The sequence below is a fragment of the Planococcus sp. CAU13 genome, from assembly GCF_000775575.1.
Taxonomy (GTDB): Bacteria; Bacillota; Bacilli; order Bacillales_A; family Planococcaceae; genus Planococcus.
Map to the genome: position 1 here is coordinate 1 of NZ_JRGN01000154.1, position 45,196 is coordinate 45,196.

The 45,196-nt window shown below is 47.6% G+C and carries 40 protein-coding genes; 16 read left to right on the top strand and 24 right to left on the bottom strand.

The features are described 5' to 3' along the window. Positions 1-83 precede the first annotated feature (83 nt). From KW93_RS06445 to KW93_RS06525, 17 genes are all read right to left on the bottom strand, one after another. The gene (locus KW93_RS06445; RefSeq protein WP_033542169.1) at positions 84-914 is read right to left on the bottom strand and encodes a phytoene/squalene synthase family protein; all 831 of its coding nucleotides are present in this window, start codon (positions 912-914) and stop codon (positions 84-86) included. Continuing rightward, positions 914-2,371: a phytoene desaturase family protein gene (locus tag KW93_RS06450; RefSeq protein WP_033542170.1), complete on the bottom strand. Its 1,458-nt coding sequence runs from the start codon at positions 2,369-2,371 to the stop codon at positions 914-916. Before KW93_RS06450 ends, KW93_RS06445 begins: the two co-directional genes overlap by 1 nt. Further along, positions 2,368-3,894: a phytoene desaturase family protein gene (locus tag KW93_RS06455; RefSeq protein ID WP_033542171.1), complete on the bottom strand. Its 1,527-nt coding sequence runs from the start codon at positions 3,892-3,894 to the stop codon at positions 2,368-2,370. Before KW93_RS06455 ends, KW93_RS06450 begins: the two co-directional genes overlap by 4 nt. A 251-nt stretch (positions 3,895-4,145) precedes the next feature. Beyond that, entirely contained in the window at positions 4,146-5,591 is a 1,446-nt protein-coding gene (locus KW93_RS06460; RefSeq protein WP_033542172.1) for a DEAD/DEAH box helicase, read from the bottom strand. A 212-nt stretch (positions 5,592-5,803) separates the two neighbouring features. After that, positions 5,804-7,675 carry an alpha-E domain-containing protein gene (locus KW93_RS06465; RefSeq protein ID WP_033542173.1) on the bottom strand — a complete coding sequence of 624 codons (1,872 nt, stop codon included), beginning with the start codon at positions 7,673-7,675 and terminating at the stop codon, positions 5,804-5,806. After that, positions 7,676-9,133, bottom strand: coding sequence for a circularly permuted type 2 ATP-grasp protein (locus tag KW93_RS06470; protein WP_033542174.1), 1,458 nt, complete (start codon positions 9,131-9,133; stop codon positions 7,676-7,678). A 100-nt stretch (positions 9,134-9,233) separates the two neighbouring features. Then, the gene (locus tag KW93_RS06475) at positions 9,234-9,773 is read right to left on the bottom strand and encodes a hypothetical protein (RefSeq protein WP_033542175.1); all 540 of its coding nucleotides are present in this window, start codon (positions 9,771-9,773) and stop codon (positions 9,234-9,236) included. A gap of 130 nt (positions 9,774-9,903) precedes the next feature. After that, complete coding sequence (locus KW93_RS06480) at positions 9,904-10,710, bottom strand: HD domain-containing phosphohydrolase (RefSeq protein ID WP_235318373.1); 807 nt, start codon at positions 10,708-10,710, stop codon at positions 9,904-9,906. A gap of 189 nt (positions 10,711-10,899) precedes the next feature. Continuing rightward, positions 10,900-11,331, bottom strand: coding sequence for a hypothetical protein (locus KW93_RS06485; RefSeq protein ID WP_152602426.1), 432 nt, complete (start codon positions 11,329-11,331; stop codon positions 10,900-10,902). A 246-nt stretch (positions 11,332-11,577) separates the two neighbouring features. Beyond that, on the bottom strand, positions 11,578-13,065 hold the full coding sequence (locus KW93_RS06490) for a glutamate synthase subunit beta (protein WP_033542177.1): 1,488 nt from the start codon (positions 13,063-13,065) through the stop codon (positions 11,578-11,580). A gap of 36 nt (positions 13,066-13,101) precedes the next feature. Next, entirely contained in the window at positions 13,102-17,688 is a 4,587-nt protein-coding gene (gene gltB / locus KW93_RS06495; protein ID WP_033542178.1) for a glutamate synthase large subunit, read from the bottom strand. Positions 17,689-17,947: 259 nt separating this feature from the next. Then, the gene (gene recQ, locus KW93_RS06500; RefSeq protein WP_033542179.1) at positions 17,948-19,720 is read right to left on the bottom strand and encodes a DNA helicase RecQ; all 1,773 of its coding nucleotides are present in this window, start codon (positions 19,718-19,720) and stop codon (positions 17,948-17,950) included. A 217-nt stretch (positions 19,721-19,937) separates the two neighbouring features. Next, entirely contained in the window at positions 19,938-20,420 is a 483-nt protein-coding gene (locus KW93_RS06505) for a DUF4334 domain-containing protein (protein ID WP_033542180.1), read from the bottom strand. Positions 20,421-20,432: 12 nt separating this feature from the next. Then, positions 20,433-21,218: an SDR family oxidoreductase gene (locus KW93_RS06510; RefSeq protein WP_033542181.1), complete on the bottom strand. Its 786-nt coding sequence runs from the start codon at positions 21,216-21,218 to the stop codon at positions 20,433-20,435. 115 nt (positions 21,219-21,333) lie between these two features. Then, positions 21,334-21,690: a helix-turn-helix domain-containing protein gene (locus tag KW93_RS06515; protein WP_033542182.1), complete on the bottom strand. Its 357-nt coding sequence runs from the start codon at positions 21,688-21,690 to the stop codon at positions 21,334-21,336. A 334-nt stretch (positions 21,691-22,024) separates the two neighbouring features. Beyond that, on the bottom strand, positions 22,025-22,669 hold the full coding sequence (locus tag KW93_RS06520) for a pentapeptide repeat-containing protein (RefSeq protein WP_033542183.1): 645 nt from the start codon (positions 22,667-22,669) through the stop codon (positions 22,025-22,027). Positions 22,670-22,740: 71 nt separating this feature from the next. Beyond that, entirely contained in the window at positions 22,741-23,427 is a 687-nt protein-coding gene (locus tag KW93_RS06525) for a universal stress protein (RefSeq protein ID WP_033542184.1), read from the bottom strand. A gap of 325 nt (positions 23,428-23,752) precedes the next feature. Between KW93_RS06525 and KW93_RS06530 the strand changes: the two genes are divergently transcribed. The 10 genes from KW93_RS06530 (at position 23,753) to KW93_RS06575 (ending at position 31,838) form a co-directional block, all read left to right on the top strand. Beyond that, the gene (locus KW93_RS06530) at positions 23,753-26,155 is read left to right on the top strand and encodes a Na+/H+ antiporter subunit A (protein ID WP_033542185.1); all 2,403 of its coding nucleotides are present in this window, start codon (positions 23,753-23,755) and stop codon (positions 26,153-26,155) included. Beyond that, positions 26,145-26,570 (top strand): Na(+)/H(+) antiporter subunit B, encoded by a 426-nt coding sequence (locus tag KW93_RS06535; protein ID WP_033542186.1) that lies wholly within the window; start codon positions 26,145-26,147, stop codon positions 26,568-26,570. Before KW93_RS06530 ends, KW93_RS06535 begins: the two co-directional genes overlap by 11 nt. Further along, the gene (locus tag KW93_RS06540; RefSeq protein ID WP_033542187.1) at positions 26,570-26,908 is read left to right on the top strand and encodes a Na(+)/H(+) antiporter subunit C; all 339 of its coding nucleotides are present in this window, start codon (positions 26,570-26,572) and stop codon (positions 26,906-26,908) included. Before KW93_RS06535 ends, KW93_RS06540 begins: the two co-directional genes overlap by 1 nt. Beyond that, positions 26,901-28,385 (top strand): Na+/H+ antiporter subunit D, encoded by a 1,485-nt coding sequence (locus KW93_RS06545; RefSeq protein ID WP_033542188.1) that lies wholly within the window; start codon positions 26,901-26,903, stop codon positions 28,383-28,385. Before KW93_RS06540 ends, KW93_RS06545 begins: the two co-directional genes overlap by 8 nt. A gap of 81 nt (positions 28,386-28,466) precedes the next feature. After that, positions 28,467-28,952 (top strand): Na+/H+ antiporter subunit E, encoded by a 486-nt coding sequence (locus KW93_RS06550; protein WP_033542189.1) that lies wholly within the window; start codon positions 28,467-28,469, stop codon positions 28,950-28,952. Further along, positions 28,949-29,233, top strand: coding sequence for a Na(+)/H(+) antiporter subunit F1 (locus tag KW93_RS06555; RefSeq protein WP_033542190.1), 285 nt, complete (start codon positions 28,949-28,951; stop codon positions 29,231-29,233). Before KW93_RS06550 ends, KW93_RS06555 begins: the two co-directional genes overlap by 4 nt. Further along, on the top strand, positions 29,217-29,621 hold the full coding sequence (locus KW93_RS06560) for a Na+/H+ antiporter subunit G (protein WP_442956613.1): 405 nt from the start codon (positions 29,217-29,219) through the stop codon (positions 29,619-29,621). Before KW93_RS06555 ends, KW93_RS06560 begins: the two co-directional genes overlap by 17 nt. A gap of 78 nt (positions 29,622-29,699) precedes the next feature. Further along, entirely contained in the window at positions 29,700-30,395 is a 696-nt protein-coding gene (locus KW93_RS06565; RefSeq protein ID WP_033542192.1) for a DUF1538 domain-containing protein, read from the top strand. Then, positions 30,395-31,132 (top strand): DUF1538 domain-containing protein, encoded by a 738-nt coding sequence (locus KW93_RS06570; RefSeq protein WP_033542193.1) that lies wholly within the window; start codon positions 30,395-30,397, stop codon positions 31,130-31,132. Before KW93_RS06565 ends, KW93_RS06570 begins: the two co-directional genes overlap by 1 nt. Further along, entirely contained in the window at positions 31,122-31,838 is a 717-nt protein-coding gene (locus KW93_RS06575) for a P-II family nitrogen regulator (RefSeq protein ID WP_033542194.1), read from the top strand. The genes KW93_RS06570 and KW93_RS06575 overlap by 11 nt, the downstream gene beginning before the upstream one ends. 23 nt (positions 31,839-31,861) lie before the next feature. Here the strand turns inward: KW93_RS06575 and KW93_RS17430 are convergent, their stop codons facing one another. The 4 genes from KW93_RS17430 to KW93_RS06590 all read right to left on the bottom strand — a co-directional run bounded on the left by KW93_RS17430 (position 31,862) and on the right by KW93_RS06590 (position 35,481). Continuing rightward, positions 31,862-32,011 carry a hypothetical protein gene (locus KW93_RS17430; protein WP_161787029.1) on the bottom strand — a complete coding sequence of 50 codons (150 nt, stop codon included), beginning with the start codon at positions 32,009-32,011 and terminating at the stop codon, positions 31,862-31,864. 45 nt (positions 32,012-32,056) lie between these two features. Beyond that, positions 32,057-33,268, bottom strand: a complete 1,212-nt coding sequence (locus tag KW93_RS06580; protein ID WP_033542195.1) for a hypothetical protein — start codon at positions 33,266-33,268, stop codon at positions 32,057-32,059. Positions 33,269-33,270: 2 nt separating this feature from the next. Beyond that, the gene (locus tag KW93_RS06585) at positions 33,271-33,732 is read right to left on the bottom strand and encodes an RNA polymerase sigma factor (protein WP_033542196.1); all 462 of its coding nucleotides are present in this window, start codon (positions 33,730-33,732) and stop codon (positions 33,271-33,273) included. 126 nt (positions 33,733-33,858) lie between these two features. Further along, complete coding sequence (locus KW93_RS06590; RefSeq protein WP_033542197.1) at positions 33,859-35,481, bottom strand: catalase; 1,623 nt, start codon at positions 35,479-35,481, stop codon at positions 33,859-33,861. A 166-nt stretch (positions 35,482-35,647) separates the two neighbouring features. Between KW93_RS06590 and KW93_RS06595 the strand changes: the two genes are divergently transcribed. Further along, positions 35,648-36,835 (top strand): CDP-glycerol--glycerophosphate glycerophosphotransferase, encoded by a 1,188-nt coding sequence (locus tag KW93_RS06595; protein ID WP_033542198.1) that lies wholly within the window; start codon positions 35,648-35,650, stop codon positions 36,833-36,835. 39 nt (positions 36,836-36,874) lie between these two features. Here KW93_RS06595 and KW93_RS06600 read toward each other — a convergent pair whose 3' ends face one another. Then, positions 36,875-37,633, bottom strand: a complete 759-nt coding sequence (locus KW93_RS06600; RefSeq protein ID WP_033542199.1) for an exodeoxyribonuclease III — start codon at positions 37,631-37,633, stop codon at positions 36,875-36,877. 185 nt (positions 37,634-37,818) lie between these two features. Here KW93_RS06600 and KW93_RS06605 point away from each other — a divergent pair, with 185 nt between their 5' ends. Together KW93_RS06605 and KW93_RS17270 are read left to right on the top strand one after the other, a co-directional pair. After that, positions 37,819-39,099 (top strand): MFS transporter, encoded by a 1,281-nt coding sequence (locus KW93_RS06605; protein ID WP_033542200.1) that lies wholly within the window; start codon positions 37,819-37,821, stop codon positions 39,097-39,099. A gap of 215 nt (positions 39,100-39,314) precedes the next feature. Further along, positions 39,315-39,635: a hypothetical protein gene (locus tag KW93_RS17270; protein WP_152602427.1), complete on the top strand. Its 321-nt coding sequence runs from the start codon at positions 39,315-39,317 to the stop codon at positions 39,633-39,635. Here the strand turns inward: KW93_RS17270 and KW93_RS06615 are convergent. Together KW93_RS06615 and KW93_RS06620 are read right to left on the bottom strand one after the other, a co-directional pair. Beyond that, a complete protein-coding gene (locus KW93_RS06615) occupies positions 39,570-40,391 on the bottom strand; it encodes a YkuS family protein (protein WP_033542202.1) in 822 nt (273 codons plus the stop codon). The two genes, KW93_RS17270 and KW93_RS06615, sit on opposite strands and share 66 nt — an antisense overlap. Before the next feature lie 165 nt (positions 40,392-40,556). Continuing rightward, a complete protein-coding gene (locus KW93_RS06620; protein WP_033542203.1) occupies positions 40,557-41,687 on the bottom strand; it encodes an ABC transporter ATP-binding protein in 1,131 nt (376 codons plus the stop codon). Positions 41,688-41,941: 254 nt separating this feature from the next. Here KW93_RS06620 and KW93_RS06625 point away from each other — a divergent pair, with 254 nt between their 5' ends. From KW93_RS06625 to KW93_RS06635, 3 genes are all read left to right on the top strand, one after another. Then, positions 41,942-43,267 carry an ABC transporter substrate-binding protein gene (locus KW93_RS06625; RefSeq protein ID WP_033542204.1) on the top strand — a complete coding sequence of 442 codons (1,326 nt, stop codon included), beginning with the start codon at positions 41,942-41,944 and terminating at the stop codon, positions 43,265-43,267. 15 nt (positions 43,268-43,282) lie between these two features. After that, positions 43,283-44,194 carry a carbohydrate ABC transporter permease gene (locus tag KW93_RS06630; protein WP_033542205.1) on the top strand — a complete coding sequence of 304 codons (912 nt, stop codon included), beginning with the start codon at positions 43,283-43,285 and terminating at the stop codon, positions 44,192-44,194. Positions 44,195-44,299: 105 nt separating this feature from the next. Beyond that, a complete protein-coding gene (locus KW93_RS06635; protein WP_200883326.1) occupies positions 44,300-45,112 on the top strand; it encodes a carbohydrate ABC transporter permease in 813 nt (270 codons plus the stop codon). Positions 45,113-45,196: the final 84 nt, after the last annotated feature.

Sequence of the window (45,196 nt, forward strand, 5' to 3'; positions counted from 1 at the left end):
CTTTTATGATCGGCATAGGAATTTCAGGCAATAAAAACACAAAAAAGATACGCCTCCAAAAGGGAGCGTATCTTTTTCCATTTCTACAAACAAGCCAATATCTGCTGCTTTGATTGATCCGTCACAAAATGCTTCTGGCCGAATACTCCATAATCTTTTTTACGAATGGTCGTCAGGATTTCACGGTAGACCAGTCCGGCGCCCTTCACCGGAATCCGTGAACTGACGGGATATTCATGAATCGTTTCAAACGCTTTCTGATAATAAAACTCCGCTTCGCTTGCCATTTCTTCCCATACGGCTACAAATGCCGGCGTCACCAATCTTTTACGAAGGTCTTCTTCACACAGATTATATTTTGCCATTAGCTCGGAAGGCAGATAAATGCGGCCCAGTCCAAGATCTTCATCAATATCACGCAGGATATTGGTGATCTGCATGGCATAGCCCAGTGCGATTGCACCATCTTTCAAAACCGCTGTCTTGCCCGGAGCCAAAACCGGCAGCAGCATCAAGCCCACTGAACTGGCCACATGATAGCTGTAATCCAGGACATCTTCCACTGTGCGAAAGCTTTTCCTCAGCAAGTCCATTTCCTGTCCAGCAATCATGCAGGCATAAGGGGTTTCATCCATATCGTATGTTTCAAAGACATCGTTAAGGGCAAGCCACATGGGATTGGAACGATCAAAATTGCCTGCTAAAAAATCAGCGAATTCCCGTTTGAAGAGAGATAATTGCATGACCGGATCTTCGCCGTCATCCACGATATCATCCACCGTCCGGCAAAATGTGTAAATTGCCCACACAGCGTTGCGCTTCTCCTTTGGCAGCATCGAAAAACTTTTATAGAAGCTTTTCGAATTGGCAGCGATGATTTCTTCACAAACAAGGTATGCCTGTTTTAATTCCATCAAGAACCTCTCCTCTCACTTAAGAGATCACGCTCGATTTGCTCAGCAAGCAATTTGGCCCCCTGCATGACAATCGGTATGCCGCCCCCCGGATGTACGGAAGCCCCTACCGCATAAAGCCCTTTCGTATTAAAAGGCTTCACTTGCGGCCGGAACACACCGGATTGGAATAGGGTCGGGCCGATGCCGAAACTTCCTCCCTTGAACAGACCGAACGCCTCCGCGTCGGCGGGAGTCCTTACTTCCATCCACTCGATGGCATCCCGCAGCCCTGGAAACGACAGCTCTTCCATCCGGTCGATAATTCCGTCAATCCACTCTTTTTCATTGGCCCAGTCAACTTCTGATCCGGCCGGAACCGGGATCAATGTGTACAAAACTCCTTTTCCTTCCGGAGCCAGTGTTTCATCAATCTTCGATGGGTGGAAAGTGTAAAATGCCGGATCATCCGGTTTCTGCCTGTCCGAAAATACCGCCTTCATATGCTTGGCGTAATCATTGCCGATAAAGAATTGGTGCACATTCACTTCGTCATACACCCGGTCCAGCCCGAAATACAATAAAACACAGGCAGATGATGGGATGAATTTTTTACTCTTGCGGTCAGGCAATAAACTCGAAACGGCAGGAAAATCTCCATTGAAGACTACCGCATCATATTCTTCTCTGCCACTCTCCAGTTCCAGCCCTTTCGCTGTGCCATTTTCCGTAATAATCCGCTTTACCGTTCGCTCTTTTCGGATTGTCACATTGGGCAACGATTGAAGTTTCCCTTCGAGCAGCGGCACAATGCTGGCGTAACCGCCTTTTAAATAATGGACGCCGTGTTCATGTTCACTGAAGGGCACGAGTGAATACATACCCGGTGCGCTGAATGGATCTCCCCCGATATACAGAGCCTGTAATGTATAAGCCAATTGCAGCCGTTCGTCGGTAAAATAACGCGACATCAGCTGTTTGACAGAAAGCTGCGGTTTCAGCGCCAGCAGATTTTTAACATTGCCCGGTGTGAAAAAATCTTTTTTCTGAACAAAAGAATTCTCCAGAAATGCGGATTTTCCAATGGCAAAACGCTGGCTTCCTTCCGTCATGAAACGGCGGAATCCTTCTTCCTGCCCTGGAAAAACTTTGGCAACTTCTTCAACCTGCCGCTCGGTGCCCGGATATTTTGTGTAAACTTTACCATCATTGAAGCGGATCGTGTAGAGCGGATCGCACAGCACCAATTCATACTGGTCTTTTGAAATTCCGGCTTCAGCCAATAATTCCTGGAACATTTCCGGCAATAAAACAATTGTCGGCCCTTCATCTATTTTGAAACCGTCTCTTTCGACAAAGTTCATACGGCCGCCAAGCCGTTTTTCTTTTTCGATAATCGTCACTTCATGCCCTTTTCGACTCAAATATAAAGCGCCCATCATGCCGCCGATGCCGCCGCCAACGATTGCGATTTTCATGCGTATCCCTCCAATGCCGGCAGCGGAAGGATTGGAATCGCTTCCTGTCCATCTTTTTTCAATATCCCATTTGCGGTGATTCGCGCGGATTCCAGGATGGTCGGCAAACCGCTTCCCGGATGTGTGCCGCCGCCGACAAGCCAGCATCGCTCCAGCTCTTCGAATTCATTGTGCGGGCGAAAAACCATCATTTGGGATAATTGATGGCCAAGATTGAAAGTGGCCCCTTTATAGACTGAATAATCCTGTTCCCAGCCGAATGGCGTCAGCACTTTTTCGACTTCTATATGGTCCCGGAGATTTTTAAACTCCGTTTTCTCTTCTATAATGTTCAATACCAGTTCGCGGAATTCCTGCTGTTCATTGTCCCAGCCGATATCACTGAAATTGTTCGGCACCGGTGCCAATATGTAAAGAGCCGATTTTCCTTCAGGAGCCAAAGTCGGATCGGTGACACTGGCATTCTGGATGTAGATGGACGGATCAGCCGACAGCAGCCTGGAATCTGTAATTTCCTCCACATTCTTTTTGTAGTCTTTTGCAAAAACAATCGTATGATGCGATAGGTCGTACTTTTTATCCAGTCCCAGATAAATCATGAAAGTCGAGCAGGAATATTTCTTCTTCGCGAGCTTTTCAGGCGTATATTTCTTAAGAATACCCGGCTCTACCAGATTCGTCATGATGTGGGCAAAATCCCCGTTAATGATCACTTGATCTGCCGCTTCCCGGCTGCCATCCTCAAGATCAACGCCTTTTACGGTACGGCCTTCAATCCACAGCTTTTTCACCCCTGTGCCTGTATGGATGGTGCCGCCCTGTTCCCTGATAACTTTCGCCATCGATTCCGACAGCTGATTGACGCCGCCAATCGGATGATAAATGCCGTAAGCGTGTTCCATATAGGAAAGGATGGTGAAAGCGCCCGGACATTCCCATGGAGACATCCCCAGATATTTTGACTGAAAGGCAAAAGCGAGCTTCAGCCTTTCATCTTTGAAATAACGGGAAAGCACGTCGTCCAGGCTTTTATTGATTTCCAGTTCCGGCAGGGCTTTCAGGACTTTAGGCTGGACCATGTGCGCCAGTTTGTCCATCCGGTTCTGCAGGATCGGAGATAAAGCTTTTAGCTTGCGGTCCATATCTTTCATGAAACGGATATAGCCTTCCCCGCTGCCGTTGAAATCCTTGTCGATTTTGGCTTTCATTTCTTCCGGATTGCGCGTCATGACCATATTCTGATCCTCAAAAATCAGTTCATACATCGGGTCAAGTTCGACGGGTTGCATATAATCAAAAAGATTGCGGCCGGCTATATCGAAGAGTTCTTCCACTATATGGAGCATGCTCAAAAAAGTCGGGCCCGTATCGAAAGTAAAGTCTCCCAGTTTTAACGCCGCGTTGCGCCCGCCGACCCGCTCGTTTTTTTCATAGATGTCCACTTTATAGCCTTTGGCTGCCATCAGCATGCCTGCAGCGAGACCGCCCGGGCCAGCACCAATTATGATTATCCGTTTCGCCATCTGATTACCCCATTTATAATTCTTTAGTTATATATTAATTGTATAAAAATTATACATTAAGAATTCCTAAAAAACTAATATAAACTATCCGCCACTTTTCCAAAGTAAAGTAAATTTAATATAAACATACCCCGTTTCATCCAAATAGTAACTTTGAACAAGCAGATGGGTCTATGCACAAAGAAGCTTGAAAAGTACTTCTAACTATAAAAATAAAACCGCCTCAAATGAGACGGTTCATAACGTGATTTTTATTTATTGGCTTTATGGACTTTCAGCACCTTGCCTTTGATGGTCTTATTTTTCATTTCTTTCAGAACCATGGGGCCTTTGCCGTTCAGGATATCGATATAGGTGACGGTGTCCTGGATTTTGATGATGCCGATATCTTCAGCCGTGACACCCGGAATGCTTGTCAATGTGCCGACGAAATCAAAAGCGCGCAATTTTTTCTTTTTGCCTCCATTGAAATAGAGCTTCATGATATCTTTGTTCACCTGTTCATTTTTATTGCGTTTGAGCTGCGGCCGGCTTTCGAGCTTTTCAGTGAACGCCTCTTTGGCGGCAGCCACCTCTTCCCGGGACGGAGCATCCATTTCCGGAATGGCGAAACCGATGTAATCCTCAATTTCCTGCAGGAATTTATCTTCATGGGGTGTCACAAAGCTGATCGCTTTGCCGGTTTTTCCGGCGCGGCCGGTGCGCCCGGCGCGGTGGACATAGCTTTCCTTCTCTAACGGTATATCATAGTTGATGACATGGGTGATGCTGTCGATGTCGATCCCTCTTGCGGCGACATCTGTCGCCACCAGATAGCGGAACTCACCGCGTTTGAAGTCATTCATCACCGCAAAACGGTCTTCCTGAACCATGCCGCCATGCAGTTTATCACAGGTGTAATAATGCTTTTCAAGCTGCTCCATCACAAAGTCGACATTGTCTTTGGTACGGCAGAAAATGATGCAGCTGTCCGGATTTTCGACAATCGTCACATCGCGCAGCAGTGCAAATTTCTGATTATCTGCAACGCGGATCAGCGAATGTTCGATCTGAGTTTCAAGTGTCTCAGCAGAAGCGATTTCAATATGCTCGGGCTGCTGCATGTATTTCTGCTGCAGCTTTTCAACGTTTTCGGGTAATGTGGCTGAAAACAGCATCGTCATGCGCTGCTTCGGCAATTTATTGATGATCGCTTCCACCTGTTCGATAAAGCCCATGTTCAGCATTTCATCCGCTTCATCCAATACCAGAAACTCAATGCGTTCGAGCTTCAGCGTGCCGCGTTCGATGTGATCAAGGACACGGCCCGGTGTACCAACTACTACATGGCATTTCTGCTTCAGTTCCGCCTGCTGATAGGCAAAAGGCTGTTTGCCGTAGACCGCTGCGGCTTTGATGCGTTTGAAACGGCCGATATTGGTGATGTCTTCTTTGACCTGATCGGCAAGTTCACGGGTAGGTGTCAGGATCAGCGCCTGTGGTTTATTTTCTTCCCAGTCGACCATTTCACAGATCGGGATGCCGAAAGCAGCTGTTTTGCCGCTTCCTGTCTGCGATTTAACAGCGATATCAGTCTTCTGCAATGCGACCGGAATCACTTTTTCCTGCACTTCTGTCGGCTGTTTATAGCTCAAGCCTTCAAGCGCGCGCAGGATGGGCTCACTGATTTTGTAATCTTTGAATTGCTTTGTATCCATGTATAATTCTCCTTCTCCGTCCAAAACGTTAGATAGTTTTATTATTGCATGGAATTTCGGCAATCACCATTAAAGAGAAACTTCAGTCAACGGGATTTGATCCCCCGTTGACTGTTAGTTGATCCGATCGGGTTTTTACGGTCAGTAAGACTTCCACTCACAAAATTAGGAGTCCCACTGACCGTTAATACGGGATAAACGATTAATAAGTTTTATTGATCCAGCAGGCTCACTGAAACTTTGACGTCCAGCGATTGGCTGCCGCCCCGGTAAACTCCCTGCACAGGGCTGACATCGTTGTAATCACGGCCGACTCCGACGCGAATATGATTTTCCAGCGCTTCGACATTATTCGTCGGATCGAGCCCTACCCAACCGACACCCGGAACCATTACTTCCGCCCAGGCGTGGCTTGCGGCATCGCCGACCAGCGCTGAATTTTCACCGACATATAAATAACCGCTGACGTAACGCGCCGGAATGTGCTTGCTTCGCAGAATTCCAAGCATCACATGGGTGATGTCCTGGCAGACCCCTCTACGCAAGTCGAAAGATTCAGATGCTTTTGTGGAAACGTCCGTCGATTCACCGTCATAAGTGAAATGATCATGTATATAGTTCATTACATCAATCGAATACTGCACCGGATTCTCCATCTGCCCCAACTCCCGGTCAACCTGTATCATTTGTTCCGGGCTTAAGTAGGTGTAGGCGGTGTTGCTCAGATAAGCCAGATAATGTTCCCCAAATAATTTCGAATGGAAAATATTGCGCATTTCCGGCGAATAATCGAGCTGGTTGATATAAGGGCTTTTCTGGATGCTGACAATGGATGTCGTTTTCACTTCAAGATGCTTATGGTGTTCAGCGATAAAGAATGTTTCCACATTATTTCCCCAGATGTCGATATGCTCTTTCGTCAAGGAAGCAGGTGTAATTTCTGCCCGGTAGGAAAGTAATCGCTGAACTTCATCCGTTCTCGGCTTCAAGCGGATCGAGTTCATGCTTTGGTCGACAATCGTATCGTATTTAAAAATATTGGTATGTTCGATTTTATATTTCATTGAGGTAGTTCCTTTCCCACTAGAAGTCTGATTTTGAGTACTCATGCTGCTCTCAGTTCCGGGATCGATAAGATAATAGGTTTTCGAGAAAATCTGGCCGATTTCATTGCATCCATTTTGAAAATCATTTAAAAAGTTCAGCATGTCTTCAGGTTCAAGTTCCTGGAAATTCAACTCGTCGAAATCTGCAGTCAGCTGATCGATTTTCGCGAACAGTTCCCAGGAATAATGAGATATTTTCCCTTCCTCCAATGTCGTGATTCCTTCCCGTATATGATCCAGGCAATAGCGGATCGACCTCGGGAAATCCGGATTTGACACAAGAAACGACAGTACCAGGGAAGGATCCATTTTCGGCGGATTTGCCTTCAGGTAAGCGTCGTAGCCATTTGCCATTCGGAGAGCGGCCAGCCAGTAATAATAGTCCTCCGATTGCTGGGCTTCAGTGCGCGCGATTGTCCGCTCACACACGACGTTAAGAATGCGCGCTGTCTTTTCGGCGCGTTCCAGCCATTTCCCGATTTTGATAATCTGGTATTCCACACCCCGGGACATTGATGATTCCACGATTCCCTGGGATGTCAGCGCTGTATTTTTCACTTTGTTCAAAAACTCCTGCATATCCCGCACAGAGAGATTTTCAGCATTCAGATCATGCAGCGTGAGGTAACATCTGTTCCAGATTTCCCAGTAATCGTCCGTAATATGATCTCGGCTGACGCGGGCATTTTCACGGATAAAACGCACACAGCTCGCGACAGAGTTGAGATTTTTCGATTCCATGGACAAATAATAAACCAGCTGATCTTCATTATATGCCGGGAGGGATTTTATATATTCCATCATATCCGTTGAAGCACAGATTTCATAGATTAATTTCCAGTCATCCGCGCGGACCAGTTCTTCATCTGATGCTTCGATCATCTGCAGCAATTGCACATCCAGAATACGCGCATTATTTTCTGCCCGCTCCGCGTTTCTCGACATCCAGTACAGCGAATTTGCCACTCGGCTCAGCATTCAGGATCCTCCCCCTTCTTCTTTCTTCCTGAAGACCCACGTGTCTTTACCGCCACCGCCCTGCGAAGAATTGACGACGAGCGACCCTTCCTTCAGTGCCACACGCGACAGACCGCCCGGCAGCACATTCGTTTCTTTGCCGCGCATGACAAATACTCTCAAATCGACATGGCAGGGATAGAATTCCTCTCCCTGATAGGCCGGTGCACGGGATAACTTAATCGTCGGCTGCGCAATATACTGATGCGGCGATTCGATGATTTTCTCCCGGAAAATTTCAATCATTTCCTTCGAAGCATGCGGGCCGACCAGCATATCGTAGCCGCCGGATGCCCCGACGTTCTTTACTACAAGCTCCTCCAGATGGTCAAGGACCCACTCCCGTTCTTCTATATTTTCCAAAAGATAGGTTTTCACATTATCGATGAGAGGTTCTTCATCGAGATAATAACGGATCATATCGGGCACATAAGCATAAATGGCCTTGTCGTCCGCGACCCCGTTGCCGATGCCGTTCAGGATGGCAACATTGCCGTGCTTATACGCCTGCAGCAAACCGGGAACACCAAGAGCTGATTCTTCGTTGAACGCTTCCGGGTCAAGGTAATCATCGTCAATCCGGCGGTAAATGATATCCACCCGTTTCAGGCCGCGGATCGATTTCATGTAGACAATATTCTTTTTCACGACCAGGTCACGCCCTTCAACGAGATCAATGCCCATTTGCTGAGCCAAAAAAAGATGATCGTAATAAGCAGAATTGTACATGCCCGGAGTCAATAGAACCGCAAACGCCTTTCCTTTTTGCGACGCCGGTGCATGGTCGAGAATCGCCTGGTGCATGTGGGTCATCTGATGCTCAAGGTTCTGCACTGAATGATTGGCGAAAAACTCAGGATATACCTGGCGCATGACATAACGGTTCTGGTAGACATAGGACATGCCGGAGGGATTGCGGAGGTTATCTTCCAACACATGATATTTCCCCCTTTCGTCACGGATCAGATCAATTCCAGCAAGAAAAATGTGATTTTTCAAGGGGATTTCAAGCCCTTTTACCTGTTTGGCATAATAATATGGATTTTCCTCCACCAGACTTCTCGGCACGATGCCGTCTTCGAGTATCCGCTGTTCGCCGTAGACGTCTTCAAGAAACAGGTTCAGCGCTTCTGTGCGCTGGATCATCCCTTTTTCAACCACTTCCCATTCTTCAGGCGGAATGATAATTGGGACGAAATCAAACGGCATTGTCCTTTCCGTGCCGACGTTATTGTCATAGACCGTGAAAGTGATGCCTTGCCTCAGAAATGCCAATTGAGCAGTTTCGTGCTTTTCACGCAATTCCTCCTCGCTGAAATGCTGGAGCAATTGAAAGAAATTTCTGTAATGAGGCTTTGGCTGTTTATTCTCATCGAACATTTCATCGAAAAATGGTTTTATTTGATACGATTGAAACATATTTCCCCTCCTCACGTATTCGTAATCTTCTGATATTTTTGTCTAAAAAAGCTACCACTCACTGTTTGCGAGTGGTAGCTTGATGTCTTCAATTCATTGTTTACTTGTCAAAAGTGGTGTCGCTTTTATCTTTTTTCTCCGACTCTTCGTCAAGCCCTTTTTTCAATGAGTCGCTGTATTCCGTGCTGCCGCCGAAAGTGGAGCCGCTTGGAGTTGAATCATTGAAAGGGCTGCCTGTGCCTGTTCCGCCGGAAGTGCCTGCCTTATCCGTGGAAGCCGATCCGGTCGATGATCCGGAACCGCCTTCCGATTTTCCGCCGACTTCATCCTGGAGCGTTTTATCAGCTTTATCCAGCATGTCTTTTTCTTTGTCCATCATTTTCTGCTGGCTGTCGATGGCACTTTTGACCTGATCGACCGCTTTTGAAACGTAAGGCTTTGCTTTATCAACCATTCCGCCTGACTGTTCGTTAAAGCGCTCCAGCCCCTTTTTCACATTTTCTTTCATATTTCCGGATTGGGAACTGCCTGTCGAAGTGCCATTCGAATCCACTTTCTTCTGTGCCATAGCGGATCCGATTGCTGCACCTATACCTAATAATAGTAATTTACTGAACATGCCGCCTGAACGTTTTGCCATTCCAATCTCTCCTTCTCAGTAATTAAATACACTGTGTTCTTATTATTTACTAATTTCAGTCATCTTAAACATTTGCCATGAAAAAAGACACCTATATTTATATATAGATGCCTGTTTCAGAAATGAATTCCTATTTGATTATTTCTTCCTGCAGCAGCACTTCTTCAAATGCCTGGACAACTTCCGGGTCATATTGAACTCCTGACAGGCGCCGGATTTCTTCCATGGCATATTCTGCGCTAAAGGCTTTCCGATAAGAACGGTCTTCTGTCATCGCATCAAACGTATCACAGACGCCGATTATTTTTGCCTCCAGCAGAATTTCATCCTCTTTAAGGCCAAAAGGATAGCCTTTGCCGTTGATCCGTTCATGATGCTGTTCGACAATACCGGCAAGTTTACTGTATGCCGTTTTACGTAGCATTTCCGCGCCGTCTCCCGGGTGCTTTTTGACAAGGTCGAACTCCTCTTTCGTCAGTTTACCGGGCTTATTAAGCACTTCCCCAGGAACATTAATTTTACCGATGTCATGAAGGATGGAGGCGATGAACAGATCATCCATTCGCTGACGGTCCAACTTGAGCTTTTTGGCTATTTTAATGGCGTACTGTGAAACCCGCATGCTGTGTTTATGAGTATATTTATCTTTCTTTTCCACCAATCCGCCAACTCGCTGCAATTCTTTTATTTCCTCACTGATTGTGTGAAAAACCAATGAATTGGATACAGACAGAATTGACACATCTGTTTTGGCGATCATTTGAACAGGTTCAGACAAATTACAGGTAGAGATGAAATCGTCTGGACCGAGATTGATGCTTTTATCAGAATCCTGTAAAACCAGTTCTCCTTTTAATATATAAAAAAATTCCTGAGTATCTTCTTCCCCAGGATAAAGGAACATCAGTTTATCTTTGAGGACAGTCTGTTTCATCATTTCCATACCTCCACCCCGTCCCAGCAGGCTTAAGGTAGTCGATTTGTTTTGGACTGTTTCAAGGTATTCATTTTTCAGTATATCCAAACCTTCCAAAAATACACGTCCTTCCTCAAAAAAAGTACTATTAAAGTATGCAAATGACATACTTTAATAGTACTTTAAAAGAAGCTCTTATTACAATAGGTTTTACCAGCCGATGACTTTGATCGGGTCGATCAACGCAATACGGTCAGCGAATTGGACCGGAACCAATTCAACCTCTACTGTTAAACCGGATTTCTCAGCTTTTCCGATGCCTTTACGGGTTATATCCTGTGTTCTTATATCCAATTTTGAAATCAAAGCTGTAATGTCTTCTTCGTATTTCGCAGTAAGGTCTGCCTGTCTCTTTTCATCAGACTCCCTGGCCAGGTCTTTTTGATATACGTCGTACAAATCATATGATTTTTCAACTGCCTTCTCGATTTCTTTTAGAATTTTAGCGTTTGTTTTTTCCACGTTCTCCAAAGCAGACAAAGTTTCCTTGTCCGGTTCAGATTCTGCAGCAAAAGCTCCAGATGTTCCCAGAACCAAAGCAAAAATCACCGAAAACAGTAAAGCCAGTAAACTTTTTTGCATCATGCTGATCCCCCCGACTTTTTTAGTTGCATCAAAAACATTTCAGCCCTTTTCACAGCAAAACCTTTCAGAAATCATATGTAATAGGGGCTAGTAAATATTTTGTAGACTACCTCTAAAGTATAGCCCAAATGGGTATAAAGAACAATTTTTAAAAATAACTAAATTTTCTTTAAATTAATGGAAACAGTTACTATAAGAAGGCCAATCAGAAAAAACCAGGAGAATTTTCCTGGTTTCTTCTGATCATGGCAATACTGTGCTGCCCATTAAATAGCGGTCACATTCCCTCGCCGCTTCGCGTCCTTCATTGATTGCCCAGACAATCAGACTCTGGCCCCGGCGCATATCACCGGCCGCAAAAATCCCTTCGGTGTTGGTGGCATATTTTCCATACTCTGCTTTGACACATGAGTTTGCCTCCGTTGCCAGATCCATTTGCCGGATGAGACCCTGCTCCGGTCCGCTGAAACCGATGGCGATCAGCACAAGATCCGCTTTCCATACTTTTTCAGTTCCAGGAACTTCTTCGCGGATACGGTTGCCTTTCTCGTCCACGCGCAACTTCACATTTACGGTATGCACTTCTTTCACACTGCCCTCTTCACCGCCCACAAATTTTTTCGTCATCACGGCATAAGCGCGCGGGTCGTCGCCAAACGCAGCCGCAGCTTCCTTATGCCCGTATTCGACGCGGTGCACTTTCGGATACTGGGGCCACGGATTGCCCCTCTCATCCCGAATCGCACCTTTTTTATCATAGACATCAAATTGAACAAGACTTCTGCAGCCATGGCGGACAGCAGTAGCGAGACAATCTGTACCGGTATCTCCGCCCCCGATGACAATGACGTCTTTGCCTTCAGCCGAAATATAATTGCCGTCTTTGAAATTCGAATCGAGCAGGCTTTTCGTGCTGGCGTGCAGAAAGTCCATCGCGTAATGAATGCCTCCGAGCTCGCGTCCTTCCACCTGCAAATCACGATGAACGGTTGAACCTGTGCACATGATGACAGAATCAAACTCCGTCTTCAATTTATCAGCTGGATAGTTTTTGCCGATTTCAATATTCGTTTTGAAGGTGATGCCTTCCTGTTTCAGAATGTCCACACGGCGGACGACCATTTCATAAGGCAGTTTCATTTCCGGTATGCCGTAGGTCAGGAGTCCTCCCACCCGGTCATTCCTTTCAAACACAGTAACCCAGTGCCCCGCCTTGTTCAACTGCGCAGCAGCTGCGAGTCCGGCGGGACCGGAACCGATGACCGCCACATGTTTGCCCGTACGCGACTCCGGCGGCTCGGGCACAACCCATCCTTCAGCAAAGCCGCGTTCAATGATTGAACGTTCGACTGTCCGAATCGCTACCGGCGGGTCCGTTATGCCGAGAACACACGAACCTTCACAAGGCGCCGGGCAGGCCGTTCCTGTAAATTCCGGGAAATTGTTTTTCAGGTGTTCACGCCGCAGCGCTTCTTTCCACTGGCCTCTGTAAACCAGATCGTTCCATTCAGGGATCAAATGGTTTACTGGACAGCCGGTGGTGACATTATCCAATTCCATTCCCGTATGGCATGTCGGCACTCCGCAATCCATGCAGCGCGCTCCCTGTTTTTGCACTTCTGCGTCCGACAGCGGAATGGTGTAATCGTTCCAGTCATGCTTCCGTTCTGCCGGGTCGCGCTCTTTCATCGTCTGCCTGCTGTATTCCATGAATCCTGTATTTTTGCCCATCAGATCCCTCCTTGATTCTACTTTCAGACCGACTTTCTACTTTACGCCTTCGCTCACTTTGCTTTCTTCAAAGGCCGCCATTTCCGCGTCGAATTTGGTCATGCCACTGCCCTGCAGCCTGGTAATGCGGTCGTTGATCTGCAAATACGCTTTAGGGATGACCCGTACAAATTTGGCAGAGTAAATTTCCCAATGGTCCAGGATCCGTTTTGCATTGGAACTTCCCGTATAACCATGGTGCCTTTCGATCATCTGACGCAGACCTTCAATTTCCTGCGGTTCTGCCAGCGGCTGTAAATAAACCATATCCGCGTTGCAGTGCTCGCTGAAGTTTTCATTTTCATCCAATACGTAAGCGATGCCTCCCGACATGCCGGCTGCGAAGTTTTTACCGGTGGGTCCAAGAATGACGACACGGCCGCCCGTCATATATTCACACCCATGGTCACCCGCGCCTTCAACCACAATATTGGCTCCGCTGTTGCGCACGGCAAACCGTTCACCCGCCACTCCGTGAATATACGCTTCACCAGCAGATGCGCCGTAGAAGGACACATTGCCGATGATGATGTTCTTCTCCGGTATGAAAGTGGAATCCGCTGCCGGCTTCACAATGATTTTTCCGCCAGACAATCCTTTTCCGACGAAATCATTGGAATCCCCGATTAACGTCATCGTCATTCCGCGCGGGATGAATGCACCAAAGCTCTGGCCGGCCGACCCCTGGAAATTCAGTTTGATCGTGTCTTCCGGCAATCCTTCCGCTCCGTAATGCCTTGAAATCGCACTGCCGGTGATGGTTCCCGTCGCACGGTGGATATTGCGGATGGCAGTCGTCACTTCAACCCGCTCTCCGGTTTTGATCGCATTGCTGCAGCGCGGGAGCAGTTCCTGGTAATCGAGCGTCTGCAATAATCCGTGATCTTGTTTCATGGTCGCAAAACGTCCAACTTTTTCAGGGAGTCCCGGCTGATACAGGAGCGCCGAGAAATCGATGCCTTTCGCTTTCCAGTGATCGACTGCTTCGTTCACTTCAAGCACATCCGTTCTGCCGATCATTTCATTGATCGTACGGAAGCCGAGCTGTGCCATCGTTTCGCGTGCTTCCTGTGCAATAAAGCGCATGAAGTTGACAACGTGTTCAGGATCTCCGCCATATTTTTTCCGCAATTCAGGATTTTGCGTGGCAATGCCGACCGGACAAGTGTCCATATGGCAAACTCGCATCATGACACATCCCAGCACAACGAGCGGTGCCGTGGAAAATCCGTATTCTTCTGCTCCAAGCAGGGCTGCCATGACGACATCGCGTCCCGTCATCATTTTGCCGTCTGTCTCCACAACGATCCGGTCGCGCAATCCATTCAGAAGAAGTGTCTGATGTGTTTCCGCCAACCCGATTTCCCATGGCAGACCCGTATGTTTTAAACTGGTTTTCGGCGCAGCGCCCGTGCCGCCGTCATAGCCGCTGATCAGCACGAGATCCGCGCGTCCTTTGGCGACCCCCGCCGCAATCGTTCCGACGCCGACCGCTGAAACAAGTTTGACGCTGATGCGCGCAAACGGATTGGCATTTTTCAGATTAAAGATCAATTCCGCTAAATCTTCTATTGAATAGATGTCGTGATGCGGCGGAGGTGAGATGAGTTCAACGCCCGTCGTCGATCCGCGGACTTCTGCAATCCACGGATAAACTTTCTTGCCTGGCAGGTGACCCCCTTCACCCGGTTTTGCCCCTTGCGCCACTTTGATCTGAATTTCGTCGGCGTTGACAAGATAATGGCTTGTTACGCCAAAACGGCCGGAAGCCACTTGTTTGATCGCGCTTCTGCGGTTAGTGCCGTCTTCATCCGGTATGAAGCGTGAAATTTCCTCTCCGCCTTCACCTGAATTGCTGCGGCCCCCGATTTTATTCATGGCGACTGCCAGCGCTTCATGCGCTTCTTTGCTGATCGAACCGTACGACATCGCTCCTGTTTTAAAGCGGGCACAAATTTCTTCGACGCTTTCCACTTCTTTGATCGGCACCGGAACCCGTTCCTTAAACTTCAGCAAACCGCGCAGGGACTGAAGATTCGCTTTTTCATCGGTAAGAAGGGCCGAATATTTTTTGAATACATCATAATCGTTCATTCTGCAGGCCTGCTGCAGCGTGTGGATCGTCTTCGGATTGTATTGATGGTCTTCGCCGTTTTCACGGTATTGATAATCATCTCCCGATTCCAGTTCGCCGTCGCCGCCTTCACGTTCAGGGTAGGCTTTGGCATGGCGCATAAGGGTTTCTATGGCAATCACATCAAGACCGATACCGCCAAGCCGCGACGAAGTCCGGGTGAAATACCTGTCGATGACATCGGAGCGGATGCCGACTGCTTCGAAAATCTGGGCTCCCCGGTAACTCTGGATCGTTGAAATGCCCATTTTAGACAGCACTTTGATGATGCCATCCGTAACTGCCTTTATATAGCCGGTTTCACTTTCCCGATAATCTTTTCCTTCTATTTCCTTTGTTTCGATCAACTGGCGGATCGTGTCAAATGCCAGATAAGGGTTAATGCCTTCTGCCCCGTAACCAAGAAGCGCCGCAAAATGATGCACTTCCCGCGGTTCACCGGATTCCAGCAAAATACTCATTTTCGTGCGTATATTCTCGCGTATCAAATGATGATGCAGACCCGATACAGCCAATAAAGCAGGAATCGCCGCATGCTCCTTGTCTGTTCCTCTGTCTGAAAGAATAATGAGAGCAGCTCCATTTTTATAAGCCTGGACCGCTTCCGCAAATAAATCTTCCAGGCGATTTTCCATTGCCTCTGCACCTGCTGCGGCAGGGAAAAGAATCGACAGCGTCACTGCTTTGAATTCAGGCAGCTGATTTCCGCGTAACTTCTCCAATTGGCTGTTCGTCAAAAGCGGAGTTTCCAACCGGATGTGCCGACTGCTTTCAGGTGCCGGCTGCACCAGATTCCCTTCTGCGCCAATAGTCGTCCGCGCTGCTGTGATGATTTGTTCACGTATGGCGTCAATTGGCGGATTCGTCACCTGGGCAAATAATTGCTTAAAGTAGTTATAGAGAAGCTGCGGCTTTTTTGATAACACAGCCAGCGGCGAATCATACCCCATCGAACCGACCGGATCTTTGCCTTCGGTCGCCAATGGCTTGATGATTTTTTGGACTTCTTCCATTGTATAGCCGAATGCCAATTGCTGTTTAACCAACGATTCCGTAACGTCATGATTTACCGGATTCACCGGTTCCGGCAGGTCTTCCAGATCCAGCAGATTGTTTTGGAGCCAGTCTTTATATGGCAGTTCCGCCGCAATTTGCATTTTTATCTCTTCATCCGGTATAATTTTTCCTTCTTCAAGATCGACCAGCAGCATTTTGCCTGGACGGAGGCGGTCCTTATAGATGATATCGTCCGAGAAGATATCCAGCGCGCCCACTTCCGACCCCAAAACGATCATGCCGCTTTTGGTCACATAATAACGGGCTGGACGCAGGCCGTTGCGGTCTAGGCAGGCGGCAATCTGCCGGCCATCTGTAAAGACCAGCGCTGCCGGCCCGTCCCACGGTTCCATCAGTGTGCTGTGGTATTCGTAGAAATCCTTTTTCTCTTTTTTGATGGTCGGATCATTGACCCACGGTTCCGGCACCATCATCATTGCCGTATGGGCGAGCGAACGCCCCGACAAATGAAGGAATTCAAAACAATTGTCGAACATTGATGAATCACTCCCGCTCTCATCGATGACCGGCAATATTTTATTCAGATCTTCTTCATTGAAATAAGGGGAAGTGCAAAGCGCCTGGCGCGCGCGCATCCAGTTGACATTTCCGCGAAGTGTATTGAACTCTCCATTATGTATGGAATAGCGGTTTGGATGCGACCGCTGCCAGCTTGGAAAGGTATTGGTGCTGAAACGGGAGTGGACCAGTGCCAGAGCCGATTTGAACTCGGGGTGATTGAGATCGATGTAAAACGAATCCAGTTGTTCGGGGATGAGCATGCCTTTATAGACGATGGTGCCAGCTGATAAGCTGCTGAAATAAACATCTTTGAATTCAGGATCTGTACCCATTTCCTGTTCGATTCTTCTGCGGATGATGTACAGCCGTCTTTCAAGATCTATGCGGGTTTCCAGTTCCGCAGCCGCTTCGATGAATACCTGCCTGATGACGGGTTTTGACTTTGACGCCACTTTGCCGACAAACGAATCGTTGATCGGAACCGGCCGCCAGCCCAGAGTTTGCTGCCCTTCCTCATCAACAATTCGTTGAATGATCTCTTTCGCCTTCACGCGGATGTCGTAATCCTGCGGCATGAACACCATTCCGACGCCATATCTTCCTTCTGCCGGCAGGTTGATCCCTTCTTTTTCACATTGTTTCAGAAAAAAGCGGTGTGGAATCTGTGTCAGAATCCCAGCCCCATCGCCCGTACTCGTATCGGATGACTGTCCTCCCCGGTGTTCGAGGTTGCATAAGATATTGACGGCATTCTGCACAATCGAATGCGATTTTTCACCATTTATATTTGCTATCATTCCTATTCCACAGGCTTCATGCTCCTGCTCAGGATCATAAAGCCCCTGTGCCTTTGGATATTCTTTTTTGCTCATATTCTTCTCCCCTCTAACACAGTGAAGTGTCATAATATTTTGATAGTATATCATAAAACTTGAATAAATATAAAATTGGATTTATTTTTAATAATGTATTTTTTTTGCAAGCGCTTTCACCAAGAATCTTTTTTCTTCGTATTTGTATTAAAAACAGACAGTCCTTATGCAGAAATAAAATGATAACTTTATCGCGGGATAGCTTTAAGAATAGTAATAAAGACAAATTAAAAAAGCTCCTGTCCGAAGACAGAAGCTTTCAATTATTTACAGGTTCAAATGTACGGATAGCTGTCAGGAAAGGCTCTCCGTATTTTTCAAGTTTATTGGCACCGACTCCGTTGACCTCAAGAAATTCTTCAGGTGTCTTTGGTCTTCTCGCGCACATATCATGCAGCGATTTATCGGAAAAAATGACGAATGGAGGCACGCCGCCCTCGTCTGCCAATTCTTTCCGGATTCTGCGAAGTTCCTCAAAGAGCGGATCGTTATCGGCGATTTGCCTGGTGACCACGGCTCCTTTGCGGAGAACCTGGCGTTTACCGAGCAGCACATCTCTGCCGCCGTCCGGAACGTAGATGGTTGGAAATGATCCCTGTTCGACCGCCAGCAGTTCCTGGGAAATCATGAATTCGATCAAATTGGATACTTCTTTGGCGCTGTGATGTTTCAGGATTCCATACGTCGATAGTTTATCAAAACCGAAATCCAGGATTTTTTTATTGCGGGAGCCCGTTAAGACCTGAGCCGTCATCATCTTGCCGAATTTCTGTCCCATGCGGATGACGCATGACAGGACCATCTGAACGTCTTTTGTGACATCCAGGCTTTCCCGGTCGTCGACACAATTTCCGCAATGGCCGCATTCATCGGCTGCATGGTCGCCAAAATAATGAATGATGAATTGCTGCAGGCAATTTTCGGTATGGCAATAATCGACCATGCCCTGCAATTTGACCAGTTCTCCGGGAATCCGGCTTGGGTCCTGCGCCTGGTCGATCAGGAAACGCTGTGTCTGCACATCCTGCGAAGCGTAAAGCACGATGCATTCACTCGGCAGGCCGTCCCGACCGGCACGTCCCGCTTCCTGGTAATAGCTTTCCATATTCTTCGGCAGCTGATAATGGATGACATAACGGATGTTGCTTTTGTCAATCCCCATTCCAAAAGCATTGGTCGCCACCATGACAGTGACTTCATCGTTCAGGAATTGTTCCTGGCCTGCTCTCCGCTGGTCGTCCGGCATACCAGCATGATATTTCGCCGCCCTGATGCCTTTTTTCAGCAGCATCTCATAAACCGAATCGACGGTTTTGCGGGTAGCCGCGTAAATGATTCCCGCTTCTTTGTCATTTTTCTGGACATATTCTTTAAGATATTTTTCGCGGTCCTGGCCGCGGATGACGGAAAACGTCAGATTTGCCCGTTCGAAACCGGTCATGATCGTATGGCGTTCTTCTATATTAAGGATGCGGCAGATATCTTCACGTACCTGCGGCGTTGCAGTTGCGGTAAGCGCCAGCACAGTCGGGTTATTCGGAAACAGTTCCATCATACGGCTGATCAACCGGTAGCTCGGACGGAAGTCGTGGCCCCATTGCGAAATACAATGTGCTTCATCGACTGCAATCAGTGGGACATGGACTCCCTGCAATTCATTCAGGAACATTTCAGAATCCAGACGTTCCGGTGCAATATATAATAATTTCACAGCTCCGCGCTGGACGTCGTAAAGTGTTTCACGGACTTCGTCGAAATCCATCGAACTGTTTATATAAGCTGCTGGAATGCCAGCTGCCAAAAGTGAATCCACTTGGTCTTTCATCAATGAAATCAACGGCGAAACAACAATTGTCGTACCTTCCATCACCATTGCAGGAATTTGGTAGCACATCGATTTCCCGCCGCCTGTAGGCATGACACAAATCGAATTATGGCCACCAAAAACCTGTGAAATCGCTTGTTCCTGGCCTGTGCGGAATGTTCCATAACCAAAATAGGTCTGCAATAATTCTCTTGCTTTTTCCAACAATACAAACACTCCTATAACTCGTTTCGTATTGCTTAGCTTATCATATTTCGCTTCTTTTTACTTTTCCCGGAACTGGAAAAGCGGCGAAGCGCGAAGCGCTAATGGAGCACAGAGGTTTTTATAAATTCACTTGTGAGCGTGGACTGGCTTATGACCCGAAGAGATGGGCCGTCGGAGTCTGGACAAAGAAACGCCGAAAGCTTCAGCCTCCGGCGCCTTACTGTCTCTTCTTCAATACGAAAAAATAAGGGGCTGCTGCGGTTTTTTCGTCCATCATTCCGAGCAGCAGGCCATCTTCCACCTTGCGGAAATGATCAAAGATCGGCAAGTTGTCATAAATCATCGCTGCACTGATTTTTCCGCGGTGAAGCACCATGCGCATCCGGGCTTTTCCTCCGGCAGCCTTCACCAGTTTGCGCCCATCCATCACCGGCGCCGGGTCTGCGGGGAAGATTTCGCCACCCGGACTTTCAAATAACAGCGGGTCAACATTTTCCGCATCATGAAAAGCTTTTCCGTACCAGTTCAATTTTTTCAGAACGCCATCAAGCGGATGACCGGTATAAAATTCCATTCCCTGCCACGTACCTAAAAGCTCCTCCAGCACCACTTCTTCGAGTTCATCAAACAGACGGCAGGCGGTATGCGTATCCGTTCCGCCTTTCTCAAGGATTGTCCGGAATTCATTGCGGGCGTCCATACCATCACTCCTTCAGATTTCAAGATCCCAATGCAGCGCTTCTTCCTCTTTCATCTGCTGTTCGGTTTCCGGGGGATATACGGTACGGAATTTATGATGGTCCTGTGGAATCACTTCTATCATTTTAGCGATCATATCCTGGGGATCGAATTGATCTTCCAAAGCCTGATCGGATTCCTCCATATCCTCCTTTTTGGTGAAATGTATTTTTTCGTCGTACCATTTCCACTTGGCTTCTGCACTACGATCATTAAATCCTGTGGCGAATGCTCCGGGATTGATCGTAGCCACTTGAACGCCGAATCCTTCTAGCTCTTTTCTCATCGTTTTGGCAATCGCTTCCACAGCATGTTTTGTTGCAGTATAAGGTCCGACGTACGGCGTTGAAGTAAGACCGGCCATCGACGAGATGAAAATGATTTTGCCTTTCCTTTTCTCCACAAATTTACGCGCTGCAATCTGTGCCGTTTCAAGTGTGCTGAAAACATTTACTTCAAAGAGTTCGCGGAAGTTCATCATTGGCACTTCCGCCAGAGCTCCTCCTTCATTCACTGCAGCATTGGCGACAAAGATATCAAAATCATAACTAATCATTTGAGCAAGATCCTGCGGATTTTTTATATCCATCTTAAAGATTTCCAGTTGCACGCCTTCCGCTTCCGCCGCTTCCATCAACGCGGTGACTTGCGGCGCAGTTTCCACCGGCGCTATGACGCGATGCCCTTTCTTCGCCAGACCGATGGCGGTTCCTTTTGCCAATCCGCTGCCTGCCCCAGTAATAAAAATTGTTTTAGCCATAATAGCCCCTCCAAAATTTTCTTTTGTTTATTGGATATCTTCCCTTTAGAAAACGGCTTAAACTAAAAAACCCATCCCAGACAGAGGGATGAGCAGATATTGCCGAAATCGGCTGTTATGAATTTACGATGCCATAGCTGCCCATGCGCCGCTTCACTTTGATGTATGATGCAGCTTCAGCTATTTCGTCCGGGTTCAACGGTTTATTGTCAAGCAATAAGTTATAATCCATGATGTTCGTCAAGTTCTGCAGATCAAGATCGATCGTCCGCTCTTCCCTGTTCAGTAAATTATCTACTGTGACTTCGAAATAATCCGCTAAGCGCGTCAAGTGGCTGACAGAAACTTGTTTTTTACCACTTTCGTAGGCCCATACCGTACTTTTCGCAAAACCGATTTCTTCCGCAAGTTTTTCAGGCGATAAACCTTTTTCTTCCCGCAATTGTTTGATCTTACTGCTTAGCTCCTCCATTTCACAATAGCTCCTTCTTTATTAAAATTCTAACTATTTAAAATATACTGCACTATCAATTTTTTTACAATATCTTTGTATAATGTTTTTAAATATTTTTGAATATTTCGTGAACAAAAGAAATCTCGAATTCTTGATAAAACTTCATTACCCGTGCCTAAAGATGCGATTTAATGAAAAATAACTAGTCTTTTTTCATTAGAAAACAATTATATTAATAAAAAATAATACAAATATGCTGTTTTACAGATACTCACAATAAATGTTTAATATATCCATTTATAAAAAAATTGAAAAACAATGGCGCCTGCCATTGTTTTTTCTGTCCCCCTATTTATTGACCATCATTTATACGCATTCCCATCTGCCTTGCAAAAGCCAGCGCCTGATTTGGCGAAACGGTGCAGCCCGACATTTTTTCAATTGTTACCTGAATGGCCTCAAAGCGGTTCGTGCTGAGGTCGATTCCGTTCATGTCCGTCTCCGAAAAACTGATTTCTTCCATATCACAGGAGACGAATTCCGTATCTTTCAATTCCGATTCATAAAAATCGGCCTGCCGCAGCGACGAATTTTCAAAACGCGTGAAAGTGGACAGCGAAAATCCAAATGCTGCATAATTGAGTAAACAATCGGAAAACAATGTGTGCCGCACGCCGGCTTCCGTGAAATTGACGCCCATCAGTTTGGAGTTGCGGAACTCCGTCCGGTGGAAGACGCAGCGGCTGAAGTCGGCGTTGGACAAGTCACAATTAATGAACAACACATCCACGAATTCACTGCGCGGCCATACGATCTCCTGGAAATTCACATTTTCAAAAATCACTCCATCGAAATGCAGCGCACCTTCCGGCTCATGACCGATCGTCTCCTGACTGATCCGGCAGCGGCTGAGGCAGCCATCATCCAGTCCTTCAAGAAAAGTTTTTTCGGGCAATTGTTCCTGTATAATCGGAATCTGTCTTTGTTTCTTCTTCATGGGCTCACCTTCCTGTGTAAAGAAAGCGGCTGCCCCGCAATAAGGGCAGCCGCTTCTGTCATTTCGTTCTGTTATTTATTTACTGTCTCGCTGCCGACGCACTCATCAACCACTTCCGGCTTTAAAATGAGGTCATCCGTCACTTCGAGCTGATAGATCTTATTGTCTTTCATGAATTTAAATACACCGTTATTAAAATCAGTGCCGATTTCCTTAAAGAAGATGCCTTCTACCTGACAATCTTTCCTTTGGGCAAAACTGATTTTATAATCGCCGTTTTCTCTCACAAGATAGCAGCGCACTCCAGTTTCGAACTCTTCATCTTCAGCACCGATATTTCGGGCGACGGAAACGACATGGAAGTCCGCAAAAGGAATTTCACGGAGCAGCATATTCAGGAAAGAGCCTTTCGTAATTTCTTCCCAGCGGCTGCGCGCAGTCTGGCCGATGACAATTTGTGTAATATTCAATTCTTTGGCGACTTCTGAAATAACTTTCGGAGAAGGGCGCTTCTCGCTGTCCCGGATGATGAATTCATCGGCATCGAGTTCATCGGCCAACTCTTCCCATCGTTCGATGTAAGAAGATTTTTCCGCATCAAAATCGTCCAAAGGCAGTGGGTCTACAGTTAGAATATATAATGGACAATCCAGCATACTGGCTAATTTATGTCCCCTTTTGATGAGGCGTTCACCATTTGGGCCGTAAAATACACATACCAGGATACTTTCGTCCATGCGTCCTTTGACAGTTTTCATTTCATTTCACCTCTTCAGGGATTTTTCACAAGCCGGCACTTCAAAACTATGAAATTATACTGCTAACGAATGTTAAAATCAAGCTCAGGAAAATCTAAATCGATTTTGCTTCATTATATCTTTTTTTCACATATGACTAATGAGTGATAAAAAACACTAAAACCTTTATAATCTATTAAGTATGCACTTATTTTAAGTGCTCCATTTTTTATTGCCATAATAAACCCCGGCGATTTTTCATTTCTATAAGAAATCCCCTCACTTGCTTAAAACCAACAAAATCCACCGACTCTCAACAATAATTTCAGACGTAGGAGGTTACCACGTGTATTTGATCATTTCTGCAATCTTACTTCCTTTCGCAGCAGCAGCTCTAATTCCCTTAATACATAACAGGCTTGGCCGGCTGAATATCGGCTGGCTGGCTTTAGCAATCCCTCTATCCCTGTTCGCATTCTTCGTGTACCAGATTCCTGCGATTTCAGCAGGTGAGACGTTTACGGAAACACTCTACTGGCTGCCTTCAATCGGCATTGACATGACTGTCTATCTCGACGGGCTCGGTCTGATCATGGCGCTGTTGATAACAGGTGTGGGGAGTCTGGTTATCCTTTACTCCATCTACTATTTATCAGCAGCGGATTCTCTTCCGCATTTCTATGCCTACCTCATGCTGTTCATGGGAGCCATGCTCGGAGTTGTGCTATCCGATAATTTAATGGTGCTGTACGTTTTTTGGGAGCTTACAAGCATTTCTTCTTTCCTGTTGATCGCATTTTGGTACCACCGGAAAAATTCCCGGGCAGGGGCCCAAAAATCCTTACTGATCACTGTATTTGGCGGTTTCGCCATGCTTGCCGGATTTTTAATGCTTCATACCATGACCGGTACCTTCAGTGTACGCCAAATCGCAGTGGAACTCACCCAATATGCAAATCATGAGTTGTTCTACCCGGCTATGTTCCTTGTACTGCTGGGAGCATTCACGAAATCAGCCCAATTTCCGTTCCATATCTGGCTGCCGGATGCGATGGAAGCGCCAACGCCTGTCAGCGCCTATCTGCATTCAGCAACAATGGTAAAAGCGGGAATTTATCTCGTCGCCCGGTTCACGCCGATTTTCGGAGGAAATTCCGCCTGGTTTTGGACAGTCACGCTGGTCGGTCTCGTGACCTTATTCTGGGGCGCTTTTAATGCCATCCGCCAGACTGACCTGAAAGCGCTGCTCGCTTATTCCACTATCAGCCAGCTTGGCCTGATCATGAGTCTTCTCGGCCTTGGCTCTGCCGCCATGCAAACAGGCATCACCGCCGAAGCGGCTGCCGTCTACGGGCTTGCTTCTTTTGCGGCGCTGTTCCATATGGTCAATCATTCCACCTTTAAAGGCGCTTTGTTCATGGCGGTCGGAATTGTCGATCACCAGGTCGGAACCCGGGACATCCGGCGGCTTGGCGGTCTGATGGCATTTCTGCCATTCACCTTCACAATTGCAATCATCGGAAGCGCATCAATGGCGGGACTCCCTTTTTTCAATGGCTTCCTGAGCAAGGAAATGTTTTTCACCGCTTCGCTTGAAGCATTGAATATGGAAATGTTCGGCCTCGGCACATGGGGCTGGCTCGTACCGGTCATTGCCTGGGCAGCGAGCGTCCTTACGTTCGTCTATTGTGCCATTATCGTTTTCCGCACTTTTTTCGGCGCTCATAAGCCGGAGAAATTGGATAAGATTCCTGTCGAACCACCATTCGGCATGCTTCTGCCCCCAGCCATCCTGTCATTTTTGATCGTCGCTGTCTTTTTCTTCCCTAATCTATTGGGAGATCATTTACTGCGGCCTGCACTAAACGGGGTTCTTCCGGGCATAACCGGCGCGGCTCCGCATATTAAAGCCTGGCACGGCTTCAACACTGAACTTTGGATGACTGTGGCAATCGTTGTGTTTGGTACCATTCTATTCATTTCATTCAGAAAATGGAAGGGTATTTACAAATTATTTCCTGCAGGATGGACTTTCAATGCGCTGTATACCAATTCCCTTAAAGGCATAGAAAGAGCATCCAGTTACCTGACGAATTCTTACATGACCGGCCATCTGCCTCATTATTTTGCATACATTTTCAGTTTCTTCGTAATTGCAGCAGGCGGAACGTTGATCTGGTCCGGCGCTTTGAATATCGATCTGGCAAATGATTCTCCGCTGAGTGTATATGAAATATTGCTGGTGGTGGTAATGGCCATGGCAGCTGTCGCTATCCTTTTTGCGAAATCCAGAGTGTCGGCCATTCTGCTTAACGGCGTTCTCGGGTTCTCCATTGCAATGTTCTTTGTGCTTTTCAGAGCGCCCGATTTGGCACTCACCCAATTAGTCATTGAAACGGTGACTACTGTCCTGTTTTTAGTATGCTTCAATTATCTGCCCGATTGGAAAAAAGAAAATTCACCAAAGCATGTCAAAGTACGGAACACAATTATAGCCATCACCGGCGGTTTGACCATCACGCTGATCGGTCTGTCCGTCAACAGCGCCGATTTGTATGAAACAATTTCCGGCTACTTCGAAGATTCTTATGAACTGGCCGGCGGCCGAAACATTGTCAACGCGATTCTTGGTGATTTCCGGGCTTTAGATACACTGCTCGAAGGCCTGGTCCTGTTTATCGCTGGGATCGGTGTCTTCTCACTGATCCGACTCAAAGTAAGAAAGGAGCCGAACGACAATGAAAATTAATGACGTTATTTTGAAGACTGTCGCAAAAGCTGTAGTCCTCGTTATCCTGACTTTCGGACTTTACCTGTTCTTCTCCGGCCACCACACTCCTGGCGGCGGATTTATCGGGGGTCTCGTTTTGGCATCCGGCTTTGTGCTGCTGTTCCTGTCTTATGATGTGGAAACCGTCAGTGAAGGAATCCCTATCTCCTTTAAAAAAATGTCTGCACTGGGCGTCCTGATCTCCATGACAAGTGCCCTGGTGCCTGTTTTCTTCGGACAGCCTTTTCTCAGCCAAAGTTTCGGCTATTTCGACCTGCCGATCTTCGGGAAGACAGAACTTGCAACCGTCACGATTTTCGAAGCCGGCATCGCCCTTACTGTGGTCGGAGTTGTGGTCAACATTATCCTGAGCATAAGTGAGGGGACAAAATAATGGAGACTTTGATTATCATTTTAGTCGGTGTATTGACCGCCGTTGCCATTTACCTGGTTCTTTCCAGAAACCTTATCAGGGTTATCCTCGGCACGGCCATCTTCTCGCATGCGGTGCATTTGCTGATTTTGACGATGGGCGGCCTGAAAAACGGAACAGTGCCTCTTCTGGGTGAAGATGCGACAATTTTTGTGGATGCTTTGCCACAGGCACTCATCCTGACTGCAATCGTCATCAGTTTTGCCGTGACCGCTTTTGTCCTTGTGCTGGCTTATCGCGCGTACCAGGAACTTGGCACCGATGATTTAGAAGAAATGCGGGGTGCCGATGATGAATAACATTCTAGTATTTCCGATGCTGCTGCCGATTCTGGCAGGCATCATTCTGATTTTTTTCCGCACACACAGAAGGATTCAGATTGTAGTCAGTCTGGGTACCATGATTGCCGTAGCGGTCATTTCCATCTATATATTGAACACAATCCAGACCGATGGCATATTGCGCCTTGACTTCGGCGGATGGGCACCGCCTTTTGGCATCCTGTTCGTGGCGGATTCCTTTTCGATGATTCTGGTTGTAACCACCAGCATCGTTACGTTCATCTGTTTGCTCTATGCAGTCATAGCGGCAGGCAAACAGATGAACACCCTCTATTTCCATCCTGCTGTGCTGTTCCTGAATGCCGGAGTCATCGGCTCGTTCATGACAGGCGATATGTTCAACCTGTTTGTCTGTTTTGAAGTGATGCTCCTGTCTTCATATGTTCTGCTTACACTCGGCGGGTCGAAACGCCAATTGCGTGAAGCGATTAAATATGTAACGATCAATATCGTGTCTTCCTGGTTCTTTCTGGTGGCACTCGCTTACCTCTATGGATCAGTCGGAACACTGAATATGGCTCACATTGCCATGCGCGTTGCCGAAAACGGGCAGGGACCGTTGCTTACCACTGTCAGCATCGTGTTTCTCATCGTTTTCAGTTTAAAAGCCGGGCTGCTTCTTTATTTCTGGCTGCCGGGTTCGTACAGCACGCCTCCCGCAGTCACATCTGCCCTGTTTGGCGCATTGTTGACGAAGGTCGGAATTTACGCGTTGTTCAGAGTCTTCTCGCTGATTTTCCCTCACCACCCTGAACTGACGCTGTCACTGATCGGCGTCATGGCAGCGATCACGCTGATCGGCGGGAGCTTCGGAGCAGTCGCTTCCAATGATATACGGAAGATCGCCGCCTATAATGTAGTTATTGCCGTCGGATTCATCCTTGTCGGCCTTGCTATTTCAACGCCTCTTGCCATCGAGGGCTCCATCTATTACCTGATTCACGATATGGTGGTTAAAGCTCTGCTGTTCCTTGTAATCGGGGCCATAATTTCTCTGACAGGAACGACAAAGATAGAGGAAATGAGCGGGCTCATGAAAAACTATCCTCTGCTGGGCTGGTCATTTTTCATCGCCATGCTGTCCCTCGCCGGGGTTCCGCCTTTCAGCGGATTCATCGGTAAAGTCCTTGTTTCAGAAGGGGCCATCCAGAACGGCAACCTTGTTCTTCTGGCGCTCGCGCTGCTGTCGAGTCTTTTCGTTCTTTATTCACTCCTGCGGATTTTCAGAAACTGTTTCTGGGGAGAAACAATCATCAGCAAAGACGAGCAATTGCCGCTGCATAAAGGCATTCTGGTGCCTTGTCTGATTCTGGTGCTTCTGACGGCAGGAATCGGACTTGGCGGAGAAGGGCTTGCCGTCTACGTCACCGATGCAGCCAATACTTTACTGAACCCGGAAATCTACATAGATGCGGTTTTCAGTCAGCAGCAATAAAACACCGCGTCTGTTGAACAACATTCCGCTGATGCGCATTTATGAATGAAAATCCTTACCTATTGAAAGGAGTGACTGCGAATGCCGGCCCAGTTTCTGATAAATATCACGATCGCCTTTCTATGGACGCTGCTGATGGATGAAGAAGCTTTCTATTTGTCGACGTTTATAACAGGTTATCTGATCGGTATCGTCATCGTTCTGCTGATGCAGCGCTTTTTCGGCTCCCAGTTTTACTTGCTCAGGGTTTACTCGGCCATAAAGCTTCTTCTTATCTTTATATCCGAGCTGTTCCAATCGAGCATTCTGATTCTGAAGCAAATTTTGAGCCCCAAGCTCAATATCAAGCCGGGAATCATCACTTACGAACATAATATGGAAGGCGATTATGAACTGACGACTCTGGCCCTGCTGCTTACACTGACGCCGGGATCCGTAGTGATGGAAGTGTCACCAGACGGTAAAATTTTTTATATCCATGCAATGGATGTCGAAGAGTCAAAGGAATCCCTTCTCCGTTCAATCAAAACGTTTGAGAAAGCAATTATGGAGGTGACGAGAAATTGATCCAGACGATATTGGCCATCTCATTGTCCCTCTATATCATTGCCATTCTTTTGGCACTTTACCGGATTATCAGAGGCCCTTCGATGCCTGACCGCGTAGTGGCTCTGGACATGATCGGCGTCAACCTGATTTCCGCTGTAGCGGTCTTTTCGGTCGCCCTTGGCACGCATGCCTTTCTGGAAGTCATATTGATTGTCGGGATTCTCGCCTTCATCAGCACAATTGCGTTAGCCCGTTTTGTTGAGAGAGGAGCGATTGTTGAACATGATCCAGATCGTTGAATATGCCGGAGTCATCCTCATTCTGCTCGGCGGGATCATGGCTGTCATAAGTGCCTTTGGCATTTTGCGGCTGCCCGACGTCTACACCCGTTCCCACGCAGCTACGAAAAGCTCGACACTGGCCGTTCTTTTGTCCTTGTCGGGTACATTCATCTACTTCTGGGCATCTGAGAGTTTCATCAGCGTCCGTCTCCTGCTCGGGATTACGTTCGTTTTCCTGACGGCTCCGGTTGCCGGCCATCTGATTACACGGGCAGCCTACCGCTCCCGCGTAAAACTTGCAGACTCTTCCACTGAAGATGCCCTGGAAGAAGTTTTGAGAAAAGCTGAAGAAAAAATTGAAGATGTAACTGAAGATGATAACGATCCAGAACAGCCGCCTAACTGAGCGGCTGTTTTTTTGGTCGTAATCCAAAAGACTTTCCTATAGAATATAATTAGTCGAAATATTCAAAAAGGAGAGCTTATGGAAAATGTGAGAGAAACGTTTAAAGAAGTCGCTGCCGCTATTTTGCCTGTCACTGTTGTGGTCATCATTTTGCAAGTTGCCATTATCCGTATGCCAATGGAAGCCCTGCTTCAGTTTCTCATCGGCGCTCTCTTTGTAAGCATCGGTTTTTTCCTGTTTCTTTTAGGCGTAAATGCAGGGCTTCTTCCAATAGGCGAAATGATTGGCAAAAGGCTGCCGAAAACGAGGAATGCCTGGCTCATTGTCGGCGCCGGTTTTTTGCTTGGCGTTGTGGTGACCATTGCAGAACCCGATTTGCGCGTGTTGGCAAAACAAATTGACGAGGTTTCCGAAGGCACAATCAGTGCAACTATCCTGATCCTTTCTGTTTCTCTCGGACTTGCTATATTTGTCGCACTTGCTATGATCCGTACGCTTTTTAACATTCGGCTGCATTATATCCTTATTGCCGGATATGCTTCGGTCTTTATCCTGTCCTTCTTCGTCCCGGAAGCATTTGTACCAATTTCCTTTGATTCTGGAGGTGTAACGACAGGACCAATGGCTGTACCTTTCATCCTGGCGCTCGGAGTAGGTGTCGCTTCCTCTTTACGCAGCCGCGATTCCAAAGATGGCACTGAAGGTTTCGGCCTGATTGGCCTTGCCTCGATAGGCCCTGTCCTGGCAGTCATGATCCTGGGGGTGATTTTCTGATGGAAATCCATGTGTTCGAGGGATTTGGCGGCGTCCTCCAGGAAGTGGCATTTGCCTTGGTGCCTCTTCTGATCTTCTTTTCAATCTTCCAGATTTTCATGTTGAAATTACCAATGAGAAGGCTTGGACAGGTGGGAATCGGTTTTATACTGACCTTTCTTGGCCTTGCATTTTTCCTTCAGGGGGTACATGTGGGGTTTATGCCCATCGGAGAAATGATGGGGCAATCACTGGGTGAAGGCGCAACCACCTGGTTTCTGATTCCAATCGGTTTCATCCTTGGATTTGCAGCTACTTTTGCTGAGCCCGCCGTCAGCATTATGAATGATGAAGTCGACGAAGTGACGGGTGGGTATATTTCTGCAAGAGTCATGCTCTATACATTGTCGATCGGCGTAGGCCTCTCCATTGCTTTGTCGATGCTGCGTATACTGACGGATATTTCACTTTGGTACTTTTTAATTCCAGGATATTTAAGCATCCTCATCCTCATTTTCATGTCAAAAGACATATTCATCGCTATAGCTTTCGATTCCGGTGGAGTTGCAACAGGTCCGATGACTGTCACGTTCATCTCTTCACTTGCCGTGGGCGTTTCTTCCGTAACAGATGGAAGTGATCCTCTGGCCGATGGATTCGGGATGATAGCACTCGTGGCAATGACGCCTATAATTGCGGTGCTGGTGCTGGGCCTTATATTCAACAGAAAGGGCGGGAGGAATACCGATGAATCTTAATCATAAATTAATGATTGCCATTGTCAAAAGAGGCTATTCGCGCCGTGTGATAGCAGAAGCAAAAAAAGCCGGGGCTGACGGAGCCACCATTGTTTACGCGGAAGGTGTCGGAAGAAATGAAAAACCTACTTTTCTGGGGCTTCCTCTAACCCATGAAAAAGATGTCATTTTCATAGCCATTGATGGCCAAAAAGAATTGGAAGTGGCTGAAGCGGTGAGCCGCGAAGGGAAACTGGGGAAATCGGGTTACGGCCTCGGATTCACTGTCCACCTCAGCAAATTGCTGGGTGTGCCACATTTATCGCACCGGACTGACGATCGGAAAAAGAAGAAAGGGGAGAACATAGTGAAGAATGCCTTGCATGAATTTCAGTTAATCGTTACCATCGTCAACAGCGGCGACTCCCAAAAAGTGATCAAAGCTGCAGCAGACGCCGGGGCTGAAGGCGGCACAATCCTGAATGGCCGCGGCACCGGCGTCAATGAACAGCAGACATTCATGAATTTCACCATCGATCCGGAGAAAGATGTTATTTTGACGCTGGTTCCTTCCAGCTATACCGAGAAAGTTGTCGGCAATATCGAAAAGGCGGTCGACCTTAATGCTCCAGGGCGAGGAATCGCTTTTCTCATCGATGTCGAAAATGTTTTCGGTGTCAATCATTCGTCTTTGGATTATAAACAGGAACAAAAGAAGCGCCGCTGAAATTGCCAGCGGTGCTTCTTTTGTTATTTCCTGAAAAATGTAATCAGCACAATCCAAAGGGGATTACGGCTGGACTTCACTTTTTTCTGGCGGCTTATCATGCGGCTGGCTTCCACTTCCGAGCGAATGTCTTCCATTCTTTGCCGAACGGCCATTTCATCTGTCCGAAACATGCCTTTTCCTCCTTATTCCCGGATTCGCTTGAGCCACTTTTTCCCTTACAGGATAAGTTCTCCTATATTGCTGGAGCCCAGCGTTTTGTCGTTCTGCCTATTGTCATCCTTCAATCCCAGCCGCCCTGTATTAACTCGGATTTTCCCCTGCAGCGCCCCTTTTATATCTGCCGAATCCACTTCCACTTCACCAAAAACATCGAGCGTTTTCAGTTTGTCCATAATGGTTTCACCCGTTACGTCACCATCCAGCACAAGTGTCCCGTTGACGATGAGGCTGATCGGTTCTTCTAATGCCCGGAACTGGCTGTCCGACCACTGCTCTTCACCGTCGATCAGAATGAAATGACTGGCGTAGGACAGCACTTCTGTTTCCAGCCGCTCCAATTTTTCATATATCACATCTTCAATGCTTTCATGGCAGACGATGAATGATCTGGAGTCAATTCTGCTGATTGCCTGGTCCACTGCTTCTCTTGTTACATCTGCTTCAAACACCAGCGGTTTTCTGGTCATCAGCTTTTCTTCACGGAAGCTTTTGATCGAACGCGAATTGACGCGGAGCGATTTTTTCAGGATCCGATAGCCGGCAGGAATCACTTCAATGACGCCATTCGGCGCGGAATCCATTTTCCCGTAGATCAGCGCTTCCTGTTCCTGGTGGACTGACAGCAGGCCATTGACGGCGATCTTTTTAATCCTGGCTTTGAATAATTCCGTATCGATGTCTTTTGGAATCGCCAATTTGCCGTTGACAATCAAATGCACCGGCTCTTCCGCTGCTTCAAGAAACGCGTTGCTCAGCGTAATACTGCCATTTTCAATCCGCGGCGGCGCGCCTTCATACACTTCAATTTTGCTCTCACCCCTGGAAAACTGCCGGCTCACTTGTCCTGCCAGTTTGGCAGGTGCAAAAATTTCGCCGTTTACGATGAAATCCAAGGATTTATTGTTCAAATGTTCCGCTTCGACATCATGCCCAAAAATCAGCATGCCGTTCACAACCATTTTCATCGGCTGATCGATCGATTCCAGGTAATTTCGGTCAATTTCCAGCGTTCCATTGTAATAGCTGTAGTCTTCGGGCACTTCCACCGTCTTGCCGATATTGCCGATATTCAAGGCAGCCAAAAGATGTGACTGGCCGCTTCTGAAAAGCACAAAGCCGACGTTGCCGATCCTTTCATATGCCTGGACACTTTGTTCTGTTGCATTCAATAAATTCAATACCCCTACATTGCCGATCGTCTGTTTCATCCTTATTCATCCTCCAGTATGTCTCTCAATTTTTTAATCGCGAAATGCAGCTTATACCTGATTGTCGCAGCCGGGACTTGAAGCTGATCCCCGATTTCCCTGCTGGTCATCCCCAGCCAATATCGCTTGAATACAAGGTCGCCCATTTCCAGAGTTAAATGCGACAGCAGCTCGGCCACTTCCAGCCGGTTCATCGCCAATGTCTGTTCCGGAAAATCCATTTCATCTTCCCATTCGGAAATGCGCTGGTCTTTCCGCCGGTCATCGATCAGCCGGTTCTTCATCACCCGGAAGAACCATGCCCGCTGTTTATAGACAGGCAACGCGTGCAGTCCCGGTTCCTTCAGAGACTTCTCGAGCGCATCCTGCACAAGGTCGTCAGCTTCCTGCCCGTGCCGGGAAATGGAGCGGGCGAAGCGGTGCAGATCAATTTTCAGATTTTCATACATCGTTTCGGTCTCCATTGCGTTCCCCGCTTCCTGACTTATTGCCTCTCTCATTAAGATAACGGATGAACAGTTCAAAGTGTTTGAAGAAATAAAAAAATCCGGCAGACCGTCGAAACGGCCTGCCGGATTTCCATTTTCTTATTAATATGGTTTTGCTTCGTGCCCTGTGGTCGAAGCCCCCTGTGCCACTTTGTTTGAAGCCGGTTTACCCATCAGTTTCGGTTCTGCGCCTTCATTTTCTTTCATCGCTTTCAGTTTTTCTTCCATATTTTCACGTACACGGCGGCCGTAATCTTCATCCGCTTGTGTAAAGTGATGGATCATTTCTTCCTGGATACGCGGATCGCAGACTGACAGCGCGTCTCCCAGGTTGTTGATCAGCTCATCTCGTTCCCAGTCTTCGAAACTGCGGTACGTTTCGCCTGCCTGACCATAGTTATTCGTGCGGTCGATCGGCGCTGACACAACTCTGGCATTGTAATGCGGCTCGTGCGGAGGCGTTTGGTTCGTATCCGCCTCTGTGTAGCCACCGAGAACAGAAGGCTCATAGTTGATCGACGGATTCGATGGATTTTCATGCGGATTCTTGACGTCCATCATACCGCGCTGCTGGTTGGTCGCCACACGTTTTTTCGGTGCATTGACCGGAAGTTTCAGATAGTTGGCGCCCACACGGTAACGCTGCGTATCAGAATAAGAGAACGTGCGGCCCTGCAGCATTTTATCATCCGAGAAGTCCAGGCCGTCGACAAGTACCCCTGTTCCGAATGCCGCCTGCTCGATTTCAGCATGGTGGTCGACCGGGTTGCGGTTCAGCACCATTTTACCGACTGGCAGGAACGGGAATTTATCCTGCGGCCATAATTTCGTGTCATCAAGCGGATCGAAGTCGAGTTCCGGATGCTCATCGTCGCTCATGATCTGAACGAATAACTCCCATTCCGGATAATCGCCGCGTTCAATTGCTTCATATAAATCCTGTGTGGCATGAGCAACGTTCTGCGCCTGAATCTCGCTCGCTTCTTTCTGCGTCAAATTGCGGATCCCCTGTTTCGGCTCCCAGTGGTATTTGACCAGAACCGCTTCCCCTTTGTCATTGACCCATTTATAGGTATTGACGCCGGAACCCTGCATGTGGCGGTAAGTGGCCGGGATGCCCCACGGCGAAAACAGGAATGTGATCATATGCGTCGCTTCCGGTGAACGCGCCACGAAGTCAAACATACGCTCCGGATTCGGAACGTTCGAAGCCGGATCTGTTTTAAAGGCGTGGATCATATCCGGGAATTTCATCGCATCGCGGATAAAGAAAATCTTCAGGTTATTACCCACTAAATCCCAGTTGCCGTCTTCCGTATACATCTTCACCGCAAATCCGCGCGGGTCCCGCTCGGTTTCCGGTGAATGGCGTGATCCTGCAACAGTGGAGAAGCGCACCATCAAAGGCGTCTGTTTGCCGGCGCCTGAAAAAACTTTGGCGCGGGTATATTTTTCTACCGGCTCATCGCCAACTTTGCCATAAGTTTCAAAATAACCAAATGCACCTGTGCCGCGAGCATGGACGACGCGCTCAGGAATTTCTTCACGGTCAAAATGAGAGATTTTTTCTATGAAATGATAGTTTTCCAATGTGGCCGGACCCCGGTTGCCGACTGTCCGGATATTTTGATTGTCCCTGACCGGGTGGCCTTGGCGGGTCGTAAGAGATTCTTCGTTCTCCCCTGTTCCCATTTTCCGGTGCAGTTCTTCATTGTTTTCCTTCATACTGAATCCTCCTTCTCATTCTTGTATCACCTTATATACTTCCCATTTTCTTTACAATTAAACCTTTAATCCAGCTGAAAAAATTGAATATTTGATTGCAGATGGACAAAGTGCCGGCGGTATGGAAAAATTAGAAAGAATACAATCAAGGAAAGCAGGGTTAACCATGAGTATCGAGTTAAAAGAAAAAGGGAGATTCGATCCTTTTAAAGTTTTTTTGAAAGTTGCGACAGCCTGGCTGCTTTCTCTCTTTCCCTCAAAAAACGGAGATAAAAAAATCGTTTTAATCGGCGGCAACCTTGGTGAAAAGTATGAGGACAATGCGGCTGTTTTCCATAAATACCTGATTGAAAACTATCAGGACCGCGCAACGGCATATTGGCTGTACGATCCGAAAAAGTCGACTTCAGAAGGCAAACAGGCAGCCAATGCCGTCGCCCTCGGCAGTTTCCGGAACTATCTGCTGTTCTTCAGAGCCGACTATACATTCCATGGCCATTCGCTCATGTATGATATTGCGCCGTCGGTCGATAAATTCCTGTTTCTGAACCGCAAAACGAAAATTACACACATCAGCCATGGCATTGAAGGCTTTAAAAAAATCCTCATCCAAAAAGAAGATGTGCCTTTATTGAAGCGGACAGATTACTTCAACTGCGCCTCCAATTATGAAAAGGACCTGAAACTGAAAGAATGGAAAATTCCTGAGCACAAGCTGATTGTCACGGGCTTTCCGCGCTTCGACCGCTTCGGGCCGAATGAGCCTGCGCCGCGGGTCCAAAAAATCCTCATGATGATGACCTGGCGCGAATGGCTTTTCGATCTGAGCGAAGAAGAATTTGTTGAAAGCGCTTATTTCAAGAATACAATCGGGCTCATCAGCCATGAAGGCATCCGGAAGCTGATAGCCGATAACGATCTGCATATGCGCGTCGCCCTACATCCCTTCATGCGGAAATTCGAAAAGCATTTTACCGGACTCGACCATCCCGAAAGCGGCATCGAATTCCTGGATTTCAACCATTCTTCCATTGAACGGGCGATTATCGAGAATGATATGCTGTTGACGGATATCACCAGCGTATCGTGGGATTTCCTTTACCTGAATAAACCCATCATCTTCAATATGTTCGATAAAGAGGAATATATGGCACGCCGGGGCACTTATTTGAGCCTCGACACGGACCTGTACGGCTATAAAGCGGACTCGATCGAAGAAGTCCATCACTTCCTGAAAAAAATTGTCGAAGAAAACATCACAACAAACGAATGGTATCTGAAAGCCCCTCAGTTTATCGATTATTTCGACCGGAATAATTGTGAGCGATTGGCGAAAAGAGTCATAGGGATATGAAAAGCGAAGAGCGCCCGGAAATTTTCCGGGCGCTCTTTTTTATTGCTGATGCAATTCGAGTTCAATTGGACAATGGTCGGATCCCTCGATGTATCGATGAATTTTTGCATCCTTCATTTTCGGTGCCAGACGGTCTGACACGATAAAATAATCGATGCGCCAGCCGATATTTCGGGGGCGGCAGTTCGTACGATAGGACCACCACGTATAGGCGCCGCTCAAATCCGGATGGAAATAGCGGAACGAATCCGTGAATCCGCTCGCCAAAAATTCCGTCATTTTCCCGCGTTCTTCGGGAGTGAAACCGGAATTCTTCAAATTCGCCTTCGGATTTTTCAAGTCAATCTCCTGATGCGCAACATTCAGATCGCCGCATAGGATAACTGGCTTTTTGCTGTCGAGCTCCTTCACATATTCCAGCACCGCCTCTTCCCATTCGAGCCGGAAATCGAGCCGCAGCAAGCCGTGCTGTGAATTCGGCGTGTAGACGTTCACCAGATAGAAGTCGTCAAATTCCAGCGTGATTGCACGTCCTTCATTTTCGTGGTTGCCGTGATCGATGCCATAATGGACGGAGAGCGGTTCACGTTTTGTGAAAATTGCCGTCCCGGAATACCCTTTTTTCTCCGCATAATTCCAATACAGATGGTAACCCGGCAGGTCTATGTTGATCTGCCCTTCCTGCAGCTTGATTTCCTGCAGGCAGAAAATATCCGCATCTGCCGCCCCGAAGAAATCCATGAACCCTTTTTTCATGACAGCCCTCAGACCGTTTACATTCCAAGAAATCAATTTCAAAACGCTTCCCTCTTTTCACTGTCTTTTTCCAGTTTAACGGAATCTGTATGGCGGCTCAAACCTTTGTGTTTTATTGACAATAGGATATAAAATTATGTAAAAGTTCAGTAAATTTCAGAAAAATCCTTTTATTCCCTTCAAGTTCTTGTACAATGAAATTATTATGCGCGAAGGGGACTCAGGAAATGAAAAAGTTCACAAAGACAGAGAAAAGCTGGGCGCTCTATGATTGGGGCAACTCCGCCTATTCAATTATCATCACCACCGCTGTTTTTCCGCTGTACTACAAGGCTGCAGCGACCGACGCCGGTGTCAGTTTATCCGATTCAACCGCCTACCTCGGCTATACAATCGCCATTTTCACCTTTATCCTTGCGATGCTCGGGCCGATCATGGGGACGCTCGCCGATTATGAAGGCCTGAAAAAGAAATTCTTCACCGGTTTCTTCCTGCTGGGTACAGTTTCGACCGCGATGCTTGCTTTTGTGCCAAGCGACAATTGGCTGCTGATGCTCGTCTGCTATGTATTTGCAGCACTCGGCGCAACGGGTTCGAACTTATTTTATGACGCCTTTATCGTCGATGTCACCACCGAAAAACGGATGAACCGGGTATCGGCATTCGGCTATGGCCTCGGCTATATCGGTTCGACCATTCCATTTATCATTGCTATCGCTGTCATTCTTCTCGCTCAAAATGGCATCATTCCATTATCTGTAAGCGGGGCCAGCCGCGTCGCCTTTTTAATCACCGCCATCTGGTGGATCTGCTTCTCGATTCCGATGTTCCGGCATGTCCATCAGCGCTATTTCATCAAACGGGAGCCGAATCCGGTGGCGCAAAGCTTCAGGCGCCTCGGCAATACGATCAAGGAAATTCGCCAGTACCGCGCGATTGTGATATTTCTGATCGCCTATTTCTTCTATATTGATGGCGTCGGCACGATCATTTCCATGTCGACGGCGTACGGCACCGATATGGGGCTGACTTCGACCAGCCTGCTCATCGTGCTGTTCGCAACGCAGGTTGTTGCCGCACCTTTCGCCATTCTCTACGGCCGGCTGGCAGACCGCTTTACCGGTAAAAAGATGCTGTACGTCGGCATCTGCGTCTACATCATCGTCTGTATTTACGCGATGTTCATGGAAACGATCGTCGATTTCTGGATACTCGCCATGCTGGTCGCTTCCAGCCAGGGCGGCATCCAGGCGCTCAGCCGTTCGTATTTCGGCAAACTCGTTCCGAAAGAAAACTCCAACGAATTTTTCGGCTTCTATAATGTGTTCGGCAAATTTGCCGCCATCATGGGACCGATTCTCGTGGCAGTCACTTCCCAGCTGACCGGCGATTCGCGTTTCGGCGTATTCAGCCTCGTCATCCTTTTCGTTATCGGACTGATTGTGCTGTCACGGGTTCCGGAACCGGTGCCCCACGAGCCGGTGGATGAAGTTGCAGCGGAAGCTTGAGATTGTTTTGGTGAAATGCTCCTGCCGGAGAAATTGCGGCAGGGGCTTTTTTGTGCTGCGCCAAATTTAAAATTTACGGCCTGTGGGCGTTCAAATTTTTATTTTGAATAAAACCATTTGCATCCAGGAAGCAGCGTGCTATGTTCAATCAAAAAAGAGGGATGCCGGTGATTTGGAAAGAGCGTGAGGCTTCGTGGAATAACGAGGAATAGGAAGTGCTGCTTCGGCGTTTGCTGAAATGGCACGCGACATACGGGGATGTGCAAAGGGATCATTACGCGGTAGCCGCTGGGCTTGGCGGCGAAGAGCGTTTCGACCATTATTTCGCGGCGAGCCCGGTTGAGTTTACGCACATTATGCTGCATAATGTCACGCTGCGCTCGTTCCGCGTATTTCAAAATGACTCCGAAGCCCCCACCCATCCCAACCAAAAAACCGGCCTCCCCTCCCAGGGACGCCGGTTTTTCGTATTATTTGTTGTCTTTGCCTGCAGGATGGATATTGACTTCGCCGCTGTCTTTTTTCTCGACAGTTGATGCGCCGAATTCGACGACTTCGATGCCGCCGCTTTCCTGCTTGGCTTCTTTTTCAGCTTTCTTTTCTTCTTTTTGGGCTTTCTTCACTGCTTTTTCGTGATCTTTTTTGGCTTTCTCTTCTTCTTTCATGCTTTTTGCAACTTCTTTTTGCTGCTTCATCAATTCTTTTTCTTCTTTTTTCTCTTCACGCTTCGCTTTTAATTCGTCGGCTTTGCCTTTGGCTTTCTCCGTCACGCCGGAAGCTTTTTCTTTGAGCGGGCCCAATTTTTCCTTGACCTGATCCAGCTTGCCGCCGCCCGAATTTTCGCCGGAGTCCGACTTCGCCTTTTCTTCTTTCTTCTCTTTCATTTCTGCAGCTTTGTCTTTCACCGTCTGCTGCAGCTCCTTGCCGCTCTTCGGCGCCAGCATCAGTCCGGCTGCCGCACCAATCAATGCACCGGTTGCTGCTCCGGCGATGAATCCGCCACCGCCGCCGCCTGATTTATTTTCTGACACGATTGGAGTTGGAGGCATAATTTTTCCGCTGCGCACCAAACGTTCTTCGACTTCTTCGACAATTTCAAACAGTGTGCGCCCTTTTGCTTCGACCAGCGGAACATTCATGTGGAAATCAGCAAAATCCTCTTTATCGCGCACAACGATGCAGTCATAGCTCGTGGCATCGGTTTTATTCTCAAGCATTTTTGCTTTGTACCCCTTTGAAACCAATGCCTGCTGGACAGATGTGAACGGTTCTTCAACTGCAATTTTCACCATAAACTCAACCACTCCTTTTCCAAAAATGTCTATTACTCTATTTTCCCCATCATATGAATACTAAACACTCTCCATTAAATATTTTTGAAAATTCCATAAATAGAACCAAAATTTTCAGCACAATAAAAAACCGCTCCTTTTAAAAAGGAACGGCTGAATTTATTGTCACAGAGTTTTGGCAGCGGTCTGCAGCTTTTCCGCTTTCAGGCGATCTCCGGTTTCAATGTCGAAGAAATGGACATGCGACATGTCAAACGCAAGCGTGGCAGTGTGCCCCGCTTCAATCTGTGTATTAGCGTCGACGCGCGCAATAAATTCCTGGTCAGCGTAGACCGCATAAAGAATCGTTTCCGCTCCCGTCAGCTCGGACACCGTGATTTCCGCCTCGAATTCGCTGGCCGGCACACCGGAAAGGTCTTCATTGTTTACATGAATATGTTCAGGACGGATGCCCAGCGCGATCGGTTTGCCTTCATAGCCGAGATCTCTCAGCATTGCCGCCGTATCCGACGGAATGACCAATGATTTATCGCCCACGAGGAAATTGCCGTTCGAAATGGTGCCTTCAAAGAAATTCATTGCCGGTGAGCCGATGAAGCCGCCAACAAAACGATTTGCCGGGAAATCATAGACTTCCTTCGGCGTGCCGACCTGCTGGATGATTCCTGCTTTCATGATGACGATCCGCGTCGCCATCGTCATGGCTTCCGTCTGGTCATGCGTTACGTAAATCGTCGTCGTTTTGAGGCGCTGGTGCAGTTTGGCGATTTCCGCGCGCATCTGCACACGCAGTTTCGCATCCAGATTCGACAGCGGCTCATCCATCAGGAAAACTTTCGCATCCCGAACAATCGCGCGCCCGAGTGCAACCCGCTGGCGCTGTCCGCCGGATAATGCTTTCGGTTTCCGGTTCAGGTAATCTTCCAGCCCAAGAATTTTCGCCGCCTCTTCCACGCGCCGTTTGATTTCAGGTTTCTTAAATTTCCTTAATTTTAGTCCAAAAGCCATGTTTTCATAAACAGTCATATGGGGATATAAAGCGTAGTTCTGAAAAACCATTGCAATATCCCGTTCTTTTGGCTCGACATCATTCATGCGTTTGCCGTCGATGAAAAATTCGCCTTCCGAAATTTCTTCCAGTCCCGCAATCATTCGCAGCGTTGTTGATTTGCCGCAGCCGGAGGGTCCGACAAACACGATGAATTCCTCATCTTTAATATGGAGATTGAAATCGGTAACTGCCAAAGCGCCTTTATCGTATCTTTTGCCCAAATTATTGATTTTGATCTCAGCCATGTGCGACTCCCCTTAACTCGTTTTAGTTTAATTATAAAGAGTTATTTATAAATTACAAATTCGGGTTGGAAAAGGTCGGAGAAGTGTTGTATACTCCTTTTAAACAAGATGCATAAAACCTGAATATTTAGTTTATTTTAACACGAAAGGAGCTAAATTGTAACTTCCATTTTGAAAATGGGCCAATCACTTCGGGAGTCGAAGATTTTTCAGATAATAATAACAATTATTCTATAAGAAGGAGTGGTAATCCAATGAAAAATTTACGTGCACTACTCGCGGTCCTGACGGGCACAGCGCTGATGCTCAGCGCATGCGCCGGTTTCCAGACCAGCAGCAACAGCGGTGAGAGCAATACAAATGATGACGGCAAGACGGTCGTCGACTTCTGGTCTTTCTGGGGTTCTGAAATCAGACGGCCGATCATCGATAAAATCGTCGAAGACTTCAACTCTTCCCAGGATGAAATCGAAGTCAAGCATACCTTTATACCGTGGGGAGATATCTGGACAAAAGAACTTGCGGCCATCGCTGCCGGCAATCCGCCTGATGTCGTCATCAATGACATCAACGCGACAGCCATCCGCGGAAAAGAGAATCAGGCAATGAACTTATCCCAATTCATGGATGATGATTTCTCGGAAAAATTCTATCCGGAGCTCTGGAATGCCACTCTTCATGAAGGAGACTCCTACGGTGTTCCGTTCAATACGGACACGCGCGTGCTGTTCTACAATAAAGACGCATTTGAAGAAGTCGGGCTCGATCCGGAAGCTCCTCCTGCAACCTGGGCAGAGCTTGAAGAATACGCAGCCAAACTCGACGTCAAAAACGGCGACAATTATGACCGCCTCGGTTTCTATCCGATGTGGGGCGTCGGCTATGATGTCTGGCTGCTGAATGCAAACGGCGAAAACTATTTTGGCCCGGATCACAATACCGATACCGTGAACATCAATACAGAAACAAATGTCGAAGTTCTTAATTGGCTGAAATCCTGGAGAGACCGCCTCGGCGAAAATGTCGTCAATTCCTACCAGGCACAAATCGACAGCCAGCAGGGAAATCCGTTCTTTAACGGCGACCTGGCAATGATTGTCCAGCAGCCGACTTTCTATACACAAATCAGTGAATACGCAGAAGACCTGAATTTCGGTGTTGCCCCGATGCCGGAATATGAGCCAGGCAACGGCCACACGAGCTGGGGCGGCGGATTTGTCGCCGAAATCCCGGAAGGATCGAGCGACCCTGAAGCTGCATGGAAGTTCATTGAATATCTGACCGGCGCGGAAGCTCAGGAGTACTGGGCTGTGAAAAACTTCGACAATATCGCGAATATCGAAGCAGCTGAAGCAGCCGCCCAGTCAGACGAACTTTCCGAAGAAGGCCAGATGGTTTATCAGATGGCCGTCGAAAGCATGGAAAACACGCTTCTGACCCCTGCCCCAGTGGCAGCACCCGGTTATTATAATCTCATCAATCCGCAGGTCGACCAATTCTTCCTCGGCTCGATGACGGCTGAAGAAGCACTTGAGCAGGCACAGAAGGATGTCGAGAATCTGATAGAAAAAAATAAATAACCGGGGGGAAACCATTTGCGAAAAAGAAAATTGACTATACGGCAGAAGGAAGGCATCTACGGCTATATTTTCATCATGCCGTTCATCGTCGGCTTCTTCGCATTCACCTCTGGGCCGCTGCTGTTTTCCTTAGCCGGAAGTTTTACTGATTATAATATAACTTCCCGGATGGATTTTGTAGGGGTGGATAATTATACATCGCTCATCGGGGGCGATGGACTTTTCCGTACATCTTTATGGAACACAATATATTATGTGGCTTTTTCCGTTCCCTTGACGACTCTCGGCGCCATCTTTATCTCGGCGCTCCTGAACCAGGACGTACCGGGCCTCCGATTTTTCAGGACACTGTATTATCTGCCCGCCGTCCTTTCAGGTGTCGGCGTCTACCTCTTATGGATGCAATTGCTTGAACCAGGAACCGGGATGGTCAACCTGGTGCTTGGCTGGGTCGGCATTGACGGACCTAACTGGCTGTATGATCCCGACTGGACCAAACCATCTCTCATCCTTATGAAGCTTTGGAGTGTCGGGGGATCCATGCTCCTGTATCTCGCAAGCATGCAAGGTGTCTCGAAGTCACTTTATGAAGCGGCTGAAATCGACGGCGCCAGCCGCTGGAGGCAGTTCGTCCACATCACCATCCCGATGATTACGCCCGTCATCTTCTTTGACGTCGTGACCAGCCTGATCGGCGGATTCCAGATTTTCCAGGAAGCCTACATCATGTCGGGCAACGGTACGGGCGGACCGGCAAACTCTCTGCTGTTCTACAACCTTTATATGTGGAACCAGGCATTCGAGAACTTTGACATGGGTTACGCCATGGCAATGTCGTGGATCCTGTTCGCGATCGTATTCATATTGACTCTCATCAATCTCAAACTCGCTCCCCGGTGGGTGCATTACGAAGGGGAGGATAAGTAAATGGCCAATAAAACCGAGTATGTCGCTGAAGTTGAAAAAGAGCAAAGCCAGCCTGCGATTCAGACGAAGCTGCGTTTTCTGGAGCACCGCGGCAACCGCAACAATATGTGGCGCCTGCTGAATTTCGTGCTGCTTGCGGTCGGCAGTCTGCTCATCCTGTCACCGCTCTGGTGGATGTTTGCCACGTCACTCAAAACAATGGCCGAAGTCATGTCCTACCCGCCTTCGTTTTTCCCCGAATCATGGGAATGGGCGAATTACATCCGGGCATGGCAGGCGGCACCGTTTACCACTTATACCATTAATACCATTACCATTACGACCCTTGTCGTGATCGGCAGTGTGCTTGCCAACTCCTTTATCGCCTACGGTTTTGCAAAAATTCCGTTCCGCGGCAAAGGCATCTGGTTCGCCATTGTGCTGTCGACAATGATGATTCCGGGCTTCGTGACGCTCATCCCGCAATATGTGCTGTTCTCGAAGCTGGGCTGGGTCAATACGTATTACCCGCTCATCGTGCCGCATTTCTTCGGAAGCGCGTTTTACATTTTCCTGCTGCGGCAATTCTATATGACGATTCCGACCGAATTGATCGAAGCCGCGAAAATCGAAGGCGCCAACCACTTTTATATCTGGTGGAAAATCGGGCTTCCTTTGACAAAACCAGCACTTGCCACGGTCGCGATTTTCTCATTCAACGGTGCCTGGAACGATTTTCTCGGTCCGCTGCTTTACCTGAATGATGAAAATCTCTATACGCTGCAGCTCGGGCTCGCCGTCTTCAAAGGCCAGCTCAGCACCCAGTGGAACTACCTGATGGCCGGTTCACTTCTCGTGCTGCTGCCTGTCATCCTGCTGTTCTTCTTCTTCCAGAAATACTTTATCCAGGGGATTAACCTTTCTTCTGGAGGGAAATAAAAACAGCCCCCCGATTAAAAATTCGGAGGGCTGTCAGGTTGTTGTGAAATTCATGTATTTTTCAATCATTCCGCTTCAGACAGA

Excerpts from the sequence above, each read along its gene's own strand:
- KW93_RS06445 (WP_033542169.1), bottom strand. The coding sequence starts at position 914 with ATGGAATTAAAACAGGCATACCTTGTTTGTGAAGAAATCATCGCTGCC.
- KW93_RS06450 (WP_033542170.1), bottom strand. The coding sequence starts at position 2,371 with ATGAAAATCGCAATCGTTGGCGGCGGCATCGGCGGCATGATGGGCGCT.
- KW93_RS06455 (WP_033542171.1), bottom strand. The coding sequence starts at position 3,894 with ATGGCGAAACGGATAATCATAATTGGTGCTGGCCCGGGCGGTCTCGCT.
- KW93_RS06460 (WP_033542172.1), bottom strand. The coding sequence starts at position 5,591 with ATGGATACAAAGCAATTCAAAGATTACAAAATCAGTGAGCCCATCCTG.
- KW93_RS06465 (WP_033542173.1), bottom strand. The coding sequence starts at position 7,675 with ATGCTGAGCCGAGTGGCAAATTCGCTGTACTGGATGTCGAGAAACGCG.
- KW93_RS06470 (WP_033542174.1), bottom strand. The coding sequence starts at position 9,133 with ATGTTTCAATCGTATCAAATAAAACCATTTTTCGATGAAATGTTCGAT.
- KW93_RS06475 (WP_033542175.1), bottom strand. The coding sequence starts at position 9,773 with ATGGCAAAACGTTCAGGCGGCATGTTCAGTAAATTACTATTATTAGGT.
- KW93_RS06480 (WP_235318373.1), bottom strand. The coding sequence starts at position 10,710 with ATGATGAAACAGACTGTCCTCAAAGATAAACTGATGTTCCTTTATCCT.
- KW93_RS06485 (WP_152602426.1), bottom strand. The coding sequence starts at position 11,331 with ATGCAAAAAAGTTTACTGGCTTTACTGTTTTCGGTGATTTTTGCTTTG.
- KW93_RS06490 (WP_033542177.1), bottom strand. The coding sequence starts at position 13,065 with ATGGGCAAAAATACAGGATTCATGGAATACAGCAGGCAGACGATGAAA.
- gltB (WP_033542178.1), bottom strand. The coding sequence starts at position 17,688 with ATGAGCAAAAAAGAATATCCAAAGGCACAGGGGCTTTATGATCCTGAG.
- KW93_RS06505 (WP_033542180.1), bottom strand. The coding sequence starts at position 20,420 with ATGGACGCCCGCAATGAATTCCGGACAATCCTTGAGAAAGGCGGAACG.
- KW93_RS06510 (WP_033542181.1), bottom strand. The coding sequence starts at position 21,218 with ATGGCTAAAACAATTTTTATTACTGGGGCAGGCAGCGGATTGGCAAAA.
- KW93_RS06515 (WP_033542182.1), bottom strand. The coding sequence starts at position 21,690 with ATGGAGGAGCTAAGCAGTAAGATCAAACAATTGCGGGAAGAAAAAGGT.
- KW93_RS06520 (WP_033542183.1), bottom strand. The coding sequence starts at position 22,669 with ATGAAGAAGAAACAAAGACAGATTCCGATTATACAGGAACAATTGCCC.
- KW93_RS06525 (WP_033542184.1), bottom strand. The coding sequence starts at position 23,427 with ATGAAAACTGTCAAAGGACGCATGGACGAAAGTATCCTGGTATGTGTA.
- KW93_RS06535 (WP_033542186.1), top strand. The coding sequence starts at position 26,145 with ATGAAAATTAATGACGTTATTTTGAAGACTGTCGCAAAAGCTGTAGTC.
- KW93_RS06540 (WP_033542187.1), top strand. The coding sequence starts at position 26,570 with ATGGAGACTTTGATTATCATTTTAGTCGGTGTATTGACCGCCGTTGCC.
- KW93_RS06545 (WP_033542188.1), top strand. The coding sequence starts at position 26,901 with ATGAATAACATTCTAGTATTTCCGATGCTGCTGCCGATTCTGGCAGGC.
- KW93_RS06550 (WP_033542189.1), top strand. The coding sequence starts at position 28,467 with ATGCCGGCCCAGTTTCTGATAAATATCACGATCGCCTTTCTATGGACG.
- KW93_RS06560 (WP_442956613.1), top strand. The coding sequence starts at position 29,217 with ATGATCCAGATCGTTGAATATGCCGGAGTCATCCTCATTCTGCTCGGC.
- KW93_RS06565 (WP_033542192.1), top strand. The coding sequence starts at position 29,700 with ATGGAAAATGTGAGAGAAACGTTTAAAGAAGTCGCTGCCGCTATTTTG.
- KW93_RS06570 (WP_033542193.1), top strand. The coding sequence starts at position 30,395 with ATGGAAATCCATGTGTTCGAGGGATTTGGCGGCGTCCTCCAGGAAGTG.
- KW93_RS06575 (WP_033542194.1), top strand. The coding sequence starts at position 31,122 with ATGAATCTTAATCATAAATTAATGATTGCCATTGTCAAAAGAGGCTAT.
- KW93_RS17430 (WP_161787029.1), bottom strand. The coding sequence starts at position 32,011 with ATGTTTCGGACAGATGAAATGGCCGTTCGGCAAAGAATGGAAGACATT.
- KW93_RS06580 (WP_033542195.1), bottom strand. The coding sequence starts at position 33,268 with ATGAAACAGACGATCGGCAATGTAGGGGTATTGAATTTATTGAATGCA.
- KW93_RS06585 (WP_033542196.1), bottom strand. The coding sequence starts at position 33,732 with ATGGAGACCGAAACGATGTATGAAAATCTGAAAATTGATCTGCACCGC.
- KW93_RS06590 (WP_033542197.1), bottom strand. The coding sequence starts at position 35,481 with ATGAAGGAAAACAATGAAGAACTGCACCGGAAAATGGGAACAGGGGAG.
- KW93_RS06595 (WP_033542198.1), top strand. The coding sequence starts at position 35,648 with ATGAGTATCGAGTTAAAAGAAAAAGGGAGATTCGATCCTTTTAAAGTT.
- KW93_RS06605 (WP_033542200.1), top strand. The coding sequence starts at position 37,819 with ATGAAAAAGTTCACAAAGACAGAGAAAAGCTGGGCGCTCTATGATTGG.
- KW93_RS06615 (WP_033542202.1), bottom strand. The coding sequence starts at position 40,391 with ATGGTGAAAATTGCAGTTGAAGAACCGTTCACATCTGTCCAGCAGGCA.
- KW93_RS06620 (WP_033542203.1), bottom strand. The coding sequence starts at position 41,687 with ATGGCTGAGATCAAAATCAATAATTTGGGCAAAAGATACGATAAAGGC.
- KW93_RS06625 (WP_033542204.1), top strand. The coding sequence starts at position 41,942 with ATGAAAAATTTACGTGCACTACTCGCGGTCCTGACGGGCACAGCGCTG.
- KW93_RS06635 (WP_200883326.1), top strand. The coding sequence starts at position 44,300 with ATGTGGCGCCTGCTGAATTTCGTGCTGCTTGCGGTCGGCAGTCTGCTC.